The sequence below is a fragment of the Pseudomonas sp. Irchel 3E19 genome (genome assembly GCF_900187585.1).
GTDB classification, from domain to species: domain Bacteria; phylum Pseudomonadota; class Gammaproteobacteria; order Pseudomonadales; family Pseudomonadaceae; genus Aquipseudomonas; species Aquipseudomonas baetica.
Genome location: NZ_FYDT01000007.1, coordinates 115,343 through 171,269, shown reverse-complemented (window position 1 = coordinate 171,269; position 55,927 = coordinate 115,343). Strand labels below are relative to the sequence as shown.

Annotated in this window: 53 protein-coding genes and 5 pseudogenes (2 of these 58 cut by a window edge); 24 read left to right on the top strand and 34 right to left on the bottom strand. The window is 58.8% G+C overall.

What is annotated here, in order from left to right; translation table 11 throughout:
* Both CKW18_RS07080 and CKW18_RS07075 read left to right on the top strand, forming a co-directional pair.
* Nucleotides 1–179 carry the 3' portion of a PepSY domain-containing protein gene (locus tag CKW18_RS07080; protein ID WP_007917758.1) on the top strand. Its footprint begins 127 nt before the window's first position, so only the last 179 of its 306 coding nucleotides appear in the window; the start codon falls outside the window, past its left edge; it ends in the stop codon at nt 177–179.
* Between the two features lie 161 nt (nt 180–340).
* Nucleotides 341–1,516 carry a GAF domain-containing sensor histidine kinase gene (locus tag CKW18_RS07075; RefSeq protein WP_095188101.1) on the top strand — a complete coding sequence of 392 codons (1,176 nt, stop codon included), beginning with the start codon at nt 341–343 and terminating at the stop codon, nt 1,514–1,516.
* A 140-nt stretch (nt 1,517–1,656) separates the two neighbouring features.
* Here the strand turns inward: CKW18_RS07075 and CKW18_RS07070 are convergent, their stop codons facing one another.
* Entirely contained in the window at nt 1,657–2,097 is a 441-nt protein-coding gene (locus tag CKW18_RS07070; protein ID WP_095188100.1) for a hypothetical protein, read from the bottom strand.
* A gap of 109 nt (nt 2,098–2,206) precedes the next feature.
* Nucleotides 2,207–3,829: a methyl-accepting chemotaxis protein gene (locus CKW18_RS07065; RefSeq protein ID WP_095188098.1), complete on the bottom strand. Its 1,623-nt coding sequence runs from the start codon at nt 3,827–3,829 to the stop codon at nt 2,207–2,209.
* Between the two features lie 277 nt (nt 3,830–4,106).
* Here CKW18_RS07065 and CKW18_RS07060 point away from each other — a divergent pair, with 277 nt between their 5' ends.
* Both CKW18_RS07060 and CKW18_RS07055 read left to right on the top strand, forming a co-directional pair.
* On the top strand, nt 4,107–5,129 hold the full coding sequence (locus tag CKW18_RS07060; protein ID WP_095188096.1) for a transporter: 1,023 nt from the start codon (nt 4,107–4,109) through the stop codon (nt 5,127–5,129).
* Nucleotides 5,130–5,424: 295 nt separating this feature from the next.
* Complete coding sequence (locus CKW18_RS07055; protein WP_095188094.1) at nt 5,425–7,038, top strand: inorganic phosphate transporter; 1,614 nt, start codon at nt 5,425–5,427, stop codon at nt 7,036–7,038.
* Nucleotides 7,039–7,161: 123 nt separating this feature from the next.
* Here CKW18_RS07055 and CKW18_RS07050 read toward each other — a convergent pair whose 3' ends face one another.
* Nucleotides 7,162–8,058, bottom strand: coding sequence for a LysR family transcriptional regulator (locus tag CKW18_RS07050; protein WP_095188092.1), 897 nt, complete (start codon nt 8,056–8,058; stop codon nt 7,162–7,164).
* Nucleotides 8,059–8,178: 120 nt separating this feature from the next.
* On the opposite strand from CKW18_RS07050, the gene CKW18_RS07045 reads away from it, so the two are divergent.
* Entirely contained in the window at nt 8,179–8,934 is a 756-nt protein-coding gene (locus CKW18_RS07045; protein ID WP_095188090.1) for an SDR family NAD(P)-dependent oxidoreductase, read from the top strand.
* 57 nt (nt 8,935–8,991) lie between these two features.
* Here the strand turns inward: CKW18_RS07045 and CKW18_RS07040 are convergent, their stop codons facing one another.
* Nucleotides 8,992–9,429 carry a multidrug/biocide efflux PACE transporter gene (locus tag CKW18_RS07040; RefSeq protein WP_095188088.1) on the bottom strand — a complete coding sequence of 146 codons (438 nt, stop codon included), beginning with the start codon at nt 9,427–9,429 and terminating at the stop codon, nt 8,992–8,994.
* 89 nt (nt 9,430–9,518) lie between these two features.
* Here CKW18_RS07040 and CKW18_RS07035 point away from each other — a divergent pair, with 89 nt between their 5' ends.
* The gene (locus CKW18_RS07035; RefSeq protein WP_095188086.1) at nt 9,519–10,373 is read left to right on the top strand and encodes a LysR family transcriptional regulator; all 855 of its coding nucleotides are present in this window, start codon (nt 9,519–9,521) and stop codon (nt 10,371–10,373) included.
* Nucleotides 10,374–10,916: 543 nt separating this feature from the next.
* Here CKW18_RS07035 and CKW18_RS07030 read toward each other — a convergent pair.
* From CKW18_RS07030 to CKW18_RS07020, 3 genes are read right to left on the bottom strand one after another with little or no spacing between them, the layout of a single operon-like run.
* Nucleotides 10,917–12,146 (bottom strand): RNA polymerase sigma factor, encoded by a 1,230-nt coding sequence (locus CKW18_RS07030; protein ID WP_095188085.1) that lies wholly within the window; start codon nt 12,144–12,146, stop codon nt 10,917–10,919.
* Entirely contained in the window at nt 12,139–12,483 is a 345-nt protein-coding gene (locus tag CKW18_RS07025; RefSeq protein WP_095188084.1) for a YciI family protein, read from the bottom strand. Before CKW18_RS07025 ends, CKW18_RS07030 begins: the two co-directional genes overlap by 8 nt.
* A gap of 40 nt (nt 12,484–12,523) precedes the next feature.
* Complete coding sequence (locus tag CKW18_RS07020) at nt 12,524–12,949, bottom strand: SgcJ/EcaC family oxidoreductase (protein ID WP_095188083.1); 426 nt, start codon at nt 12,947–12,949, stop codon at nt 12,524–12,526.
* 141 nt (nt 12,950–13,090) lie between these two features.
* On the opposite strand from CKW18_RS07020, the gene CKW18_RS07015 reads away from it, so the two are divergent.
* Together CKW18_RS07015 and CKW18_RS29825 are read left to right on the top strand one after the other, a co-directional pair.
* The gene (locus CKW18_RS07015) at nt 13,091–13,576 is read left to right on the top strand and encodes a GNAT family N-acetyltransferase (RefSeq protein ID WP_095188082.1); all 486 of its coding nucleotides are present in this window, start codon (nt 13,091–13,093) and stop codon (nt 13,574–13,576) included.
* Nucleotides 13,577–13,594: 18 nt separating this feature from the next.
* Nucleotides 13,595–13,666 (top strand): annotated as a pseudogene (locus CKW18_RS29825) (pyridoxamine 5'-phosphate oxidase family protein); the annotation flags it as partial.
* Nucleotides 13,667–13,815: 149 nt separating this feature from the next.
* Here CKW18_RS29825 and CKW18_RS07010 read toward each other — a convergent pair.
* The 3 genes from CKW18_RS07010 to CKW18_RS07000 all read right to left on the bottom strand — a co-directional run bounded on the left by CKW18_RS07010 (nt 13,816) and on the right by CKW18_RS07000 (nt 15,854).
* On the bottom strand, nt 13,816–14,304 hold the full coding sequence (locus tag CKW18_RS07010) for a GNAT family N-acetyltransferase (RefSeq protein ID WP_095188081.1): 489 nt from the start codon (nt 14,302–14,304) through the stop codon (nt 13,816–13,818).
* 323 nt (nt 14,305–14,627) lie between these two features.
* Nucleotides 14,628–15,122, bottom strand: a complete 495-nt coding sequence (locus CKW18_RS07005) for a GyrI-like domain-containing protein (RefSeq protein WP_095188080.1) — start codon at nt 15,120–15,122, stop codon at nt 14,628–14,630.
* Nucleotides 15,123–15,191: 69 nt separating this feature from the next.
* Nucleotides 15,192–15,854 (bottom strand): LysE family translocator, encoded by a 663-nt coding sequence (locus CKW18_RS07000; RefSeq protein WP_016773553.1) that lies wholly within the window; start codon nt 15,852–15,854, stop codon nt 15,192–15,194.
* A 153-nt stretch (nt 15,855–16,007) separates the two neighbouring features.
* Between CKW18_RS07000 and alaC the strand changes: the two genes are divergently transcribed.
* A complete protein-coding gene (gene alaC, locus CKW18_RS06995; protein WP_095188079.1) occupies nt 16,008–17,225 on the top strand; it encodes an alanine transaminase in 1,218 nt (405 codons plus the stop codon).
* 184 nt (nt 17,226–17,409) lie between these two features.
* On the opposite strand, the gene CKW18_RS06990 is transcribed toward alaC, so the two are convergent.
* Nucleotides 17,410–18,762 carry a GntP family permease gene (locus CKW18_RS06990; RefSeq protein ID WP_095188078.1) on the bottom strand — a complete coding sequence of 451 codons (1,353 nt, stop codon included), beginning with the start codon at nt 18,760–18,762 and terminating at the stop codon, nt 17,410–17,412.
* A gap of 82 nt (nt 18,763–18,844) precedes the next feature.
* On the bottom strand, nt 18,845–19,378 hold the full coding sequence (locus tag CKW18_RS06985; RefSeq protein WP_095188077.1) for a gluconokinase: 534 nt from the start codon (nt 19,376–19,378) through the stop codon (nt 18,845–18,847).
* Between the two features lie 215 nt (nt 19,379–19,593).
* Here CKW18_RS06985 and CKW18_RS06980 point away from each other — a divergent pair, with 215 nt between their 5' ends.
* A complete protein-coding gene (locus tag CKW18_RS06980; protein WP_095188121.1) occupies nt 19,594–20,625 on the top strand; it encodes a LacI family DNA-binding transcriptional regulator in 1,032 nt (343 codons plus the stop codon).
* 138 nt (nt 20,626–20,763) lie between these two features.
* On the opposite strand, the gene CKW18_RS06975 is transcribed toward CKW18_RS06980, so the two are convergent.
* Nucleotides 20,764–21,636 (bottom strand): LysR family transcriptional regulator, encoded by an 873-nt coding sequence (locus CKW18_RS06975; RefSeq protein ID WP_095188076.1) that lies wholly within the window; start codon nt 21,634–21,636, stop codon nt 20,764–20,766.
* Between the two features lie 123 nt (nt 21,637–21,759).
* Between CKW18_RS06975 and CKW18_RS06970 the strand changes: the two genes are divergently transcribed.
* The 5 genes from CKW18_RS06970 to CKW18_RS30525 all read left to right on the top strand — a co-directional run bounded on the left by CKW18_RS06970 (nt 21,760) and on the right by CKW18_RS30525 (nt 25,426).
* Entirely contained in the window at nt 21,760–22,200 is a 441-nt protein-coding gene (locus CKW18_RS06970) for a PACE efflux transporter (RefSeq protein ID WP_095188075.1), read from the top strand.
* 126 nt (nt 22,201–22,326) lie between these two features.
* Nucleotides 22,327–23,751, top strand: coding sequence for an MFS transporter (locus CKW18_RS06965; protein WP_095188074.1), 1,425 nt, complete (start codon nt 22,327–22,329; stop codon nt 23,749–23,751).
* A gap of 153 nt (nt 23,752–23,904) precedes the next feature.
* Nucleotides 23,905–24,465, top strand: a complete 561-nt coding sequence (locus CKW18_RS06960) for a hypothetical protein (RefSeq protein WP_095188073.1) — start codon at nt 23,905–23,907, stop codon at nt 24,463–24,465.
* A gap of 189 nt (nt 24,466–24,654) precedes the next feature.
* Nucleotides 24,655–25,035 (top strand): hypothetical protein, encoded by a 381-nt coding sequence (locus CKW18_RS06955; RefSeq protein WP_095188072.1) that lies wholly within the window; start codon nt 24,655–24,657, stop codon nt 25,033–25,035.
* A gap of 223 nt (nt 25,036–25,258) precedes the next feature.
* Nucleotides 25,259–25,426, top strand: a complete 168-nt coding sequence (locus CKW18_RS30525; protein WP_170947226.1) for a hypothetical protein — start codon at nt 25,259–25,261, stop codon at nt 25,424–25,426.
* A 47-nt stretch (nt 25,427–25,473) separates the two neighbouring features.
* On the opposite strand, the pseudogene CKW18_RS31455 reads toward CKW18_RS30525, so the two are convergent.
* From CKW18_RS31455 to CKW18_RS06945, 3 pseudogenes are all read right to left on the bottom strand, one after another.
* Nucleotides 25,474–25,902 (bottom strand): annotated as a pseudogene (locus CKW18_RS31455) (methyl-accepting chemotaxis protein); the annotation flags it as partial.
* Between the two features lie 114 nt (nt 25,903–26,016).
* Nucleotides 26,017–26,793, bottom strand: a pseudogene (locus CKW18_RS31450) (PAS domain-containing protein); the annotation flags it as partial.
* Nucleotides 26,794–27,364: 571 nt separating this feature from the next.
* A pseudogene (locus CKW18_RS06945) lies at nt 27,365–27,648 on the bottom strand (glycine betaine ABC transporter substrate-binding protein); the annotation flags it as partial.
* Between the two features lie 162 nt (nt 27,649–27,810).
* Here CKW18_RS06945 and CKW18_RS06940 point away from each other — a divergent pair.
* Nucleotides 27,811–30,741, top strand: a complete 2,931-nt coding sequence (locus CKW18_RS06940) for a hypothetical protein (RefSeq protein ID WP_095188070.1) — start codon at nt 27,811–27,813, stop codon at nt 30,739–30,741.
* Between the two features lie 290 nt (nt 30,742–31,031).
* Entirely contained in the window at nt 31,032–31,451 is a 420-nt protein-coding gene (locus tag CKW18_RS06935; protein ID WP_095188069.1) for a GNAT family N-acetyltransferase, read from the top strand.
* Nucleotides 31,452–31,580: 129 nt separating this feature from the next.
* Here CKW18_RS06935 and def read toward each other — a convergent pair whose 3' ends face one another.
* From def to CKW18_RS06920, 3 genes are all read right to left on the bottom strand, one after another.
* The gene (gene def, locus CKW18_RS06930; RefSeq protein ID WP_095188068.1) at nt 31,581–32,120 is read right to left on the bottom strand and encodes a peptide deformylase; all 540 of its coding nucleotides are present in this window, start codon (nt 32,118–32,120) and stop codon (nt 31,581–31,583) included.
* Between the two features lie 2 nt (nt 32,121–32,122).
* The gene (locus tag CKW18_RS06925; protein ID WP_095188067.1) at nt 32,123–33,073 is read right to left on the bottom strand and encodes a YihY/virulence factor BrkB family protein; all 951 of its coding nucleotides are present in this window, start codon (nt 33,071–33,073) and stop codon (nt 32,123–32,125) included.
* Nucleotides 33,074–33,237: 164 nt separating this feature from the next.
* A complete protein-coding gene (locus CKW18_RS06920) occupies nt 33,238–33,429 on the bottom strand; it encodes a CsbD family protein (protein ID WP_064588869.1) in 192 nt (63 codons plus the stop codon).
* Nucleotides 33,430–33,628: 199 nt separating this feature from the next.
* On the opposite strand from CKW18_RS06920, the gene CKW18_RS06915 reads away from it, so the two are divergent.
* Nucleotides 33,629–34,006: a hypothetical protein gene (locus tag CKW18_RS06915; RefSeq protein ID WP_095188066.1), complete on the top strand. Its 378-nt coding sequence runs from the start codon at nt 33,629–33,631 to the stop codon at nt 34,004–34,006.
* A gap of 284 nt (nt 34,007–34,290) precedes the next feature.
* On the opposite strand, the pseudogene CKW18_RS06910 reads toward CKW18_RS06915, so the two are convergent.
* A pseudogene (locus CKW18_RS06910) lies at nt 34,291–35,182 on the bottom strand (transposase domain-containing protein).
* 104 nt (nt 35,183–35,286) lie between these two features.
* Nucleotides 35,287–36,984 (bottom strand): long-chain-fatty-acid--CoA ligase FadD1, encoded by a 1,698-nt coding sequence (fadD1, locus tag CKW18_RS06905; protein WP_095188065.1) that lies wholly within the window; start codon nt 36,982–36,984, stop codon nt 35,287–35,289.
* Nucleotides 36,985–37,161: 177 nt separating this feature from the next.
* Here fadD1 and CKW18_RS30520 point away from each other — a divergent pair, with 177 nt between their 5' ends.
* Nucleotides 37,162–37,335 (top strand): hypothetical protein, encoded by a 174-nt coding sequence (locus tag CKW18_RS30520; protein ID WP_170947225.1) that lies wholly within the window; start codon nt 37,162–37,164, stop codon nt 37,333–37,335.
* Here the strand turns inward: CKW18_RS30520 and fadD2 are convergent.
* Nucleotides 37,332–39,020, bottom strand: a complete 1,689-nt coding sequence (gene fadD2, locus CKW18_RS06900) for a long-chain-fatty-acid--CoA ligase FadD2 (protein ID WP_095188064.1) — start codon at nt 39,018–39,020, stop codon at nt 37,332–37,334. The genes CKW18_RS30520 and fadD2 overlap by 4 nt on opposite strands.
* A gap of 239 nt (nt 39,021–39,259) precedes the next feature.
* Between fadD2 and CKW18_RS06895 the strand changes: the two genes are divergently transcribed.
* Nucleotides 39,260–40,204: an alpha/beta hydrolase gene (locus CKW18_RS06895; protein ID WP_095188063.1), complete on the top strand. Its 945-nt coding sequence runs from the start codon at nt 39,260–39,262 to the stop codon at nt 40,202–40,204.
* Nucleotides 40,205–40,246: 42 nt separating this feature from the next.
* Nucleotides 40,247–40,717, top strand: coding sequence for a MaoC family dehydratase (locus CKW18_RS06890; protein ID WP_003227420.1), 471 nt, complete (start codon nt 40,247–40,249; stop codon nt 40,715–40,717).
* Nucleotides 40,718–40,845: 128 nt separating this feature from the next.
* Here the strand turns inward: CKW18_RS06890 and CKW18_RS06885 are convergent, their stop codons facing one another.
* Nucleotides 40,846–41,313 carry a PA2169 family four-helix-bundle protein gene (locus tag CKW18_RS06885; protein WP_095188062.1) on the bottom strand — a complete coding sequence of 156 codons (468 nt, stop codon included), beginning with the start codon at nt 41,311–41,313 and terminating at the stop codon, nt 40,846–40,848.
* A gap of 203 nt (nt 41,314–41,516) precedes the next feature.
* Between CKW18_RS06885 and CKW18_RS06880 the strand changes: the two genes are divergently transcribed.
* Together CKW18_RS06880 and CKW18_RS06875 are read left to right on the top strand one after the other, a co-directional pair.
* Nucleotides 41,517–41,753, top strand: a complete 237-nt coding sequence (locus CKW18_RS06880) for a DUF3820 family protein (protein WP_003227425.1) — start codon at nt 41,517–41,519, stop codon at nt 41,751–41,753.
* A gap of 30 nt (nt 41,754–41,783) precedes the next feature.
* Nucleotides 41,784–42,965 carry an aminotransferase class V-fold PLP-dependent enzyme gene (locus CKW18_RS06875; RefSeq protein ID WP_095188061.1) on the top strand — a complete coding sequence of 394 codons (1,182 nt, stop codon included), beginning with the start codon at nt 41,784–41,786 and terminating at the stop codon, nt 42,963–42,965.
* Between the two features lie 5 nt (nt 42,966–42,970).
* On the opposite strand, the gene CKW18_RS06870 is transcribed toward CKW18_RS06875, so the two are convergent.
* The 4 genes from CKW18_RS06870 to zwf form a co-directional block, all read right to left on the bottom strand.
* Nucleotides 42,971–43,696: an intradiol ring-cleavage dioxygenase gene (locus CKW18_RS06870; RefSeq protein WP_095188060.1), complete on the bottom strand. Its 726-nt coding sequence runs from the start codon at nt 43,694–43,696 to the stop codon at nt 42,971–42,973.
* Nucleotides 43,697–43,920: 224 nt separating this feature from the next.
* Nucleotides 43,921–44,586: a bifunctional 4-hydroxy-2-oxoglutarate aldolase/2-dehydro-3-deoxy-phosphogluconate aldolase gene (locus CKW18_RS06865; protein ID WP_008082815.1), complete on the bottom strand. Its 666-nt coding sequence runs from the start codon at nt 44,584–44,586 to the stop codon at nt 43,921–43,923.
* Nucleotides 44,587–44,603: 17 nt separating this feature from the next.
* Entirely contained in the window at nt 44,604–45,314 is a 711-nt protein-coding gene (gene pgl, locus CKW18_RS06860; RefSeq protein WP_095188059.1) for a 6-phosphogluconolactonase, read from the bottom strand.
* Nucleotides 45,301–46,767 (bottom strand): glucose-6-phosphate dehydrogenase, encoded by a 1,467-nt coding sequence (gene zwf / locus CKW18_RS06855; RefSeq protein WP_095188058.1) that lies wholly within the window; start codon nt 46,765–46,767, stop codon nt 45,301–45,303. Before zwf ends, pgl begins: the two co-directional genes overlap by 14 nt.
* Nucleotides 46,768–46,993: 226 nt before the next feature.
* On the opposite strand from zwf, the gene CKW18_RS06850 reads away from it, so the two are divergent.
* On the top strand, nt 46,994–47,854 hold the full coding sequence (locus CKW18_RS06850) for a MurR/RpiR family transcriptional regulator (RefSeq protein ID WP_170947228.1): 861 nt from the start codon (nt 46,994–46,996) through the stop codon (nt 47,852–47,854).
* A 126-nt stretch (nt 47,855–47,980) separates the two neighbouring features.
* On the opposite strand, the gene CKW18_RS06845 is transcribed toward CKW18_RS06850, so the two are convergent.
* The 7 genes from CKW18_RS06845 to CKW18_RS06815 form a co-directional block, all read right to left on the bottom strand.
* Nucleotides 47,981–48,835 carry a D-hexose-6-phosphate mutarotase gene (locus tag CKW18_RS06845; protein ID WP_095188056.1) on the bottom strand — a complete coding sequence of 285 codons (855 nt, stop codon included), beginning with the start codon at nt 48,833–48,835 and terminating at the stop codon, nt 47,981–47,983.
* Between the two features lie 114 nt (nt 48,836–48,949).
* Entirely contained in the window at nt 48,950–50,299 is a 1,350-nt protein-coding gene (locus CKW18_RS06840) for a carbohydrate porin (protein ID WP_095188055.1), read from the bottom strand.
* Between the two features lie 193 nt (nt 50,300–50,492).
* The gene (locus CKW18_RS06835; protein ID WP_095188054.1) at nt 50,493–51,653 is read right to left on the bottom strand and encodes an ABC transporter ATP-binding protein; all 1,161 of its coding nucleotides are present in this window, start codon (nt 51,651–51,653) and stop codon (nt 50,493–50,495) included.
* 2 nt (nt 51,654–51,655) lie between these two features.
* A complete protein-coding gene (locus tag CKW18_RS06830; protein ID WP_007917872.1) occupies nt 51,656–52,501 on the bottom strand; it encodes a carbohydrate ABC transporter permease in 846 nt (281 codons plus the stop codon).
* A complete protein-coding gene (locus CKW18_RS06825) occupies nt 52,494–53,402 on the bottom strand; it encodes a carbohydrate ABC transporter permease (RefSeq protein ID WP_095188053.1) in 909 nt (302 codons plus the stop codon). The genes CKW18_RS06830 and CKW18_RS06825 overlap by 8 nt, the downstream gene beginning before the upstream one ends.
* Before the next feature lie 146 nt (nt 53,403–53,548).
* Nucleotides 53,549–54,850: an ABC transporter substrate-binding protein gene (locus CKW18_RS06820; RefSeq protein WP_095188052.1), complete on the bottom strand. Its 1,302-nt coding sequence runs from the start codon at nt 54,848–54,850 to the stop codon at nt 53,549–53,551.
* 119 nt (nt 54,851–54,969) lie between these two features.
* Nucleotides 54,970–55,927 carry the 3' portion of an AGE family epimerase/isomerase gene (locus CKW18_RS06815; protein ID WP_095188051.1) on the bottom strand. Its footprint extends 302 nt past the window's final position, so 958 of the gene's 1,260 nt are visible here — the last part of the coding sequence; its start codon lies off the right edge, out of view — the gene reads right to left on this strand; it ends in the stop codon at nt 54,970–54,972.

Here is a 55,927-nt window from a genome sequence, read left to right as displayed (position 1 = left end):
CGATGAACGCCGAAGCGCTGAAGCTGCACCCGGGTGCGACCATCACCGACACCGACCTGGATAACCACTTCAACGGTTATGAGTACGAAGTCGAGCTGAAAACCGCCGATGGCAAAGAGTTCGACGTGGACTTCGACGCCACCACCGGCAAGGTGCTGAGCAACAAGCAAGACACCTGATACCCCCCCCAAAAAGCCGCACGATCGAAGGATCGTGCGGCTTTTTTGCGTCCGCCAGCCGGCCTATCAAGCGCGATATCGCCTGAAGGGATGCCAAAACCGCCATCAGACCGCTAGTATGACCCCCATCAGATAAACGATTGCAGCCGAGAGCGATGGGCATGGGGCAGACAGCGGCAGCAGACATCGCAACGATCGGTCGCATCAGCGCGGTCCCGGCGATCCTTCAGGTGATTCGCGAGTTGACCGGCCTGCGTTTTGCCGCCGTGGCGCGGGTGACCGAAGACTCGTGGACCACCTGCGCGGTGCTCGACCAGTTGGAGTTCGGCTTGCAGGTCGGTGGCGAACTGGATGTGGTCACCACGCTGTGCCACGAAATCCGTCAGTCGCATGTTTCGGTGGTGATCGACAAGGCCAGCGAAGATCCGCTCTACCGCGAGCATCACACCCCACGCCTGTACAAGTTCGAGAGCTATATCTCGGTCCCGGTGTTTCGCACCGACGGGCGGTTTTTCGGCACGATCTGCGCACTCGATCCGAACCCGGCACAGCTCAAGTCCAGCAGCATTCAGAGCACCATGGAATCATTCGCGCGGATGCTCGCGCTGCAAATCGAAACCGAGGAAAACCTGCAACGCACCGAAACCGCGTTGCAGACCGAGCGCGAAAACAGCGAGCTGCGCGAACAGTTCATCGCCGTGCTCGGCCACGATTTGCGCAACCCGTTGTTCGCCATCAGCGCCGGCGCCGAAATGCTCCTGCGCAAGTATCCGGACCCGGCCATTGAAGTGCGCGTACGCAACATCCTGGGTAGCGCGCAACGGGCGACGCGGCTGGTGGATGATGTACTCGACTTCGCTCGCGGGCGGTTGGGCAAAGGCATTCCGGTGGATATCCAGCACTGCGCGGACCTGACCGAAGCGGTGCAGCAGGTGGTAACGGAGATCCGCAACGTGCATCCCCAACGCACGATCAGCGCGACCATTGGCGACTTGCAGGGTGTGCACTGCGACCGTGGACGGATTGCCCAACTGCTGTCGAACCTGCTGGCCAACGCCGTGACCCATGGCGACCCGGAGGGCGACATCGAGGTCATCGCTCAGGTCGAACACGGAGCGTTGATGCTGGCGGTAAAGAACCAGGGGCATATTCCCGAGGCGGTTCTGCCGCATCTGTTCCAGCCCTACTCGCGCCCGACCGGCAGCGCGCCCCAGGCCGGCCTCGGCCTGGGTCTCTACATCGCCAGCCAGATTGCGCAGTCCCACGGCGGCCGCCTGCATGTGGCGTCGACCGCACAAAGCGGCACGCTGTTTACCTTTAGCCTGCCCACGACCTGAAAAACCACAAGACTCAAGACCACCACAGATTCCTGTGGGAGCGAGCCTGCTCGCGAAAGCGGTCTGTCTGCCACATCTGAGGCGACTGACACTGTGCCTTCGCGAGCAGGCTCACTCCTACAGGGGGAATTACTTGATGTTCAGGCCGACGTGCTGACCAGCGAACCCGAGCTGCTCGAACCGGAATCCTGCAACGCTTGCAATAACGCCGCCGTGGCGGTTTGCAGCGAGGCCGAAGTGGTCGTGACTTGTACTTGGGCGGCGGCCACTTCGCTAGCCTTGGCGTCAGCGCTTTCCTGCTTGGTCTGTGCCGCTTGCAACGCTTGTTGCTCTTCCTGCAATTGCTTTTGCAGTTCGGCAATCTGCTTGCGCAGCTCTTTCACCGTGTCCGATTCACTGCTGCTGGAATCGCTGTCGCCCGCCGGTGCAGCGCCGCCTGCGGCGATTTTGCGGGTATCGGCCGCCACACCGTTGCTCGCGGTTGCGCTGGTCGCGGTGTCTTCATTGGCGTCACTGACCGCCGCTTTGCTGGCCGAGGTGACGACAGGCTGAGTGATCGAAACAGAGGTGATGCTGACCATGGAAATACTCCAATGCCGGTTATAGATAACCGGTCATCGACCCGGGTCGCTTCAATTTGAGATCGACTGTGTACCGACTCGGTATCCGAACCGGTACACAGTCAACGGCTTACGCGCTCAGGCGAGCGGTGACTTCGTTCAGTTGCCCGGACAGGCTATGCAGATTCTGGCTGGCGCTTTCGGTGCGCTGCACGTTGTCGAGGTTGGTGCTGGCGATCGAAGTGATTTCAGTCAGGTTGCGCGAGATGTCTTCGGCCACCGAGGTCTGCTCTTCGGCGGCGGTAGCGATCTGGCGGTTCATGTCGCGAATCGCTTCCACCGCGTGGGTGATGCGCTCCAGCATCGCGCCGGCCTGAGTCACTTGCTCGACGCTTTCATCGCTGCGGGTCTGGCCGCTATCGATGGCTTGCGCGGCATCAACAGCGCCGGTCTGCACGCTCTGGATGATCTGGTTGATCTCGATGATCGATTCCGCCGTGCGCTGCGCCAGATTGCGCACTTCGTCGGCGACCACGGCAAAACCACGCCCGGCTTCACCGGCCCGCGCCGCTTCAATCGCCGCGTTCAACGCCAGCAGGTTGGTCTGTTCGGCGATGCCGCGAATCACTTCCAGCACCTTGCCGATGCGGCCGCTATCAGCCTCCAGACGACGGATCACCGTCGCGGTGTTGGCGATCTCGCCGCGCATCTGGGTGATGCTGTGGATCGTGCTCTGCATGACCTTTTCACCCTGTTGGGCAGACTGGTCGGCATCGTCGGCGGCCCGTGCGGCATCGGCGGCGTGACGCGCCACTTCTTGGGCGGTGGCAGACATTTCGTTCATTGCCGTGGCCACTTGATCGGTACGGTTGAACTGCTCGTTGGTGCCGCCGGCCATGGTCGTGGCAATGGCGTTCAACTCGCCGCTGGCGCTGTCCAGATCACTGGCGCTGCGCTGCAAACGGGTGAAGGTTTCAGCGAGGAAGTCACGCAAGGTGTTGGCCGCTGCGGCGAGGTTGCCCAGTTCATCCTGACGGTCGCTGACCACGCGCTCGGCGAGTTTGCCGCGGCTCAATTGGCTGACGTAATCAATCAGTTTGCGGATCGGCTCGACCAGATTGCGATTGACCAGCCACAAGCTGAGCAGACCAATCAGCAAACTCGAAGCCAGCATCACCAGGGTGCCGAGCAATACGGTGCGATCGGCCTCGGCACTGATCAACGCCGACTGCTCGGTGCCCTGTTTGCGCAGTTCGCTGACCAGCTCGCTCATCTGGTCGCTGGTCGCGCGGTCGACGCCTTTGACCGCGAGGTCGCCCGCCGCAGGATCGGCGCCGGCCGCTACGTAGGCATCGCGACCCTTTTGGTAGGCGGCGCCCAGTTGACGGTGCTCGTCGCGCAGACGTTCGATGCGGTTTTTCAGACTCGGCTCGATGCCTTTCTGGCCGGCCAGTTCACCGAGAATGTTCTGCACGTCGCGCTGGCGATCTTCGAACTGGCCCCAGTATTTGGCCAGGTCCGCCGGTTGCTTGCCGCGCAGCAAGACGTTTTTCCATTCCTGCACCTGCACCTTGAATTGCAGGTTGGCTTCGTCGATGAGCTGCGAGGTGTGCAAGGGACCTGCGATCAACTGGCTGTAGCTTTGCACGCCGTTGGACAGGAAATGAAAACAGGCCAGCGCGATCAACAGCATCGCCAGCAGGCTGCCGCTCAGCAGGGCGAGAATTTGCGCTCTCAGGGATTTTTGCAGCATCGCAGGTACTCAAGACAGGGATGAGGCACGCCCGAAACGAGCGTGAAATAGTGCCGGACTTCCCTGTCGGCGAACCTTGGCCCGTGGCCAATGGCGCGCAACCTAATGTCCCTGTGATCGGCGTGCCAGAGCGCTTCTTGAATATAAATCCGACCGCCGGTAAGTCGCTGATTTGGCGTCATTTTGCCGTCATGCAAACGTCATGTGCGGTTGCGATGATGCGGCTCAGGTGAATCTGTGAATTCCCTGTCTCACGCCCTCCTCGCAGCGAGCCTTCATGAACCACAGCCTCGATATCAGCCATCGCGATCCTGACCTGTTTGGCTTGCTCTACGGCTTTCGTTTTCTGCCCGGCGAACGTGGCCGCGAAGTCGATTCGGCGACGGCCCTGCGCTGCTTGCAGGACGACAGCGACAGCGGCGAATTCCTCTGGCTGCACCTGAACCTCGCCCACGCGGCATGCGAGCGCTGGATGAAAAGCCATCTGCAATTGCCCGAAGAATTTTTCGAGGCGCTGCACGAAGGCTCGCGCTCGACGCGCATCGAGCATGTCGACTCGGCGCTGCTGGCGGTGGTTAACGACGTGGTGTTCAACCTCAGCAGCATGGTCTCCTCGGATGTGTCGACGCTGTGGGTCTGCGTGCGCAGCAAACTGATCGTCAGCGCACGCCTGCAACCGCTGCACTCGGTGGACAAACTGCGTTCGTCGGTGAAGGCCGGCGAGCGCTTTCGCTCGCCCTCGGAATTGCTTGTGCACTTGCTGCGCGATCAGGGCGAAGTGCTGACACAGATCGTGCGCAAGACCAGCCTGAGTGTCGATCAGGTCGAGGACGAATTGCTCTCCTCGCGGCTGTCGACCAACCGCGCCGAACTCGGTGCCAACCGGCGGGTGCTGGTGCGTTTGCAGCGGCTGTTGGCGCTGGAGCCGGGTTCGTTGCTGCGCCTGCTCAATCGCCCGCCCGCGTGGTTGCAGAAGGAAGACGTCAAGGAGCTGCGCAAATCCACCGAGGAGTTCGCGCTGATCATCAACGACCTCACCGCCCTCGGCGAACGGATCAAACTGCTCCAGGAAGAGATCGCCGCCAACCTCAACGAACAGAGCAACCGCACATTGTTCACCCTGACCGTGGTGACGGTGCTGGCACTGCCGATCAACATCATTGCCGGTTTCTTCGGGATGAATGTCGGGGGCGTGCCGTTGTCGCAGGACCCGGAAGGCTTCTGGATATTGGTCGCGCTGGTGGCGACGTTCACCGTGATTGCCGGCCGCTGGGCCTTCCGTAAACGCGGGGATTACTGACCCGCAATACTTTATGCCCACAACAGATCCTTGTGGGAGGGGGCTTGCTCCCGAAGGCATCGTGTCAGTCGGCATCAGATTGGCTGAACCACCGCTTTCGGGAGCAAGCCCCCTCCCACAATTGGCCGGGCCAGTCACAGAAACCGGGCTCAGCAGAAAGTCCTGTGGAGATATGCATAGCTGTTCAGATCAGTGGTCGGGCTAATAAAGCAAACACTGATCTGACGCAGCCTCTCTGTAATATTTAGCAACGATCATGGGCGACATTCCTTCCCTCGCTCAGGATTGTCCGCTCATGGCTACTCCGTCCCTGACCGCCCGCCCGGCGTCCGCCCCCAGCGGCAGGCCTGCCCTCGACAAGAAAGCCAGCCCGTTCACCTACGTGATCTTTTTTGCGGTGTTGGCCATGGGCATGTTGTTCACCGCCTATAGCCTGATGCACGACATGCACGAACTCGGCACGGTGGTTACCACCTGGACGCCGTTCCTGCTGCTTGGCGTGGCACTGCTGATTGCGTTGGGCTTTGAGTTCGTCAACGGTTTCCATGACACCGCCAACGCCGTGGCCACGGTGATTTACACCCACTCGCTACCGCCGAATGTGGCAGTGGTGTGGTCGGGGTTCTTCAATTTCCTCGGCGTGCTGCTGTCCAGTGGCGCGGTGGCGTTCGGCATCATCGCGTTGCTGCCAGTGGAGTTGATTCTGCAGGTCGGCTCGTCCGCCGGGTTCGCGATGATCTTCGCCCTGCTGATCGCGGCGATTCTGTGGAACCTCGGCACCTGGTGGCTGGGCTTGCCGGCCTCGTCATCGCACACCTTGATCGGCTCGATCATCGGCGTCGGCGTGGCCAATGCGCTGATGCACGGCCGTGACGGCACCAGCGGTGTGGATTGGGCGCAGGCCACCAAGATCGGCTATGCGTTGCTGCTGTCGCCGCTGGTGGGTTTCGGTTTTGCGGCGCTGTTGCTGCTCGCATTGCGCGCGTTCGTGAAGAACCGTTCGCTGTACAAGGCACCGCAAGGCAACACCCCGCCGCCCTGGTGGATTCGTGGTTTGCTGATCCTGACCTGCACTGGCGTATCGTTCGCCCACGGTTCCAACGACGGGCAGAAAGGCATGGGCCTGATCATGCTGATTCTGGTCGGCACCCTGCCGATGGCCTATGCACTGAACCGCACCATGCCGGAGGAGCAATCGCTGCAGTTCGCCGCCGTGGCGCAAGTCACGCAGCAGGCGCTGGTCAAAAGTTCACCGCTGCCGGCGCCGGCCGATCCGCGTCCGATCCTCTCGGATTACATGCGCAGCAAGGAAGCCACGCCGCAATTGATCCCCGCCCTCGCCGCCCTCACCGGGCACATCGGCGAGGAAGTCAAAGGCTACGGCTCGCTGGCGAAAGTCCCGGCCGAAGCCATGGGCAACGTGCGTAACGACATGTACCTGGCCAGCGAAACCATTCGCCTGATGGACAAGAACAAGGTCGGCAACTTCGACGCCGACACCAGCAGCAAGCTGCAATTGTTCAAGCAACAGATCGACAACGCCACGCGGTTCATTCCGCTGTGGGTGAAGATTGCCGTGGCCATCGCGCTGGGGCTGGGCACCATGGTGGGCTGGAAGCGCATTGTGGTGACGGTCGGCGAGAAGATCGGCAAGACTCACCTGACTTACGCCCAAGGCGCCTCGGCGGAAACCGTGGCGATGCTGACCATCGGTGCTGCCGACATGTTTGGTTTGCCGGTGTCGACGACGCATGTGTTGTCTTCGGGGGTTGCCGGGACCATGGTCGCCAATGGCGGAGGTTTGCAGATGAAGACCATCCGCAATCTGTTGATGGCCTGGGTGCTGACGTTGCCGGCGGCGATTTTGTTGTCGGGCAGCCTGTATTGGCTGTTCACCCAAATCTTCTGATCTACGCAAGACCCTTGTGGGAGGGGGCTTGCTCCCGAAAGCGGTGTTCCAGCCGACATCAACATTGGCTGACCCTCCGCCTTCGGGAGCAAGCCCCCTCCCACATTTGATGGGGGGTGTTGGTCAGAGGGTCGAACGAATCACCTCCCCCAACCAATCCATAAACGCGCGCACCCGCAGCGGCAAATGCCGTTGCCGCGCATACAACAGTGAAACGGCCATCGCCGGCGCGTTGTATTGCGGCAGCACCGCCACCAACTCGCAGGTTTGCAGATGCGAGCGCAAGCCGGTATTGGGCACCTGCACAATGCCGAAGCCGCCCAGACACGCCGCCTCATAAGCATCGGTGCTGTTGACCGTGACACTGCCAGCCATCGCCACGCGGCGTATCTGACCGTTTTCTTCATAAACAAACCCTTCCGAACGCGAACCCAGCACGCCGACGTAATGCACCAATCGATGCTGCGCCAGATCCTCAAGCGTCTGCGGTACACCATAACGCTCAAGATACGCAGGGCTGGCGCAGTTGATCATCGGCAAGTCGCACAGATGCCGCGCCACCACCGATTGATCCGGCTGCGCGCCGACGCGCACCACGCAGTCGAAACCTTCGCTGAGCAGATCGACGCGGCGGTCGGTGCTGCTGATTTCCAGCTCAAGATTGGGATGGCGATCCATGAATTGCGGTAGCCGTGGCATCACCACGCGCCGGGCGAGAATGTTCGGCATGTCGATGCGGATGCGCCCGGCCAGCGAGGCTTCGTCCTGGCGGAACAAGCCTTCGATCTCGTCCATGTGCGACAGCAGATCCTTGCTGCGTTCGTACAGCACCAAACCGTCTTGCGTCGCCTGCACCTTGCGCGTGGTGCGTTGCAGCAATCGCGTACCGAGCAGTGCTTCCAGCGCTTGCACATGCTCGGACACGGTAGAGCGCGGCAGGCCTAGGTTTTCCCCGGCGAGGGTGAAACTCGACAACTCGCTGACCCGGACGAAGGTGCGCAGCAGTTCCAGTTTGTTCATGGGCCACCCGTTTATTGTTCGGTTTAACCGACCAGTGATTCCGATTTCAGTCTGTTTATCACCTGTCGGCGGATAAATAAACTTCGATCCATCATCACTCACCGCAATCGAGGAAGCCCCATGAACCGCAAAATCGCATTGATCACCGGCGCCAGTCGTGGCCTGGGCAAAAACGCCGCCCTGCATCTCGCCGCTCAAGGCATCGACATCATCGGCACCTACAACAGCCGCGCCGATGAAGCCCAGGCGCTGGTAAATGAAATCGAAGCACTTGGCGGCAAAGCCGTGATGCTGCAACTGGACGTCGGCCGTAGCGAAGGCTTTGTCGATTTCGCTGCGCGGGTCGAGCAGGCGCTCAAGCACTTTGACCGTCAGCGGTTTGATTTTCTGGTCAATAACGCCGGGGTCGGTTTGCATGTCAGTTTCGCCGAAACGACCGTGGCGCAATTCGACATGCTGATGAATGTGCATTTCAAAGGGCCGTTCTTCCTGACTCAGCAACTGCTGCCACTGATTAACGATGGCGGGCGGATCATCAACGTTTCCAGCGGCCTTGCTCGTTTCAGCATCCCGGGCGCCAGTGCTTACGCAGCGATGAAAGGTGCGATTGAAGTACTGACCCGCTATCAGGCCAAGGAGCTGGGCTCACGGCAGATCACCGTAAATACCCTGGCGCCGGGTGCGATTGAAACCGACTTCGGCGGCGGCACCGTGCGCGACAACCCGGCGGTGAATGCGATGGTCGCCGAAAACACCGCGCTGGGTCGTGCTGGTCAGCCGGATGATATTGGCGGTGCGCTGGCGCTGCTGCTGTCGCCGGGTGGGCAGTGGATCAACGGGCAGCGAGTTGAGGCCTCGGGCGGGATGTTTCTCTGATTGAAAACACCTCCCTGTGTAGGCGCAGCCTGCGGCAGCGCCTTCATAGGAATGGGGTTACCCCTGACAGGTGTTACGCAGCAGGAAGCGCTCGCGCACCACGTCATAGCCCCAGTGATACACGTAGGTGTACGGTAGGAAAAACAGCAACACGCCGATGTCGAGCAACAACGCTTGCCACAGGCTGACCGACAGCCACCACGCAATCAGCGGCACGCCCATCACGATCAAACCACCCTCGAACAGCAGCGCATGCACCACCCGCACCCAGGCGTTGTGGGCGACGTTCAGGCGCGCCAGCATGCGGTCGAAGAAACGGTTGAACACCACGTTCCAGCCCAGCGCCAGCATTGCGATCAACACCGTCACCGCGCCCATGTCGAGCAGCGGTTTTTGCAGGATCCACGCCAGTAAAGGCGTGCAGATCAGGATCGCCAGCAGTTCGAAACCGATGGCCTGAAAAATACGTTCAGTGAGGGATTTGTGGGCAGTCATGGCCTGACTCCTTGAGTGAAGATGGTTGCCATGATCAACCCATTAACCGATACTTCATAACCAATAACCATCGATCAAGGCGATAGTTCATGGCTTCGCAAGAAGTGCTGTTGGCGTTTGTCCAGGCGGCGACGCAGGGTTCGTTTTCGGCGGCGGCGCGCAAACTCGGGCGCAGTCAGTCGACCATCAGTGCGGCGGTGGCGAGTCTGGAGATTGATCTGGATCTGATCCTGTTCGATCGCAGCAGCCGCAAACCCACGCTGACCCCGGCCGGGCACGTGATGCTGCAACGGGCCGAAGCCATTCTGGCGGCCAACAGTCGGCTGGAAATGACCGCGCGACAATTGTCCCAAGGGGTCGAGCCGAAACTGACCGTGGCGATTTCCGACACTTATCAGTCGGCGCGTTTCGAAGCGGCGCTGGTCGGGTTCGAGCAACGTTACCCGGATCTGGAACTGGAATGCCTGATTGCTGAATGCGACGACTTGATCGAATTGGTGCAACGCGGTCGCGCGCATCTGGCGTTTGCCGAGATGCAGGACAGTTACCCGCCGGATCTGGTGACCTCGACCGTCGCCGAGCGTACTGATATCGCGCTGTTTGTAAGCCGCGAACACCCACTGACGACGCTGGAATACATCGATCAAGCCATCCTCGAACAGCATCGCGAACTGCGCCTGGCGACGATCATCAATCCGTACGACAGTCGAGGCAAGGGCCGTGTGTGGTCGGCGCCGAGTTATCTGATGCTGATGGAGATGGCCGAAATGGGTTTCGGCTGGGCGCCGCTGCCGCGCTGGCTGGTGGGGCGTTTCGGCAATGGCACGCTGGTGGAATTGAACGTGCGCGGCTGGCCGAAACCGGTGTTTGTCGATGCCTTGTGGTCGCGGCTGTATCCGCCGGGACCGGCGGGGAGCTGGCTACTGAGCAAGATGCTCGAATAGCGGCGCGCCCATTCGCGGGCAAGCCCGCTCCCACAGGGTTCGGAGCAGGCCTGATGTTCTGACTTGGCTTTACTGGCCCCTTCGCGAGCAAGCCCGCTCCCACAGGGTTCTGAGCAGGCCTGATGTTCTGATTTGGCTTTACTGGCCCCTTCGCGGGCAAGCCCGCCCCACAGGGTTCTGAGCAGGCCTGATGTTCTGATTTGGCTTTACTGGCCCCTTCGCGAGCAAGCCCGCTCCCACAGGGTTCTGAGTAGGCCTGATGTTCTGATTTGGCTTTACTGGCCCCTTCGCGGGCAAGCCCGCCCCACAGGGTTCTGAGCAGGCCTGATGTTCTGATTTGGCTTTACTGGCCCCTTCGCGGGCAAGCCCGCTCCCACAGGGTTCTGAGCAGGCCTGATGTTTTGATTTGGCTTTACTGGCCCCTTCGCGGGCAAGCCTGCTCCCACAGGGTTCTGTATTGAACATTGGATTTGTGTACGACACGGACACTGTGGGAGCGGGCTTGCCCGCGAAGAGGCCAGTAGGGTCAGCGCCCCATTCGGATCAGTCCAACGCTTGCAACCGCGCCTCGATAAACCGCCGCTCCGGCGCCTGCCGCGTCAGTTCCAGGGCCCGGAGATACGCCGCCCGCGCCTCTTCCACCCGGCCCAACTGCCGACAAAACTCCGCCTGCGCCGAATGCGCCAAGTGGTAATCCTGCAACTCCCCTCGCGCCAATATCCCTTCAATCAGCGTCAACCCCGCCAACGCCCCGTCCCGCTTGGCCACCGCCACCGCCCGGTTCAACTCGATCACCGGTGACGGCAGCGCGCGCAATAGCACGTCGTACAGCCCGACGATCTGCTGCCAATCTGTTTGCTCGGCACTGGGCGCTTCGGCATGCACCGCCGCTATCGCCGCCTGCAAACAATAGGGTCCGAAGCGCCGCGTGGTCAGCGCCCTTTCTACCAGCGCACAGCCTTCAGCAATCAAACCGGCATCCCACTGCGAACGATCCTGATCATCCAGCAACACCAGTTCGCCATTCGGCGAGGTGCGCGCCGGTCGTCGCGATTCGTGCAGCAGCATCAGCGCCAGCAAGCCCATCACCTCGGGCTCTGGCAGCAACTCAATCAACAACCGCCCCAGCCGAATCGCTTCACGGGTCAGTTCTTCGCGCGTCACTTCTGCCCCCATCGACGCCGAATACCCTTCGTTAAACACCAGATAAATCACCCGCAACACGCTGTCGAGGCGCTCGGGCAGTTCGCTCAGGCTCGGCACTTGATAAGGGATTTTCGCGTCGCGGATTTTCGCTTTCGCCCGCACGATGCGCTGGGCAATCGCCGCCGGGGCCGAGAGAAACGCGCGGGCGATTTCCTCGGTGGTGAGGTCGCAGACTTCACGCAAGGTCAGCGGCACTTGCGCATCCGCCGCCAGCGCCGGGTGACAGCAGGTGAAGATCAGCCGCAAGCGATCGTCTTCCACGTCTTCGTCACTCCAGTCGGCCTGCTCCAACTCTTCCAGCTTCGCCAACAACAATGGCTGCGAGGCCTTGAACCGTGCGCGCCGGCGCAACACATCGATAGCCTTGAAGCGCCCGGTGGACACCAGCCAGGTGCGCGGATTGTCCGGCACACCGTCGCGCTGCCAGCGCTCGACCGCGACGAAGAACGCCTCGTGCAAGGCTTCTTCGGCGAGGTCGAAATCACCGAGCAGGCGAATCAGCGTCGCCAGAATCCGCCGCGAGTCTTCACGATAGACCTGCTCGACCCGCGACCTGACCTCAGACATTCAACTGGCGCACGGGGCGCACTTCAACGCTGCCAACCCGCGCCGCCGGAATGTTGCCGGCGACTTGAATCGCTTCGTTGAGATCCTTGGCATCGATCAGGTAGAAACCAGCCAGTTGTTCCTTGGTTTCGGCAAACGGGCCGTCGGTAATCGACAGCTTGCCGTTACGCATACGCACGGTGGTGGCGGTCTGCACCGACTCCAGCGCTTCGGCCGCAACCATCCGCCCGCTGCCCTGAACCGACGCGGCGTAAGCCCAGCATTCGGCGTCCTCGGGGCTGTCGGGCGATGAATGCAGCAGGCGTTCATCGCTGTAGACCAGGCATAGATATTTCATGACGTTCTCCTGATTCGAACGGATCAACTATGGCTGAAGATCACGGCTGCACATCGAACAGCGTCGCGCCGCTCATCGGATCGAACGGTGCCGACCAATGCTCGTGGGCGATCCGCCACGCCCCGCCGACCTGGCGATAGCATGCGGTGACGCGCATCCAGCAGCTTTGGGTTTCGCCTTTCTCGTTGGTGCCGCCGCAATTGGCCACCCAATGGGCGAAGGCGATGTTGTCGGCGGTTTCGATGGCGATTTCGTGGAATTCGAAAATGTGCGGGCCGGGGCACATTTCCATGCATTCCACCCAGTGCTTGCGGTAAGCCGGTTTGCCCTTGAATTGCAGGGCCTTGATCGCGTCGAACGAGAGGATGTCGTCGGCGTACAACGCCATGACTTTCTCGACGTCCTTGGTCATGACGGCCTGACGATAGGTATCGATCAGGGCTTTGATTTCAGTCTGTGCGCTCATGGTGTTCTCCGTGATTGTTGTTGTGAAGACACCTTTAGTCGTTCGGCGAATCGGCAGATCGACAGACGAAACAAAAAATTTCCAACGAGGGCAAAGTCGCTAGAATCCGAGGCTCATCTTTGTAGGAAAAAGGAAATTCCCGTGTCAGCCCCACTCGTGCCGTACGACAGCCTGAACGCTTTGCAGCGTCAGCAAGTCGAGGCGATTGAAATCCTCCCCGAGCAGATCAAGTTCTCCGGCGACATTCATGGCGCCCTGCATACCTTGCTGTCGAAACCCGGCCCCGGCGTGAAGGGGTTTGCGCTGCTGGCGGATGAAGTGCCAGTGGCGTTCCTGCTGCTCAAGCGCCCGCCGGTGTTGCCAGCCTGGGCTGATGAACACAGCGCCACGTTGCATGCGTTGCAGGTCGATCATCGGTCACAGGGCAAGGGTTATGGCAAGGCGTGTCTGCAAGCGCTGCCGAATGTGGCGCGTGAAGCATGGCCGCAGATCAAAGGGCTGGAATTGTCAGTGGATGCCGACAACGACGCGGCCATCGCGCTGTACGCCAAACATGGCTACGTCGACAGCGGCGAAGCGTACAAGGGCCGGATTGGTTACGAGCGGCGCATGGGGCTGTTTTTCTAAGTCAGTGGGAAAGCAAGGATGATCGGCTCAATCGAAGCGCTGGAAGCGATTTACGGACTGCCCCACGAGCGGGCGGTGCGCAAACAGATCACCCTTTACTGATACATAGCCTGAACACACCACTGTTCCCCTGTGGGAGCGGGCTTGCTCGCGAAGGCGTCGTGTCAGTCAACATTTTCAGCGACTGATACACCGCCTTCGCGAGCAAGCCCGCTCCCACAGGGGTTTTGTGTTGTTGTTCAAAGGGTCAGGATCATCTCGTGCCACGCCATCCCACCATGATCGGACTCCGACGGTTTGATGTAGGCAAAACCAAACCCGGCATACAGCGGGATGTGTTTTTCCTTGCACATGAGGTGAATCGTCGCCTTGTCCATCCCGCGCATGCGTTCGATGAACTCCGCCATCAAGCGCTTGGCCAGGCCTTGGCCCTGGTAATCCGGGTGTACCACCACTGACATGATCACCACGTTCGGACCCGCCGGATCATGGCCGATCAGTTCCTTGAACGCCTCGTCGGACATCTGCACGTCGAATGCCGCGCCGGAATTGACGAAGCCTGCGACCACGCCGTCCACCTCGGACACGATAAAACCTTCCGGCCATGTCGCAATGCGCGTCGCGATCTTCTCGCGGGTGGCGGCTTCATCGCCTTCGTAGGCAACGGTTTCGATGGCGTAGCAGCGGTCCAGGTCGGCAGGCGTGACGTGGCGGATGACGGGGTTCATGGCAGCTCGGAAAACAGCGGAAAAAAGTGCGCAAAGCATAAAGGAATAAGGTGTTCATATCGATCCATACGGGCCGCGTAAAGCCTGTGTATAAGCGCTTTTCTTCCGGGTCTCGGGCAGCTATTTCTGCGGTGTGTCTCTGATCACCCGTGGGGGAAACAGCTTATGAGCAGCGTAGAGATTGGCCTGTTGATGGTGTTGGGCATCAGCACGTTCGGCTTTATCACCCTGGGCATCGACCTGTTACGGGCGCGACGTGTTGGCAAGAATAAGCGCGGTTGAAAGCATGAGGCGGATCAGTGATCCGCCTCATCGTTGCTGGCTCAGATCCTGGTATCGACCGGCACGCAGATTTCCAGCTTGCCCGTGTGCAGCTTCGGATTGAAATCGGCGCTATAGCGCTCCAGCTCCGGGGCGTTGAGTTCCACGTAGTGGGAGGTCGGCAGCCAGGTCTTGTAGATGTATTGCAGGGTCTGTGGCAATTGATCGAGCGGTCCCTTGTGCTCGAACACCGCGTACTGACGGGGCAACACTTCGACCCACTGGTACACCTTCTGGTCCAGGTCATCGAGCTTGCTGATTTCGACCCCGGCGATGTAATCGAAGCCGCCATTGCCGTCGAAGTTGCTGCACACCCCATAGGTCACTTCGTTTTTTTGTCCCTGTATCTTTCCCAGATGCGGCAAGAACTTTTCCCACAGCGCGGGGATGTCTTTCGCAGTGTCTTGGCTAAATCGACCACGAAATCCTGCAATCAGCAGGAAGTGTCCATGTTCGAAGCGAGGTTCAGCCACTTCGACGCGGGTTTGCTCATCCATGACTCGACTCCTGCAACAAAATAGGGGGTTCGGCTGGTGAGTATAGAAAGCCCAATGCGATTCGCACGGTTACAGCGAATGCAACTGCTCGACGGCACCTGAGCCGACAAACTCGTTGTAGCCTGAAACAATCACGTACACCGCGAAATAGCAGAAGATCGCTGCAGATGCCAGGTAGGAATAGCGCAATAGCTTGTCGCCCAGCAGCTTGCCACCGTGGCTCGCTGCAAAGCACAAACCAGCCGACCACAACAACCCGGCGCATAGGAACCCACCAAGAAACAGCGCCGAACTCAAAGGCCCGCCGCCACCGGAACGGGCGATCAGCGTTCCACCCACCGCCGCGAACCAGAGAATCGCGCTCGGCGAGGACATGGCCAGAAAGATACCGCGAAAGAACTCCTTGCGATGAGAGTTCTGGCCGACCTCAGCCGTCTCTGCCAACAGCGCCTCGTGGTGAATCGCCGAGTAAATCATCTTCGCCGCAAAGTAGATCAGCAGCGCCGACCCGCCGATCCACAGGACCCAGCGCACGGTTTCGTATTGCAGCAAAACGGTCATCCCGGCCAGCGCCAGCACCGCGTAAATCAGGTCGCCGACACAGGTGCCGAGGCCCAGCGCGAAGCCTTGAAAATAACCGCGCTGCATCGCCAACGTGATCATGGCAATGTTAGCCACGCCGATATCGAGGCACAGCGAAAGGCTCAGCAAGAAGCCGCTGGTGAATTCCATCTACCGATTTCCTTGGGAAAAATTCGTTTAACGATTGTTTGAACACCGGGGGCTGGACAGTCTGCCATCACTGCCCTTATCTTCGCCAACAGGTCACCGCAGTGACCAGCGTCGCTCGGACGGTTCCGGGCGCTTACGTTATCCGAGGCAACAATGGCCGAACAAGGTTCGCCGCGCCGCTTTGCGCGCATAGATCGACTCCCCCCTTACGTTTTCAACATCACCGCCGAGCTGAAAATGGCCGCCAGGCGTCGTGGTGAAGACATCATCGACTTGAGCATGGGCAACCCCGACGGGGCCACGCCGCCGCACATTGTCGAAAAACTCGTACAAGTCGCTCAACGCGAAGACACCCACGGTTACTCCACGTCCAAGGGCATTCCGCGCCTGCGCCGGGCGATTTCCAACTGGTACAAGCAACGCTACGAAGTCGACATCGACCCGGAAAGCGAAGCCATCGTCACCATCGGCTCCAAGGAAGGCCTGGCGCACTTGATGCTGGCCACGCTGGATCAGGGCGACACCGTGCTGGTGCCGAACCCGAGCTATCCGATTCACATCTACGGCGCGGTGATTGCCGGCGCCCAGGTGCGATCGGTGCCGCTGGTGCCTGGCGTGGACTTCTTCGCCGAGCTTGAGCGTGCTATTCGCGGTTCGATCCCCAAGCCGAAGATGATGATCCTCGGCTTCCCGTCTAACCCCACCGCGCAATGCGTGGAGCTGGACTTCTTCGAACGGGTAATCGCCCTCGCCAAGCAGTACGACGTACTGGTAATCCACGACCTGGCCTACGCCGACATCGTCTACGACGGCTGGAAAGCCCCGTCGATCATGCAAGTGCCGGGCGCCAAAGACATTGCGGTGGAGTTCTTCACCCTGTCCAAGAGCTACAACATGGCCGGCTGGCGCATCGGTTTCATGGTCGGTAATCCGGAGCTGGTCAACGCTCTGGCGCGGATCAAGAGTTACCACGACTACGGCACGTTCACCCCGCTGCAAGTGGCGGCGATTGCCGCGCTGGAAGGCGATCAGCAATGCGTGCGCGACATCGCCGAGCAGTACCGGCAGCGGCGTAATGTGCTGGTCAAAGGTCTGCATGAGTTGGGCTGGATGGTCGAAAATCCGAAGGCGTCGATGTATGTCTGGGCGAAGATTCCTGAGGCTTACGCCCATCTGGGTTCGCTGGAGTTCGCCAAGAAACTGCTGGCCGAAGCCAAAGTCTGCGTCTCGCCGGGGGTCGGCTTTGGTGAGTACGGCGACGATCACGTGCGCTTCGCGCTGATCGAAAACCAGGACCGGATTCGTCAGGCGGTACGCGGTATTCGCGGGATGTTCCGGGCGGATGGGCTGGTCCCGAAAACTACCGCCTAACGCCTATCCCCCTGTGGGAGCGGGCTTGCTCGCGAAGGCGTAGTGTCAGCCGATATCAATGTTGACTGACCCACCGCTTTCGCGAGCAAGCCCGCTCCCACAGGGGATTTGTGTTCAGCCGTGAAATCACACTCCACAAAAAAACCGCATCGCTGCGGTTTTTTTGTGCCTGCGAAAGCGCCGCTTAAACGAACATCGACAACAACAGGATAAAGCCCAACGCGACCACCGAGAGGATGGTTTCCATCGCCGTCCAGGTCTTGAACGTCTCAGCCACGGTCATGTTGAAGTACTGCTTCACCAGCCAGAAACCGGCGTCGTTGACGTGGGACAGGATCAGCGAACCGGCCCCCGTGGCCAGTACCAGCAGCTCACGGTTGACGCCCGGGATCATGCCGACCACTGGCACCACGATGCCTGCACCGGTAATGGTCGCCACGGTAGCCGAACCGGTGGCAATACGAATCACCGCTGCCACCAGCCAGGCCAACAGAATCGGCGAGATCTGCGCGCTGACCGCCATGTGGCCGATCACATCGCCCACGCCGCTGGTGACCAGCATTTGCTTGAAGCCACCGCCGGCACCGATGATCAGGATGATCGCCGCGGTTGGCGCCAGGCTCGCATCGAGCCACTTGAGCATTTGGTTGGAGCCGATGCCCTGCTTGTAGCCGAAGGTGTACAGCGACAGCAGCAACGCCAGCAGCAACGCCGAGATCGGGTGACCGATCATGTCCATCCAGGTGCGGAAGAAGTTACCGTCCGGCAGCGCCACGTCAGCAAAGGTTTTCAGCAGCATCAGGAACACCGGCAGCAGTACGGTGATCAGGGTGATGCTGAAGCTCGGCAGAACGGCGGAATCGTTTTCACGGGCCAGTTGATCGACCAGTTCCTGATTCGGGTGACCCGGAATGTGCTTGGCGATGAACGTACCGAAGATCGGGCCGGCAATGATGGCGGTCGGCAACGCGACGATCAGACCGTACAGAATGGTCTTGCCGATATCAGCGCCGAACACGCCGATGGCCAGCAGCGGGCCCGGGTGCGGTGGCACCAGACCGTGTACCGCCGACAGGCCGGCCAGCAGCGGAATACCGATCTTGATGATCGACACGCCGGTGCGACGGGCAACGATGAACACCAGCGGAATCAGCAATACGAAGCCGATTTCGAAGAACAGCGGGATGCCGACGAGGAACGCGGCGAACATCATCGCCCACTGGACTTTGTCCTTGCCGAACGCGCGAATCAGGGTCTGGGCGATCTGATCCGCCCCGCCCGACTCGGCCATCATTTTGCCGAGCATGGTGCCCAGCGCGAGGATGATGCCGACGAAACCGAGCACGCCACCGAAGCCGTCCTGGAACGCCTTGATGATGGTGCCGATCGGCATGCCGGAGGTCAGACCGAGGAACGCGGCGGCGATGGTCAGGGCAATGAACGGGTGAATCTTGAATTTGGTGATCAGGATGATAAGTCCGATCACCGTAACCACTGCATCGAGCAGCAGGTAGGCGTCGTGGGACATGCCAAACATGGGGGGTGTCTCCTGGCTTGTTGTTGTTATTAAAGCGGGTTAATCAGAAGTCGTGATGACAGCGCTATCTGCATGAACACACTCATACCGCCTGTTTCAGGCCATTGGCCTGCCACCAGACGTGAGCCTGTGCAGCGAGTTCTTCAACGCTGTGGATCGATGCATTCAGCGCCAGGGTCAACGGCTCGCCCTTGGGCGATTCGAGGGTGGCGAACTGGCTTTCAATCAACGTCGCTGGCATGAAATGGCCCGGGCGGTGCGATACACGCTCGGCGGCGACTTCAGGGGTCAGCTCAAGAAACACAAAGCCCAGGCCTGGCAAGGCACTGCGCAGCACTTCGCGATAGCTGTGTTTGAGGGCCGAGCAGGTCAGCACCGGGCGCTGACCTGTGGCATCGACGCGACGCAGTTCATCGCACAGGCTGTCGAGCCAGCCGGCACGGTCGTCGTCGTTCAGGGGGATCCCCGCGCTCATCTTTTCGATGTTCGCGGCCGGATGAAAAGTATCGCCTTCAATGGCAGTGGCGCCGCTCAATTGGCACAAGGCCTCGCTGACGCACGTCTTGCCGCAACCGGCAACGCCCATGATGACCAGGGCGGTGATGGGATGACTCATATAACACCTCAGCGCGCAGACAGCGCTACCTTTGCTAGCTATGACTCTAGTGCACAGGCAGAAGTTGCCGACGCCTTCTTGTCGTTTTTTTGGGTTGCAGCAGGTTTGTTCCCAACGCCAAAAAGCGAAGATCAGGCAGGACCTCGCTTACGCATTTACAGCTGCATCAGGACAGCGCTACCTTAGTGCCTTGATTTTTGTTTGGCAAGCCGTCGATGACCACCCCTAAAAACGATAAAAATACCCGCACCACCGGCCGTCCCACCCTTAATGAAGTTGCCCGCCTGGCCGGGGTCAGTCCGATTACCGCTTCTCGCGCCTTGCGCGGGGTCAGCACCGTGGCCACGGAGCTTGTGGAAAAAGTCCAGAAAGCTGCCCTGGAACTCAACTACGTGGTCAACCCTGCCGCCCGCGCCCTGGCCTCAGCGCAGAGCCATTCGGTGGTGGTTTTAGTGCCTTCGCTATCCAACCTGTTGTTCATCGATACCCTGGAAGCCATCCATCGGGTGCTGACGCCCAAGGGCTTCGAAGTGCTGATCGGCAACTTCCACTATTCGCGTGATGAAGAAGAAAAACTGCTGCGCAACTACATGGCGTATCAGCCACGCGGCTTCCTGCTGACCGGGTTTGATCGCACTGAAAGTTCGCGGCGAATGATCGAGGCCAGCAACATTCCCTGCGTGTACATGATGGAGCTGGACAGCGCCGCCGGGGTGAACTGCGTCGGTTTCTCGCAACTCAGTGCCGGTGAAACGGCGGCCGAGCATTTGCTGTCCCGTGGGCGCAAGCGTCTGGCCTACATCGGTGCGCAGCTTGATCAGCGCACGTTGTTGCGCGGTGAAGGTTTTCGCAAAGCGTTGCAGAAGGCTGGGCGTTATGACCCGGACCTGGAAGTGCTGACGCCGCGCTCCTCGTCGGTGGGTCTGGGCGGCGAGTTGTTTTTGCAATTGCTCGCGGCGCATCCGGATGTCGATGCGATCTTTTTTGGTAACGACGACCTGGCGCAGGGTGCTTTGCTGGAGGCCTTGCGCAACGGCATCAGGATTCCGGAGCAGGTAGCGATTCTGGGCTTCAACGACTTGCCGATGTCCGAGCACATGGTGCCGCGCCTGAGCAGCATCAACACCCCGCGTGAAGCAATCGGCCGACGCGCGGCGGAGCAGATGCTGACGTTGATGGCCGGCAACAGCGTGGCGCGCCCGGTGGAGGACATGGGCTTCGAACTGAAGATCCGCGAAAGTACCTGACCCCCACAGATTCAAAGTTGAAACACCATCCCTGTGGGAGCGAGCCTGCTCGCGAAAGCGGTGTGTCAGATAAGCATGTGCCGAGTGAAACGACGCTTTCGCGAGCAGGCTCGCTCCCACACTGGATCTTCACAGACGCTAATGGCTGAGTAAGTCAACCAGCGCCAAGGCACCCTTCTGCAATGGCTGGCTTTTGAGCCACACCGCATGCACCGGCAGCACCAGTCCATTCTCGATATTGCGGAAATTCAGTCGCTTCAAGCGTCCGCTGTCCAGCCACGGCTGCACCACCGACAGCGGAAAATTGCCCCAGCCCAATCCCGCCTCGACCATCTCCATCGCCGTTTCCAGCGTATCGGTGCGCCAGTGGGATTCAGCCACCAAAGGCCGAGTCTCGCTGATCGGCAAGTCGCGGCTGGCGACGAAGATCTGCCGAACATGCACCAAGTCTTCAAGAAACAGATCCTGCCCCTGCAACAACGGACTGTCCGCCGCCAGCGTGGCGATCATGCGTTCGTTGCCGACAAACTGAAACCGCTCCAGCACGTTCACGCTCAACCCGGCGAACGCCAGGCACACGCTGACGCGGCCGCTGTGCAACATCGCCAACACGTCATCCTGCGGCGCGGTCAGCACTTCGATGTCGAGCAGCGGATGACGCTGGGCAATCACCCTGATCGCCGCCAGCAAGCGGCTTCGGTCAATATCCGCGACCACACCAATCGACAATTTGCTCTCCAGCCCCAACGACAATTCAACCGCGTGCACCTGCAGTTGCTTCAGCTGTTCGGCGATCAACCGCGCATGCGGCACCAATGACAAGGCCATCGCCGTCGGTTGTGGCTCGCGATGGCTGCGGTCGAACAGCGGATAGCCCAGTTCGGCCTCAAGATTACCGATGGCCATGCTCACGGCCGAGGGGACTTTGCCCAAGGCCCGAGCGGCGGCGGAAAACGAACCACGCTCGATCACCGCGAGAAACAGTTCGATGCTGTCGCTGTTGAAATTCAAAGGATCAACCTATCAATAAATATGAAAACTACTGACTTTTTCTGTCAGGTCTATTGAAGCTATCTTTCGTCGCCTTGGCCAGCTCTGTTGGCAAATCGAATTCAAAGAAAGAGGCAAATCCGCATGCAAGGCGTTAAACGCAAACTGGTCTACGTGTCGCTTTATGAAGTGATCGGCATGACCTTCTCCGCCCTCGGTCTGGCGCTGTTGTCGGGTACATCGCCGGGCAGCACCGGGCCGCTGGCGGTGATCATCACCACCATCGCGGTGACCTGGAACTTCATTTACACAACCCTGTTCGAGCACTGGGAAAGTCGCCAGAAGTCGCGCACCCGCACGGTCAAACGGCGGATCGCCCACGCCGTCGGGTTTCAACTGACGTTGATCGTGTTCCTGATTCCGTTGATCGCGTGGTGGATGAACATCAGCCTGGTGCAGGCATTTCTGCTGGATCTGGCGCTGATCATTTTCATCCCGTGCTACACGTTTGCCTTCAACTGGCTATTTGATCGCGTGTTCGGTTTGCCGGCCTCGGCACTGCCGGATACAGCTGCGGCGGCATAAATCGTCAATTCGTAAACAGATATTGCGAGAAATCAGCGGTTTACCCGAGTAAACCGCTGTTATTCACAATCCGTGAACTCCGATAGCAGGCTAAGCTTTTCCATCAATAAAAAATGGATCAGCCCCATGACTGCTCACGCCCCCACCGTCGCGCCAAGCGACGGCATCGACCCGATACGCGCCGCCGAGGTTTCCGCCCGCATCGACCGCCTCCCGGCGGTCGCAACGATCTGGCAACTGGTGGCGCTGCTGTCGATCGGTGGATTCTTCGAACTCTACGACCTGTTCCAGACTGCCTACATCAGCCCCGGTCTGATCCGCGACGGGATTTTCGCCACCGGTAGTCAGGGTGTGTTCGGGTTTTCCGATCAGGCGGCGTTTGCCTCGGCAACCTTCCTCGGCCTGTTCATCGGCGCGAGCATGCTCAGCCCGTTGGCAGATCGTTTTGGCCGGCGCGCAATCTTCACCTTCGCGCTGGTCTGGTACACCGTTGCCACCGTGCTGATGGGCACTCAGAGTTCGGCGCTGGGGATCATCTGCATGCGCTTTCTGGTGGGCATCGGTCTGGGTATCGAACTGGTGACCATCGACGCTTACCTCTCGGAACTGGTGCCCAAACGTATGCGCAGTTCGGCATTTGCCTTCGCATTTTTCATACAGTTTTTGTCGGTGCCGGCGGTGGCGCTGATGTCGTGGTGGCTGGTGCCGCAAGCGCCATTCGGCGTCTCCGGGTGGCGCTGGGTGGTATTGGCCAGTGCGGTGTTTGCGCTGTTTATCTGGTGGCTGCGCAAGCGTCTGCCGGAGTCGCCGCGCTGGCTGGCGCAACACGGCCGCTTTGATGAGGCCAATCGGATTCTCGACAACATCGAAGCACGTTGCGAGAAGGATCACGGCAAACCGCTCGACGCCCCTGAAACGGTCCCGGTCGACGTCGAAGGCAAGGGCCGTTTCGCCGACATCTGGCAACCACCCTATCGTCGTCGCGCGTTGATGCTGATCGTGTTTCACGTCTTTCAGGCCATCGGTTTCTTCGGTTTCGGCAACTGGTTGCCGGCGCTGCTTTCCGGCCAGGGCGTGAGCGTCACCCACAGCCTGATGTACGCCTTCATCATCACCCTCGCCTACCCGCTCGGGCCGTTGCTGTTCGTGAAGTTCGCCAACCGTTTCGAAAACAAATGGCAAATTGTCGGCTCGGCCCTCGGCGCCATGACCTTCGGCACCTTGTTCGCTTTGCAAACCAGCGCGCTCGGGCTGATCTTTTGCGGGGTGATGATCACCTTCTGCAATGCCTGGCTGAGCTTCAGTTATCACTCGTATCAGAGCGAACTGTTCCCGACCAACATCCGCGCCCGCGCTGTCGGCTTCTGCTATTCGTTCAGCCGTTTGTCGACGGTGTTCAGCAGCCTGTTGATCGGCATGTTTCTCGACAACTTCGGCACACCCGGGGTGTTGGCGTTTATCGTCAGCAGCATGCTCATCGTGATGCTGACCATTGGCTGCTTCGGGCCGCGCACACGTAATCTCGCACTGGAAAACATTGCCCATCGCTGATGAACGACGGTCATCCACTGCCGCCGAACGGCAAGGGATGACCGCTTCTCACCACCGCGAGTGCTCATTCCCCCCCGAAATACAGGGCTTTGGACTCAAGGCACGGTTATTGCTGACCTACGTCAGTCAGCAATTATCCAAGGTCCAATCATCATGTTGGTCAGTGCCAAGCAAGCGCAAATAATCCACTTGCCCAAGCGGCTCGCAGAGGATGCCACCGCCACGGCCGCCGCCGGTTTGCAGAGCGGCCTGCACGGCGCCATGTTGCAATCGCTGCAGAATCAGACGCAGCTGCAATCCACCGATGCCAGCGCCAAGGTGCAGGAGTCGGCGACGCAAATCGCCACCCAGCAAGTCGCCGAAGCCACGCGCATCAGCGACAACGTCGACGAGGCATTCGCCAAGACCCGTGTCGGTCTGCAAACCACCGATATCTCCGATGCCACCCAGACCACCGGCACCTCGGCCACCGATGCCTTCAAGGACTACATGAGCAAATCGCCGGAACAGCGTATGCGCGACAGTATCCTCAAAGACCTGGGGATTACCGAAGAAGACATCCGCAACATGCCGCCGGCGCAACAACTGGCCATCGGCAAAGAGATCGCCCAGCGCATGCAGGACAAGATGCAACTGGCGCAGGCGGAAAAAGAAAACGTCAATGACGTCAAGGTGAGTGACAAGTTGGCGGACACGTTTCTCGCGGCGCTTTGATCACGCCATTGCAACAGGGTCCACCGCGACCCTGTATGCCTGTGTACTTTGTGGAACTATACGACCACTCATCGGAAACAGCACAATACCTGTCAGATATGACAGTAGATCTTTTGCAAAGAATCCCTGTTCAATGGGTCGTGATCACCCACGTGGTCACAGACTTGAAACTATGAACAGGAGTTCATCATGAGTAACAGTCCCTTCACAGGTGAATGCAACGTCAGCTCCACTTATAACGACGAGCCCTACGGGGAAGACCTGTCCACAAAGGATGTTTCCTTTACCAAAAACTACATCCAGGCGACCAAATCCTCGAGGTTTTTACAAGTTCTTCACTCCCCTTCACTTGATGAAAACGATCATGAACTGGAGGTCGGTCCAGATAAGGAAACGCAAGTTAAGTATCGTACCAACCATGGAGGCATTGATCGTATCTACGACGTGGTTGGATCGGTAGAACTAACAATCAGGACGAATGCGCGGAGCGGTAAATTTAAAGGGAAATACTATGACAACTGGGGACGGGTGCTTAGTATCCAAGGCGTTTTTGATGTCACGTTGACGTAATATCGAGATCCGCTGCCTTGAACAAGGGCATGGAGTGTCGCCCTTGTTCAGGTGCAGGATAAAGCGCATGGGCCAGGTTGCGATTTTCAACAGCCCGTTCGTCGCGAAACATCCTGCACCTGTAATTTCTGACAGTAGACGGTATGCCTTGCATGAAAGAGCATGGAATCGCGCGTGCAGCGATATGGGCGGGCGATGACAATCATCTGCAAGGAAGAAGAATATGAATGAGGACCTGGAAAGCAAAATCGAGAGCGCTACAGGACATTTCGCCCTGTTCGTGAATGAGAATAACCAAGGCGAACAGACTGTTCCAACCGGCTGTCTTCTATTGGCGTTTAATTCCGAATATACGTATGTATTAGGGCGTATCAATATCTCCAACTCCTGAACTCAGCAATTGCCCCTCAAGTTAGAGGGGCCATTACCCTGAGACACTCAATTCAACTGCAGCGTCTCATTAAACTGACTGATCGCATCCACCACATGCCGCGATCCCTGTTGAATCTCCAGAATCACCTCCCCCGCCTCGTTCGCCAATTCGACGCCAAGGCCCGTTCGGCTCAGACTTGATTGCATGCTCGACACCGCGCTCAAGGACAAGTCATGGTTCTTGCGCACCACCTCGACAATCTCCAGCGTCGCCTGACTGGTGCGCGCCGCGAGGCTGCGCACCTCATCCGCGACCACGGCGAACCCGCGTCCATGCTCACCGGCCCGCGCTGCTTCGATGGCGGCGTTGAGCGCCAGCAGGTTGGTCTGATCGGCAATGCCGCGGATGGTCTGGACGATGGTGCCGATGATGTCCGACTGTTTGCTGACCGCATCGATGCTGACGGCCGCTTCGTTGAGATCGCGGGAGATGTCCTGAATGATCTGCACCGTTTGCTGCACGACCTGTGAGCCTTTTTGCGCGCAGGCGTCATTTTGTACCGACGTGCTGTGGGCCGATTCCGCAGCGTTCTGCAACGTGGTCATTTGATGGGTGATGTCGCTGGCGAACTTGACCACTTTGTACAAGCGGCCCTTGGTGTCGAACAACGGGTTGTAGGAGGCCTCCAGATAGACCATCTGCCCGGATTTGTTCTTGCGTTCGAATCGGTGCGAGTGATATTCGCCGCGATTGAGCGAAGCCCAGAATGCCTTGTACTGCGCTGACTCGGATTCCGAACGGTGGCAAAACAGGCTGTGGTGATGCCCGACGATTTCGTTGAGCGAGTACTGCATGGTATTCAGGAAGTTTTCGTTGGCGGTAATCACATTGCCTTCAGGGGTGAACTCGATCACCGCCATCGAACGACTGATCGCCGCGAGCATGCTTTCCTCTTCGTGTTCCTTGTTAACCCGGGCGGAAATGTCCGAAGCCACTTTGATCACGCTTTTGATTTGTTTGTCCGGGCCGTACACGGGCATGTAACTGGCCTCGAGCCAGATCTCTTTGCCGCTTTTGTTCAAGCGTAAAAAGGTCCCGCTGATGGGTTCGCCACGGGCCAGGTCACGCCACAATCTGGCGTACTCCTCACTGCGGTAGAACGCCTCTTCGCAAAAGATCCGATGATGCTTGCCGCGCACTTCTTCAGCGCCGTAGCCCATGGTTTTGCAGAAGTTTTCATTGGCATCGAGAACAATGCCTTCGGGGGTGAATTCGATCATCGCCATCGAACGACTGATCGCGGCCAATTTGGCGTTGGCCTCGGTCAAGGCACAGCTGAATCGCTCGATTTCCTGCAGATCAGCCTTGTGATGTAGGTTGAACATGGTTGTATCACCTTCAGCGCGGTCTTTTGATTTGATGAAAGTTCAGGTCTTTCAGAATCCACCACTACGTTCCTTGGAACAGGCACACGCATGCCTCCAAAGGGAGGCGTTGTCAGGTGATAAATGATGGTCAATCGGAGCGTCCATGCCGCAACGCTCTAATCAAGACATCCTTCTCTTGATAGCCCGCACGCGGGCCAACCCTAACGTGTTGAAGAACTTCCATTTAGATGACGCTCCTTGTTGGTTCAGTGTCGGTGCCTTGGATTGCGCACTCTGGCAGCATGGATCACGGACTAACCGACCGGCAGTGACATGACGGTCGACATGGTTAGTTAGCTGTCAGCATAGCCAGCGCAAAGCCTTGCGCAAGGCCACTAGTCGGCCAGTATCTGGCACTTTTTGCACAAGAATCGGTTCAGCGCAGCGATATGTTGTCTGGGCGAATGCCATCGCGGGCAAGCCCGCTCCCACAGGGTTGTGCGCCGTGTTCAAACTAACGCAATACCTGTGGGAGCGGGCTTGCCCGCGATGACGGTAGACCAGGCACTACAAAAACAGCAGAAATGCCTTACAAGCTGCCGCTCACCTTGGTAGCCACTTCCGTTGGCAACCAAGGCTTCCATATCTGTGGCTGATCGCGCAGAAATGCTTCGGCCACCGCTCGTGGTTGCTGGCGTTTTTCACTCATCTTCGCCAGCGTCTGGTTGAGCAGATCAATCGGCAGATCGACTTTCTCGAAGAAGCTCACCAGCTCCGGGTACTGCGCCTTGAACGGCGCCGACACGCCAATCGCAGGCTCGCCGGTATCGAACGGGTGCCTTTGGGGTTGGGATTGTTGCCATCGGCAAGGGTCAGCAATCTTGCAGATTTATTTGGAAAGCGCCCCAAGCGCAGACGCCGTTCGTCGGAACTGTAATTTCTGACAGTGGCCAAGCTCAACGGTCCGAGCGCCTGATGATCGCCACGCCAGCGCTCGCTGACGTCCTTAGACATGCCTTAAAAAGGAGCCAGGACATGACACTACACATACCAGCGGAAACCGCCCTGTATTCACTCATCGCCTTTAACACCCTGGACGCATCCGCTTCGACAGCACTTACACCGCCAAAATTTGCCGGTGCCATCGAAAATGTGGTTGACGCTGACTTCGGCCTAGGCAACGTTCAGGTTGAGATGGGGGCTTTATGTGCCATCGATCCTTGGCCGAACATGGAAACCTTTGACTTTGTCGAATTGTTCTTCACCGACCAGAATCGCGCCGACGCTTACAAACAGATCGGCGAGGCGGACAAGAACCAGCGGATTCTATTGACCATTCCACGCTCTTTTTTCCTCTCGAAAACCTACGAAAACGTCCACTATCGAATCCGTCGTCACAGCGGTAACCTGGAAAACTCCCCGCCGCAAAAGGCGCTGGTGTTGCTGAGACACCCCGGTGGCCGTGACCAGAACGCCGACCCCATCAGCCACTCGGAGCTGCATCAGCAACTGGAACCGGAGGTGGCTGAACGCGGGATCGATGCCGAGCGCGCCAAGGCCGGCACATGGGTCACGATCAAGCCTTACACCTACCTGCGGGTGCGCGACGAAATCGAATTGAAATGGGGCACCGAATCCATTCGCCATCTGGTCACTCGAGAGCAGGCAGAGTCGCCGGCCAGCAATCCGATCAGGATTTTCGTCAGCCGCACCGTCATCGAGAATGCTGGCAGTGCAGCCAAATTGCCGGTCATGTTCCAGCCCATTGACGAGGCCAAAAATCGGCCCGATCCAAACGGCCCCTGGTCAACGCCGTCTTATGTGGATGTCGATCTGGACGACTCGAAACTGCCCGAGCCTTTCGTTGAAGACGCGGATTACCACACCTGTGAAATAGATCTCCTGGGTTTGAATGGTCGGGATGTAAAGGTTGAAGTGCAAACCAGCCGACAGAACTATGTACCGGGCAATATCATCCATTTGTCCTGGGCCGGTGAAACCGTAGAGGGCACATCGATTAAGCAGACCTTCGAGATTCCCGTCACGGCCCCAGGCAGGACTTATGAAGCATTTGTCGCCTATGACAACGTCAAGGAGATCCCCTACGGCAGAGCCATCGTTTCGTATGAGGTGCAGACCAACAACGGCCGCCTGTACTCGAAAAAAACCATCGTGCGCATCGCCGGCAAGCTCAATGCTTTGCTCGCTCCGTCGATCGATAAGGCCAATGGCAATTACCTGCCGCTGAATCTTGAGCGGGCCACGGTGACGATTCCGAGTTACCCCGGACGTGCGTCCAATGATCAGGTGATTCTGTTTATCAACGCCGTCCGGCCCGGCGGCGGTACCGAACTCTATGAAGATGCACGTCTGGTCGGCGTCCTGCCACCCGGCATGCCGATCACCCGACTGGTCCAAGGGCCGGATCTCGACCGTTTTGCCGGACTGAGTGTGACCGTCACCTACGAGGTGCATACCAACGTGGTGCAGATCTCCGATCCGTTGCACCTGAGGATGGGCGAACCGAGAAAAAACCTGCCGGCGCCTATTCTGGAAGGCACCACCGACGACAACGTGTTCGACCCGGCGCCCGATCGCGAAGTGATCTATCACATCCGATTGATTCTGACCAACACCAAGGATCAAGGCAGTTGGTATTTCCAGGGCTTCAGCCGTGAAGGCAGCACACAAGGGACGTTCGAACTGACGCCAGGCTCGGCGGCACGCGCTATTCGCATTCCGCTATCCCGCCACTTCGTCGAGCTCAATCTGGACCACACCGTAAAGCTGTTTTACAACCTGCGGCGTGACGGCGTGGAGATGTACTCCGAATATCGCGAAGTGCGCATCGGCAGCCCATTGCCCAGCCTGCTTGAACCGAGCGTTGTCGAGGCGCCCAATGGTTTGCTCGATCCGAATCGTTATCAGGACGGTTTTACCGTGCGTGTCGTGACGACAGCGTTCAAGCCAGAGGACACGATCGAACTGACGATTCTCGGCCGTCCGGGCGACGGTTCGACGGTTCCCGAGCGCAAGTCAGTCAACGGTCAGGCATACGTGGATTTCAGCATCCTGGCGGGCATTACCGGGGCCAACCTGAAGCAGGTGGTGAAGGTCAGCTACAAAGTAATTCGTCTGGGACAGGAGACGCCTTCCAAAACGCTGGACCTGAGCATTGGCGAGTTGCTGCAACAAAGCATGCCGACACCGTTGATCGAAGGTTTCACTGGCGCCGAACTGCAGATCGGTACCATCAAGGACGACACCAAAGTGTTGTGTGACAGATGGCCGTTCCAGCGTTCGGGGCTGCCAGTGTGGTTGAGTTATGTGGAAACCCGCACCGACGGAACTTCACGGACCAAGGATCAGTGGGTGGGAGCGGCACACGATCAGGGTGCGGGGCTGACTTACACGACTGAGGTGCAATGGTTGCGCGAGTGCCGGGCCGATTCGAAAGTGGCGATCGTGTTGAAGGTGGGGTTGTTCAGGGAGGCTGCGTTGGTTGATGCAGTGGAGTGTCAGGCCAGGGTTTATAGCGTGCAGGCCGGGCTGGACAAGTTGACGACGTTCGACCGGTTCAATTGGGATGGGTGGGTTCCTCATCCCTCCTACCCTTCGCAAATCGTTTTGGAACAAGGTGAGTATTTCGTGCAGTCGACCAACGGCTGGAACTACTTGATATTCAATAAGAGCTACGATGACATCGAAATCGGTGAGGTGTATGAACTCAGCTTTAAATATCAGTGTCGGGTTGCATCTGTTTTGTACATAGTTAGAGACGGCGTTGTCATTCACAACGCAACCATTCCTGCATCAAATATATGGAGAACCCATTCAGTCACGTTTCCGTCAAAAAATACGCCGCCTGCGTCACCAATGGCACTTTATTTCCAGTTTGGTTTAGCGCAGGGGCAGGCCGTTGGTAGTTCGAGGATAGATGATATCCGTCTGAGATATGTGCCCTGAGCACATAGACCCGCTCTCTTGATGATCATTCCGGGCTTCCCGGTATGATCATCAAGAAGGCGACAAACACGCCCATTTCAATGCCCGAAAATATCGACCTTCTTGGTCTTCTTCTCCGCACGTTTCTCAATCGCAGTCTTGGCCGGTTTCTTCTTCGCGGCTTTCTTTGAATCCATACCTTTGGACATGATGCGTACTCCACTCACAGGGGATGTGAGGTCAGGTATACACCTATCCCGAGGCGCACGTTCTTTTATAATCGCCGCTTTGCCCACCGACAGTCCGATCCCATGACCGATACCCGATACACCCTGCTCGACGCGTCTTTGTGGCCGTTGATGAACAAGTTTTACCGCAGCCATCAATCGTCGATGAAAGCCGTGCGCGAAGCGCAATTGTGGGTGGCGCGCCGTGGCGACATTGTTGCTGCGTTGTGTTTGCGGCCGGTGGCGGGTGGGCATTGGTTGACCGGGTTGTTTGTTGATCCGGGGTGTCGTGAACAGGGGATTGCGGCGCAGTTGATCGCTGAGGCGGTGAAGGGTGTGACGGCGCCGGTGTGGCTGTTCTGTCATCCGGATCTGCGCGAGTTTTATGAACGGCGCGGGTTCACGTTCGACCCGGCGCTGCCGCAAGCGATGGCAGAGCGATTGAGCCGGTATGCGCGGAGCAAGCCGATGATTGCGATGGAACTGATTCCCGCTCAATTCTGATATGCAATGCAAAACCAATGTGGGAGCGAGCCTGCTCGCGAAAGCGGTGAATCAGTCACAGAATCTGTCACTGATATTGCGCATTCGCGAGCAGGCTCGCTCCCACAGGGATATGTGCTGGGTCTTAGATCAATCGTCTGCTGTCGGATCAAGATCCGGGAACATCACTTCGGTAAAACCGAACTTGCTGAAATCGCTGATGCGTGACGGATACAGCCGGCCGATCAGATGATCGCACTCGTGCTGTACCACCCGCGCGTGAAAGCCCGAGGCCACCCGCACAATCGGCTGACCTTTCGGATCAAAACCCTCGTAGCGAATCTGCTGATAACGCTCCACTGCGCCTCGTAAGCCCGGCACGGACAAGCAACCTTCAAAGCCCTCTTCCATCAACGGACTCAACGGCGTGATCAGCGGGTTGATCAGAATCGTCTGCGGCACGGCTTCGGCGTCTGGGTAACGCTCGCTGTGCTCGAAACCGAAGATCACCAGTTGCAGGTCGACGCCGATCTGCGGCGCGGCCAGGCCGACGCCGCCAACGCTTTCCATGGTCTGGAACATGTCATCGATCAGTTGCCACAGCTCGGGGCTGTCGAACATCTCCGGCGGTACAGGCGGGGCAACGCGCAGCAGGCGCTCGTCGCCCATTTTCAGAATTTCACGAATCATGTTCAGGCTTCGTCAGTGTCCGGCTTGAGCGAATGATCGCGGCCCAGGCCCGAGACGTGTTGTTTGGGATGTTCGTCGAGTTCGCCGGGGACTTTTTCACCGGCATCCTTGCCCTCGCTGGACATGTGCTCGATCACCGCATTCATCTCCGCGCCGAGCAACAGCACCGCTGCGGAGATGTAGAAGTACAGCAGCAGCACGATGATCGCACCGATGCTGCCATACATCGCGTTGTAGTTGGCGAAGGTTTTCACGTAGAACGCGAACCCCAAGGACGCAATGATCCACACCACCACGGCCAACACCGAACCCGGGGTGATGAAGCGGAATTCCTGTTTGACGTCGGGCATGACGTAGTAGATCAGTGCCACGGCAACCATCATCAGAATCACGATGACCGGCCAGCGCGCGATCGTCCATAGGGTGACGATGAAATCTTCCAGCCCCACCTGCGCGGCAATCCAGCCCATCACCTGAGGCCCGAGCACCATCAGCGCAGCAGCCACCAGCAACATGCCAGCGATGCCGACGGTGTAGAAAATCGACAGCGGAAAGCGCTTCCAGATCGGGCGCCCCTCGACCACGTCGTAGGCAGCATTCATTGCACTCATCATCAAGCGCACACCGGCAGAGGCGGTGTACAAGGCGATGACGATACCCACCGAGAGCAAGCCGCCCTTGGACTGCTGCAACTGATCGATTACCGGGTTGACCTGCTCCAGCGCCTGGGGTGGCAGCACCAGTTCCGATTGCAGGCGCAGCCAGGAGAAGAAGTCCGGCAGGTGCAGGAAACCGATCAGGGCAATCAGAAACAGAATGAACGGGAACAGCGAGAACAGCATCTGGTAAGCCAGTGCCGAGGCATAAGTCGACATTTCGTCGTCGACGAATTCGGTGACCGTGCGCACCATCACCCGATGCAGGGGCAGACCTTTCATGTCCGGAAAAATCATTCGCGTCTCCTTTCGCCGCAATACAGGTTGAAGTCGTGGCGACTCAGGGGCCGTTTTTTACATCACGTTAGCCTACTTGGCGACCATTGGTGGATGTCAGCAGGTATTTGACACAAAAACGGCCATCCTTGGATGGCCGCTTCTGCTTTTCGTTCAAGGCGCGATTACGCCTTGTCGATGGTTTTCTTCACTGCGTCTTTGGCTTTGCCGACGGCTTGCTGGGCTTCGCCTTTTTTCTCTTGAACCTTGCCTTCGGTCTGCAGCTTGGTGTTGTCGGTGGCTTTACCGACGCCTTGCTTGATGTTGCCGACCGCTTCGTTGGCCATGCCTTTTACTTTATCGCCTGTGCTACTCATGGTGTTTCTCCTTGGTGCAATTAGGGGGAAAAGTCAGTACGTAATGATTGACCGGCCCGGTTTGCGCCAAGTTTCATTTTTTTTCAGGCGTTCATTTCGTCGCAGTGTGCAGGTTGGGCTTTATGTTTGTCGGCGTTGCCTTGAGAATGCGCTCCATATGGGCGCCACGCGCCAGATAACCGATCCCCGCAGGAATGTTATGAAACTCGATAAAAAGCAGGCCATCGCCCGTCGAAACCAGGAACTGGGCGGCGCTGTGCTCGGCTCCAACAACTGCCACTTCGCCGAACTGAACCGCAATCGCAACATCTGGTGGTTCGACCTGCCGGTGACGCGCCTGGCCGTCGGTCAATACGAGTGGATTCACCTGCTGATGCATACGCCAGCCACTGACGAATTGCTGCACTTGAAAGTGCCGACGGTGTTTCTGCGTGAAAAGCTGGAAGGCCTGGTGATTCGTAACGAGGGCAAGCGCAAGGCGGCGTTGAGCCTGGAATTGAGCGCGGACAAGGATTCGTATCTGCAGGACATGCGTCCGGCCGGCACCAACGTGAATTTCGCGCCGTTCCGTCAGTAACAGAAAAGCTTCGCGAGCAAGCCCGCTCCCACATTCATCCGCGTTCCTCCAGTTGGAATACAGTCAAATGTGGGAGCAACTGTCTTACCCCGCCATCCGCCGTCCTCCAGTTGGAATACATTCAAAATTTGGGAACAGGCTTGCTCGCGCCTACATTCATCCGCTCTCCTCCAGTTGGAATACAGTCAAATGTGGGAGCGGGCTTGCTCGCGAACGCGGTCTCACAAGCACTACAAATCGACAGCCTGCTCCAACAAAAAGCCCCGCATCTGCGGTAATGCTGTTCACTTAAGCGGAGCAGCCTTACGGTCCACCGGAAACCGGGTTTTTGAAATCTTCACCGTCCTTGGCCTCGAAGGCCTTGGGCGGTGATCCAGAAACAGCCCGCCAACGCCTTTTCTAAGTTCCGCCAACCGTCTACCCGTCGCTGAAACAGGATTGGCCGCTGCCATCACGATCAACTGCACGGCGATGTACTGGCAAGCCGGCTTGAAACGGATGTCCGACGGCGCTCGACCAAACGCGACTGCTGCCTGACTTGCCTCCCGACGAATCACGTTGTAAGCCAGCAACAACCCCCACACTTCCTGGTAGATCAGATCGACCTTTTTGCTGCGCCCCAGTGTGTAGGAAGAGTCGGATTTCGCTTTCTGGCTTGCGGCGACACTTTCATACGCACCAAACGATCATGCTCGTTGTAACGGGCTACCTCCTCGCAAACCAATCCCTTTTTTGCCGGAATCAGCCAATGACGGTGACTGCCGTCGCCGCTCAGGCTGAGCATGAGATCGGCGCTCCAGAACCCTTTATCGAACAGCGTCACGGAGTGGTCGGGGATCTGCTGCAAAAACTCATCGGCCAGACGCATTTCGCTGCGTCGGTAAGGGCTAAGCTGTGCATCCAGGATCAGGTGTGAACGCACACTCATCAGCGCCACCAGGCGCAGATGTTCAAACGTCGGGCAACCTCATGAACCGGCTCGTCACGAAACAGTGCCATGCCGAGCACCAGCCAAAGCACTTGATCAGCGGGCAATCGCCGTCGGCGAATGGTGGCCTGGCTGGACAGATCCAGCGCAGACGCGACCCACTCGATGGGAATATTTTGAGTGAATGTGCTCAAGTCACAGAAGTTGAAAAGGTCGCCGAGGTCGAGCAAGTCCTGTTGAACAGACATAAAAAATCCGATGCCAGAGATCTGACATCGGATTTTCGAAGAAGCCCGGCGAGGATTCAAATGCTTAAGTGAACAGCATTACCGCATCTGCGGGGCTTTTTGTTTTAAGCGGCGTTCTTGGCCTTGATCTTCTTCAGCTCTTCGTCGCGCAATTCACGACGCAGGATCTTGCCGACGTTGGTGGTCGGCAGTGCATCGCGGAATTCCACCGAGCGCGGCACCTTGTAGCCGGTGACGTTGGCGCGCATATGCTCCATCACGGTTTCCTTGGTCAGCGTCACGCCCGGTTTGACGACGATGAAAATCTTGATCGCCTCGCCCGACTTCTCGTCCGGCACACCGATGGCCGCGCACTGCAACACGCCCGGCAGGGTCGCCAGCACGTCCTCCAGTTCGTTGGGGTAAACGTTGAAACCGGAGACCAGAATCATGTCCTTCTTGCGGTCAACAATGCGCATGTAGCCGTCAGGCTGGATCAGCGCGATATCACCGGTCTTCAGCCAGCCGTCGCTGTCGAGCATTTCGTCGGTGGCTTCCTGACGCTGCCAGTAACCCTTCATCACTTGCGGGCCCTTGACGCACAGTTCGCCGATTTCACCCAGCGGCTGCTCGACACCGGCATCGTCGATGACTTTGCACAGGGTCGATGGCACGGGAATACCGATGGTGCCAATCTGGATGTTCTGAATCGGGTTGACCGTGGCCACCGGGCTGGTTTCGGTCATGCCGTAACCTTCGCAGATGGCGCAGCCCGTCACGGCTTTCCAGCGCTCGGCTGCGGCCAGTTGCAGGGCCATGCCGCCGGACAAGGTGACCTTCAGCGCCGAGAAATCCAGCTTGCGGAAGCCTTCGTTGTTGCACAGCGCGACGAACAGCGTGTTCAGGCCGACGAAACCACTGAACTTCCACTTCGACAGTTCCTTGACCATCGCCGGCAGGTCGCGCGGGTTGCTGATCAGGATGTTGTGATTGCCGATCAGCATCATCGCCATGCAATGAAAGGTGAACGCATAGATGTGATAAAGCGGCAGCGGCGTGATCAGGATTTCGCAACCTTCATTGAGGTTGGAGCCCATCAGCGCCTTGCACTGCAGCATGTTGGCCACGAGGTTGCGGTGGGTCAGCATCGCGCCTTTGGCAACGCCTGTGGTGCCGCCGGTGTATTGCAGCACCGCAACGTCACCGCTGTCCGGGTTGGCCTCTGCCACCGGCTGGCCCTGGCCCTTGCTCAGCACGTCATTGAACTTGACGGCTTTGGGCAGGTGATAGGTCGGCACCATCTTCTTCACATATTTGATGACGCTGTTGATCAGCAGACGCTTGATCGGCGGCAGCAGGTCGGCGACTTCGGTGACGATGATGTGTTTGACGCCGGTTTTCGGCACGACGGCTTCAGCCAGGTGCGCCATGTTCGCCAGGCACACCAGCGCCTTGGCACCGGAGTCGTTGAATTGGTGTTCCATTTCCCGCGCGGTGTACAGCGGGTTAGTGTTGACCACGATCAACCCGGCGCGGATCGCACCGAAGACGGCCACCGGGTACTGCAGAACGTTGGGCAGCTGCACGGCGATTCGATCACCGGGCTGCAAATCGGTATGCTGTTGCAGATACGCGGCAAACGCACCAGACAATTCGTACAACTCACCGTAGGTGATTGTCTTGCCCAGGTTGCTGAAAGCCGGTTTGTTGGCGAAGCGTTGGCAGGATTGCTTCAACACTGCCTGAATGTTCGGATACTCGTCCGGATTGATCTCGGCAGCAATTCCAGCCGGGTATTTATCCTTCCAAAAGTCTTCGATCATGGAAGCCCACTCCTCAGCAACGCGAATTCTTCACCGCATTTGATGCGATTATTATTGGTGTGTGTTTTGTATTGGTGAATCTGGCTTTACAGAGGCCGAGACGTCACAAAGCGCGCCGAGAGTAGCAGCTTTGCCGAGGGTCGACCAGAGCCAAAAGTGGCCCGAACAGTCACATTTATGACTCAAGACTTGCCAGCAGTCATTTTAGAGCAAAAATCCTATATCACCCTGAAACGCCTGATTTTCCGGGCCTACAAAGCAAAAGATCGCAGCTGGCAGCAGCGCCTACATTGGAATGCGTTTCCTGTAGGCGCTGCCGCAGGCTGCGATCTTTTCGCTTCTAATCCTTAGGCGATATCGCGCAACTCGCGCCGCAGAATCTTGCCGACCGGCGTCATCGGCAACGACTCACGCAATACGATGTGCTTGGGCACTTTGTAGGCGGTGAAGTTTTCTTTGCAGTAAGCCTTCAGCTCTTCAAGGCTCACGCCGCTTTCCCGCGCCACTACAAACAGCTTCACCGCCTCGCCCGAACGCTCGTCCGGCACGCCGATCACCGCGCAGTTGGCGACTTTCGGGTGGGCCATGACCACGTCTTCGATTTCGTTGGGGTACACGTTGAAACCGGAGACGATGATCATGTCCTTTTTGCGATCGACGATGCGCACAAAACCATCCGGGTCAATCACTGCGATGTCGCCGGATTTGAACCAGCCCTCGGCGTCCAGCACTTCGGCGGTGGCTTCAGGTTTTTGCCAGTAGCCCTTCATGATCTGCGGGCCTTTGATGCACAGCTCGCCACGTTCACCCAGCGGCTGCTCGACGCCATCATCATTGATGACTTTGAGCAGCGTCCCCGGCACTGGCAGGCCAACCGTGCCCAGACGCGATTGATCGCCATACGGATTGGTGCAGGCCACCGGCGAGGTTTCGGTCAGGCCATAGCCTTCAGTGATACGGCAACCGGTGATCTGCTCCCAACGCTCGGCCGTGGCTTTGACCAACGCTGTGCCGCCGGAGTTGGTGAGTTTCAACGTGGAGAAATCCAGGGTCTTGAAGTCCGGGTGATCCATCAGCGCGACAAACAGGGTGTTAAGCCCCAGCAGTGCGGAAAACTTCCAGTTCTTGAGCTCCTTGATGAACCCGGCAATGTCACGCGGGTTGGTGATCAGCACGTTATGGTTGCCCGAGACCATCATGCACATGCAATTCGCGGTGAAGGCATAGATGTGGTACAGCGGCAGTGGCGCGATCATCACCTCCTGCCCTTCGCGCAACAGCGGCTGCCCATCCGGGCCCAACTGTGCAAGGCAGGCACGTACTTGCTGCATGTTCGCCACCAGATTGCCGTGGGTGAGCATTGCCCCTTTGGCCAGCCCGGTGGTGCCGCCGGTGTACTGCAACACCGCGATGTCGTCGAGGCCGACCTTCAGCGGCTTGATGCCCAGGCCCCGGCCCATGCGTAACGCGCTCTTGAAGGAGATCGCCTGGGGCAGCGAATACTCGGGCACCATTTTCTTCACTTTGCTGACCACTGTATTGACCAGCCAGCCCTTGGCGGTGGGCATCAGGTCGCCCATCTTCGCCTCGATCAGGTATTGAATATCGGTGTCGGCCAGCACTTCCTGGACTTTCTGACCGAACATGTTCAGATACACCAGCGCCCGCGCGCCGGAGTCCTTGAACTGATGGCGCATCTCTCGCGCGGTGTACAGCGGATTGGTGTTGACCACGATCAGCCCGGCGCGCAACGCACCGAACACGGCAATCGGGTAATGCAGCACGTTAGGCATCTGCACCGCGATGCGATCCCCAGGTACCAGATCGGTATGTGCTTGCAGATAACCGGCAAAGGCGGCGCTCTGGCGTTCGAGTTCGGCGTAAGTCAGGGTGACGCCCATGTTGCTGAACGCGGGGCGATCGGCGAACTTCTTGCAGGAACGCTCAAACACTTCGATCACCGACTTGAACTCACCCATGTCGATGTCCAGCGGTACGCCGGCCGGGCGTTTGTCATTCCAGAAATCAGGTTGCATTGTTCTTGTCCTCTTTACCTGAGCCGATCCGGGGCCGCGTTTCTGTCATTTCTCCTTCATGCATTGAAAGCAGAAAGCAAAACGCGGAGCTTCACGGACACTAGCAGTTATGGCCATTGAGGCAAATATGGGCGATGTCGTCATTGATCGTGTGAATCTTCACGCCGTGGCGTGGGCTGATCGGACGACAAGCGACAGATGCGCTATACAATGCTTCGACCCATAGCAAAGGAATCGCCATGATCCACCAAACCCTATGGCTGGACGCCAGTGACCGCAGCCGCCTCTTCGTCAATCAGTGGTTGCCGGCCGCGCCGTTGAAAGCGGTGATTCTGCTGGCCCATGGCATGGCGGAACACAGCGGCCGCTACGCGCGGTTGGCCGACACGTTTTGCGACAAAGGTTACGGTGTGTACGCCCCGGATTTGCGTGGACATGGCAGAACCGCCGACAACGGTACCCTCGGGCATTTCGCCGACGACGACGGTTGGTGCAAAGTCGTCGGTGACCTGGCCAGTCTTAATCAATACATCGGCCAGCAGCATCCCGGCGTCCCCATCATCCTGCTCGGCCACAGCATGGGCAGCTACCTTGCTCAAGGTTATCTGCTGCATCACAGCGCCAGCCTGCACGGGGCGATTCTCAGTGGTTCGAACTTTCAACCGGTGGCGCTCTACGGTGCTGCGCGACAGATCGCTCGCCTGGAGAAACTGCGCCAAGGCGACAAGGGACGCAGCGCGTTGATCGAGTGGTTGTCGTTCGGCTCGTTCAACAAAAAATTCAAACCGGTGCGCACCCCGTTCGACTGGCTCAGCCGCGATCCGGTCGAAGTCGACAAATATGCCAATGACCCGCTGTGCGGTTTTCGCTGCACCAATCAACTGTGGATCGACTTGCTCGGCGGCTTGCAGCAGATCAGCAAAGCGTCCACTCTCGCCCAGATTGCCCCGGGCCTGCCGCTGCTGGTGATCGGCGGCGAATGTGATCCGGTGAGCGAAGGCAAGCGTCTGACAGATCTGGCCAATGCCTTGCGCACGGCCGGCAGCCAGAACCTGCAACTGAAGATCTACCCGCAGGCGCGGCACGAATTGTTCAACGAAACCAACCGCGACGAAGTGATCGCCGATGTGCTGACCTGGATCGACCAGGCCCTGAGCCATCCCCGCCCTCACCGCAGCGAATAACTTTTTGTGGATTCATTTAATCCGTCACAGGAATCAAGACCGATGACCCAAGTTACCAACATCCCTTACGAAGCCCTCGAAGTCGGCCAGACCGCCAGCTACAGCAAGACCGTCGAAGAGCGTGACATCCAGCTGTTTGCCGCCATGTCCGGCGACCACAATCCGGTGCACCTGGACGCCGAGTTCGCTGCCGCCAGCATGTTCAAGGAGCGCATCGCCCACGGCATGTTCAGCGGTGCGCTGATCAGCGCTGCGGTGGCTTGCGAGCTGCCTGGTCCGGGTACGATCTATATCGGTCAGCAGATGAGCTTTCAAAAGCCCGTGAAAATCGGTGACACCCTGACAGTGCGTCTGGAAATTCTCGAGAAGCTGCCGAAGTTTCGCGTGCGCATTGCGACTCGCGTGTTCAACCAGCGTGATGAGTTGGTGGTGGATGGCGAGGCTGAAATTCTCGCGCCACGTAAACAGCAAACCGTGACCTTGCCGACATTGCCGGCGATCAGCATCGGCTAATCTTCAGGTACACAAAAAACAAATGTGGGAGCGGGCTTGCTCGCGAAGGGGTCGGGTCAGCAACATCATCGTTGCATGACACACCGCTTTCGCGAGCAAGCCCGCTCCCACAATTTTTCCAGCCTGGCTTACGAGCGTGCGCGAGCCTGGTTACGCAGGGCTTTCACCTGGTCATGGTTGCGCTGTACGCCGTGGTATTGACGTTCAACCAGGTCACGAATACCCACCAGATTGTGCTTGCTGATTTTTTCGATGGCTTCACGATAAGCCTTCAGCGCGTGATCTTCACCACGCTCGGCTTCGTTGAGCACTGCTTCTTCGTCTTTACCGGTGAACATGGCTTTGACGTCTACCCAACGACGATGCAGGTCACCGCTGACGCTGGTGGAGGTTTCTGGATCACCGCCCAGCTTACGCACTTCCGCTTGCAGTTCAGCTGCGGCAGTAGCGCAGTCAGCAGAGCGAGTCGCGAACAGGGTTTTCAGTTCTGGATGCTTAATGTCTTCTGCACAAGTCTTGAACCCTTCCTGACCATCCTTGCTGGTTTCAATCAGGTCATTGAGTACAGAGATGGCTTCTTTATTCATGTCAGTCATTTTTCAATTCCTTGCGATCGATGGAAGATGCAAGGGATATTGCAGTGTGCGTGCCAGCTTTTTATTTTGAAATAAATCGTTATTTATCAACAACTTAAAGATAAATGAACTATCTGTATCACGGTTATTTGCATGATCTGTCATTTGGCCTGCATGCAGAATGCCTGTATTTTCCAGTTTGATTTGAATCCAGACGAAAATCGATGAACCCTGAAAAACTCGAACTGCTGATCACCCGCGAAATGCCCTTCGGCAAATACAAAGGACGGATCATTGCCGACCTGCCGGGTCCTTATCTGAACTGGTTTGCCCGCGAAGGTTTTCCGCATGGCGAACTGGGTGGCTTGCTCGCGCTGATGCAGGAAATCGATCACAACGGCCTCTCGGATTTGCTCGAACCGCTGCGCGCCAAACATGGCAAACCCGCCCCGCGCCACTGAAGCGCCCTCCTCCTCAAGAGCAAGTCGACCATGCCCGACAACACCCGCCGTGCCCGTGATGAAGCTTTCTGGCAAACCTTCGCCGACCGCTACGACGTTCAACCCGGCCCCGTAAATCTGGAAAATGGTTACTTCGGGCGCATGTCGCGCACGGTGATCGAGGAGTATCAGCGCAACATCGAACTGATCAACACCAGCAATTCGGTGTATGTGCGTCAGCGCTTCGAACAGCACGATAGCCTCGATATTCGCGCACAGCTTGCCGAGTTGATCGGCGTACGCGCGCAGAGCGTGGCCTTCACCCGCAATGCCACCGAAGGCCTGCTGTCGTTGATCCGCAATTACAACCGCCTGCAACCGGGCGATCAGGTGCTGATCTGCGACCTCGAGTACGACACGGTCAAAGGCGCCATGCGCTGGCTGGCGCATCATCGCGGGGCGGAGGTGATCGAGATCAGCCATGCGCATCCGGCCAGTTTCGACAGCCTGCTCGATACTTATCGTGAAGCGTTCATCGGCCACCCGAAACTCAAACTGATGGCCCTGACCCACGTCACCCACCGCACCGGTCTGGTGATGCCGGTACAGGCCATCGCCGCGCTGGCCAGGGAACATGGCATCGACATCATTCTCGATGGTGCCCACGCACTGGGCCAGATCGAGTTCGACCTCGAAGCGCTGGGCATCGCGTTCGCCGGTTACAACCTGCACAAGTGGATCGGCGCACCGCTGACCCTTGGCTTCCTCTACATCTCGCCGCAGCGTCTGGCCGACATCGACCCGGACATGGGTGAAATGCACTATCCGGGCAACGACATCCGCGCACGCACCTCGTACAGCACGCCAAACATTCCGGCGCTGATGACGCTGCCGCTGGTGTTCGAGGAACACCGATCACTCGGCGGCGCCGCGGCCAAAGGCGCACGGCTCAATTACCTGCGCAATTTGTGGGTCAGCGCTGTACGGCATCTGCCGGGCATCGAGGTGATGACCCCGGATGATCCGCGACTGTACTGCGGCATCACCTCGATGCGCTTTACGCGCCGCGATGATCAACAGGCAATGGCCGAGCGCCTGCTCAACGACTACAACCTGTTCAGCGTGGTGCGCACCGGCGCGGCGTGCGGGCCTTGCATCCGCATTACACCAGGGCTGACCACTACCGCCGCTGACATGCAGTTGTTGACCCGCGCGCTCAACGAGCTGCGTTAGTCCGCTTAGACGGTGTACTTGTCGAAGTCCTCGGGTTTGATCTGCGACGACACTGCGAACGTATCGATGCCAATGGTCAGGTGGCCGAAGTAGCCGTCCTCGTGAGAGTCGCGGCCGATCGGCCAGACCGACAGTGTCGAAGCCTCGCCGGCCATGCCGGCGTAGAAGCTGTCTTCGGCGTTGTTCAACGGCAAGGACGCTCGACCACGATAGGCTTTGGCATTGAGCACCGAACGTGACACCACCTCGGGGAAATATAACTGGCCGACCCAGGCCACGTAGCGCTCTTCCAGATATTCGCTGCCGGTAACGATGCGCACCGCCACATGAATATGCAAGGCGCGGCCCGCGTAAAACCCGGGATAGATCGTGGTGAACCGCACGCGCCCCTTGTGATCACAGAACTGGCTGCCGCGCAGGTAAGTATCGTCGTCGGTGCGCGGGATCGAGCCGATGGCCTCGGCATCGACCTCCAGATCCGGATTGAGCCGGCTCCAGCCCGAATAAGCCCCTCGTGCATTGCAATGCCAGATATCGACCAGTGCGCCGCTCACCGGCTCGCCGGTCATGGCATCGACGATGGTCAGACGCAAGATCAGCGGGAGGCCCTCTGCGCCTTCGCTGATATTGCGCCGCAACAATTTGGGATTACGGAAATACGGCCCGGCAATTTGCTCCGGGGCGAGTTGATACACCGGTTGCGGCGATGGTGATGCAGGATCTCGATCCATGACACGTTCCTCTCTTCCATAAGATGAACGCAGATTAGCGCCACGGAAAAAACGCCGTGCGGTAACTATGTATCGCAGCGTAACGAGACACATCTGTAGGAGCCGCCTCGTTGCACTCGACAGTTGCTACAGAGGTCTGCGTTTGTTTCGGGCAAAAAAAACGGTGCACCGACCAAGCGCACCGTAAAGCCGTAGAACACACAACGAAGTGTCGGGTAAAGCGATCAGTCCAGCAGCGCCAGCGCCTCGGCGGTGCATTCCTGAATGCGGGCCCAGTCGCCGTTCTTGATCCACTCCGGATCCAGCATCCAGCTACCGCCCACGCACATGACGTTTTTCAGCGCCATGTAGCTCTTGATATTGGCCGGGCCCACGCCACCGGTCGGGCAGAATTTCACTTCGCCAAACGGGCCGCCGAGGGCTTTGATGGCTGCGACGCCACCGCTGACTTCAGCCGGGAACAGCTTGAAGCGGCGATAACCCAGACCGTAGCCTTCCATGATGCCGGAGGCGTTGCTGATGCCCGGCAACAGCGGAATCGGGCTGTCGACGCTGGCTTCGAGCAGGTCACGGGTGATGCCCGGGGTGACGATGAATTGCGAACCCGCCGCTTCGGCCGCTGCGAGCATGTTGCGATCAAGCACGGTGCCGGCACCGGTCATCAGTTCCGGACGCTGGTCGCGCAGGATCTGAATCGCCTTGAGGCCGAACTGCGAACGTAGGGTCACTTCCAGCGCGGTCAGGCCACCCGCGGCCAGAGCGTCGGCCAGTGGCAGCACGTCCTGTTCACGGGCGATGGTGATCACCGGCAGGATCCGCGCCTTCGCGCAGAGGCTGTCGATCAGGGCAACTTTGTCCGCCATGGAAACGGTCGGGGATGGGGTTGTCATAGCGGCTGTTCCTTGGCTCATGGGCACCAGTAAATCTCTAACGTAGGTTGCAGAAACGCGCGCACCGGCATGGCAGCGACGTCGGATGCCAGTGCGGCATTCAGGGTGGTCAGTTTCGATTGACCGGAAATCGACAGAATCTTGTGTTTGGCCGAGGCCAGCAGCGCACGGCTCATGGTCAGGCGCTGACGCGGCACGCTCGGTGCCAGCATCGGCCAGCAACGGCGCGTGCCATCAGCCTGCAGCGCTTCGGCGAGGTTCGGGCTGTCGGGGAACAGCGAAGCCGTGTGGCCGTCATCGCCCATGCCCAACACCAGCACGTCAATCGGCGGCAATTCGGCGAGCAAGCGATCAGCCTGTTCAGCAGCCTGCTCGACGTTGGCCGCCGCGCTATAGAGGCTGAGGAACTGTGCCTTGGCCGCCGGGCCTTTGAGCAGATACTGCTTGAGCAGACCGGCATTGCTGTCGGCGTGCTCGACCGGCACCCAACGCTCGTCGGCGAGGGTCACGACGACCTTCGACCAGTCCAGTTCCTGCTTGGCCAGGTGCTGGAAAAACGCCACCGGGCTGCGACCGCCAGAGACCACCAGCACCGCGTTGCCGCGTGCAGCGATGGCATCGCTCAGTTGCTTGGCCACGTTCAGCGCCAGACCTTCGGCCAACAGCACCGGGCTCTTGAATTCGTGGGCATTTACGCCCGCCGGCAGTTTCACATCAGATATCGCCATACCACGACCTCCCGTCCCGCGTGATCAGTGCAATGGAGCTCATCGGCCCCCACGACCCGGCCGCATACGGCTTGGGCGCGTCACCGGATTTTTTCCACCCGGCAATCAGCTGGTCACACCACTTCCACGCGGCTTCGATTTCATCTTTACGGACAAACAGGTTCTGATTGCCGTTCATCACTTCCAGCAACAACCGCTCGTAGGCATCGGGGATCCGCGCGCTACGCCAGGTGTCGGAGAAATTCAGTTGCAGCGGGCCGCTGCGCAGTTGCATGCCTTTGTCCAGGCCCTGCTCTTTGGTCATCACGCGCAAGGAAATGCCTTCGTCCGGTTGCAGGCGGATGATCAGTTTGTTGCTGATCTGCAGGCGCTGCTCGGGGGCGAAGATGTAGTGCGACGGTTCCTTGAAGTGGATGACGATCTGCGACAGCTTCTGCGGCATGCGCTTGCCGGTACGCAAGTAGAACGGCACACCAGCCCAGCGCCAGTTGCGGATGTCGGCACGCAGGGCGACGAAGGTTTCGGTGTCGCTCTGGGTGTTGGAATTCGGTTCTTCCAGATAGCCCGGTACGGATTTGCCTTCGCTGTGGCCGGCGATGTACTGGCCGCGCACAACCTGGGTGGTCAGGCCTTCCGGGCTGATCGGCGCGAGGGCCTTGAGCACTTTTACCTTTTCGTCACGGATGCTGTCGGCGGACAGGTCGGCCGGCGGGTCCATGGCAATCAGGCAGAGCAGTTGCAGCAGGTGATTCTGGATCATGTCGCGCAGCTGGCCGGCCTTGTCGAAGTAACCCCAACGGCCTTCGATGCCGACCTTCTCGGCCACGGTGATTTCCACGTGGGAGATGTAATTCTGGTTCCACTGGGTTTCGAACAGGCTGTTGGCGAAACGCAGGGCGATCAGGTTTTGAACGGTCTCTTTGCCCAGGTAGTGGTCGATGCGGTAGGTGCGGTTCTCCGGGAAGAACTGCGCCACGGCGTCATTCACTTTGCGCGAGGATTCCAGATCGGAGCCGATCGGCTTTTCCAGCACCACGCGGGTGTTTTCCGCCAGACCGACTTTCGCCAGGTTCTCGCAGATCGCGCCGTACACCGCCGCCGGGGTGGCGAAGTAGGCAATCATGCGTTGCGTATTGCCGGCCAGTTCGGCCAGCGCGACATAATCTTCAGCCTTGAGGAAGTCGACGTGCAGGTAAGTCAGGCGCGCCAGGAAGCGCTCGGCGACGGCTTCGTTCAGTTCTTTGCCGACGTAGCGACGCAGCTCAGCGGCGATGAATGCCAGATGCTGCTGCTCGGTACCGTCTTCACGGGCCAACGCGATGATGCGCGTGTCCTCGTGCAGCAGGTCGGCGCCATCAAGGTGATAAAGGGCAGGAAACAACTTGCGCAGGGCCAGATCGCCCAGAGCGCCGAACAAGGCAAAGGTGCACGGTTCAACCGTAATCGAAGGCATGATGTTTGTTCTTTTATCAAGTTAAGCTACAAATACCTTTTTTCAAGGCATCACTCAAGGGAAAATGTAGTAATAACCACAACATTTTCGCAAAATACAGATTCCGTGTGGTGGTCGGTCGGAGCCATCAGTAGGATAGGCCACCGTTACGGGCCATATCAAAGGCCCAATTTGCATAGCCCGGCGCACCTTTGCGCAGGTGAATTAGGAATTCCATATGGACCGCGTGCGAAATTTACTGGAACAGATCCAGAGTCGCCTTGAAGACCTGAACAAGGCCGAACGCAAAGTCGCCGAGGTGATCCTGCTCAACCCGCAGCAGGCCACCCGCTTCAGCATCGCCGCCCTCGCCCAGGCAGCAAAGGTGAGCGAACCGACGGTCAACCGTTTCTGCCGTTCGTTCGGCGTCAGCGGTTACCCCGAGCTCAAGCTGCAACTGGCCCAGAGCCTGGCCAGTGGTGCGGCGTATGTCAGCCGCGCGGTCGAGGCCGACGACAATCCCGAGGCGTACACGCAAAAGATTTTCGGCAGCGCCATCGCGTCCTTGGACAGCGCTTGCCAGGCGCTGGACCCGAATCTGGTCAGCCGCGCCGTCGACCTGTTGATTCAGGCCCGTCAGATCCACTTCTTCGGCCTCGGCGCTTCGGCACCGGTGGCGCTGGATGCGCAGCACAAGTTCTTCCGTTTCAACCTGGCGGTGACGGCGCATGCCGATGTGCTGATGCAGCGGATGATTGCTTCAGTGGCGCACACCGGCGAGTTGTTCGTGATCATTTCCTACACCGGCCGCACCCGTGAGCTGGTGGAAGTGGCGCGTATTGCTCGCGAGAACGGTGCTTCGGTGCTGGGGCTGACGGCGGAGAATTCGCCACTGGCCAAGGCCAGTACGTTGAGCCTGAATATTCCGCTGCCGGAAGACACCGACATTTATATGCCGATGACCTCGCGGATCATTCAGTTGACCGTGCTGGATGTGCTGGCGACGGGGATGACGCTACGTCGCGGGGTGGATTTCCAGCCGCATCTGCGCAAGATCAAAGAGAGCTTGAATGCGAGCCGGTATCCGGTGGGGGACGAGTTCAACTGATCCGCGATCTCGGCTGACTGATCCGGCCTCTTCGCGAGCAAGCCCGCGCCCACATTTGGAATGCATTCCCCTGTGGGAGCGGGCTTGCTCGCGAAGGGGCCAGCCGATTCACCACAAGATTCCGAATCAGGCCGCTGCCCACGCCTGCAAACTCAAATGCGCCTTCTCCCCCGGCGCCAGATGCAGGCTGTCAGTGCCCCCCGCCGCCGCCTCCACACACACAAACTCCGTCACCTCATCCCAACTCACGCCCAACAACGGCCGCGATCCCGGATGCCACACCACCGTATCGCCACTGTCACCGGTATCGATGCACAACTCGCGCTGCCAGGCGTGATCCTTGAGCTGCAATTCGCCGTCATGCTGGAATACCCGCTGACAGCCTCCATCGACCCGCAACTCGCCCTCCTGCTGACAAACCTGGCGGTTCAACTGGTCATAACCTTGCGCGCCTTCGAGCCCAGACAGCGCTATCTCACCGACATCGCCAATACGCCAGTAAGCGTGCAAAGCCTGACTCAACTGGCACGGCATGTCGTCCTGATGCTCGGTGCTCAGGCGCAATTCCATGCGTTCGCCAAGGTGCGCGTGCAGATCAACCTGCCAGTCGCACAGCTGTAATTGCCAGTGCAGGCGTACACCGTCTTCGGCATGGCTGCTGTCGAGCAGTTTCCAGTCAAGCAAACGCGCCCAGCCATGGGACGGCCACGCGTTTTCGCTAGGATGGCGGCCATACCACGGCCAGCACACCGGCACACCACCACGAATGGCGCCGACATGCGGCCACTTCGCCGCACACCACAACCACGGTTTTTGCCCGCGTGGCTGAAAGTGCAGCAACTGCGCACCCTGACGACTGAACACCGCCTGACACAGCGGGTGATCGATCACCAGAACGTCGCGCATCTGATAGCGCTCCCAGGCGAACACCGGTTGTTCACGCAGGGATTTGAAGAAGCGTTGTAGCGGATGCTCATGCATTTGCCACGATCCTGAACTCGTCTTTCACAGGGGCGCGCCGCCCCCCAAAAAAAAGCGGACAGCCTGGGCTGTCCGCAAATATGCGCACATAGAGAGGAGCTTATCGCAGACGCGTTAGAACGTAGACTGAATTTTCAGGCCGGCGACCAAAGCGTTGTCCACTTCATCCACACCGCCTGGGTGAGTGATGTATTGCAGGTTAGGACGCACGGTCAGCCAGTTGGTGACGTGGAAGCCGTAGTTGATCTCGTAGTTGTATTCGGTTTCACGAATCGGCGAGAACACCGGATTGTCGTAATCCGAAACACCGTTGGAAACGTTCAGCAGCTCGGCATTTTTCTTCACGTCATCGTTGACGTGGATACGCGCCGCGCCGATACCGACGTCATCCTTCGGACGCGCGTCGAACGGGCCTTTGTAGACAAACATCACCGACTGGTAGTTGTCGATGAAGTTGGTGTCCTTGTCGTGGAAGGTGGCGTTGGCCGCGATGTTCAGACCGCGCGAGGCATCACCGTTGTGGCTGGTGAGTTGCTGTTGCGCCACGAACCAGTAGCCGCTTTTGCTGTTGTGGGTTTTATAAGCGTCGCCAGTGGTGGCGGCGTCGAAACCGTTGACGTCTTCACGAACGTCGTCGGCATCGGCCGTACTCTTGTAGTAACCGACACGGTATTCGCCAGGCAGGCTGTTGACCTTCGGCGACCAGACCAATTCAACCGGAAGAACGGTACCTTTGGTGCCGCTGCCGCTGAGCTTGAAGCCGTTGCCGTGTTCCAGCTGCGACGGGTTCTGGTTGTACGCACCGATCTGCGCGTAGAGCTCGTCGTTGATGTTGTACTTCACGCGGATCGCGGCCTGGCTGACGGGCCAGTTGTACCAGATGTTGGTCGCCCAGTTACCCACTTGGGAACCGCAGAACGCCAGGTTCTGGAAGTCGCACGGGAAGGTGTTGAAGTCTTCGCCTTCACCGAAGTAACCGGCCTTGACGTCGAGCTTGTTGTCGAAGAACTGGTGCTGAATCCACAACTGGGTCAGACGCACCATGTGGCCACGACCGTAGACTTCCTGTGAGGAAGACAAGGTGCCGGCACGCGGATCGCCCACGCGGTCGTTGGAGATGTTGTAGCCGTTACGGTTGGTCAGCTGGATCTTGGCCTGGGTGTTATCCCAGCCCCACAGTTTTTGCAGATCCAGTGCCACGCCCAGGCCAAACTGGTCGGCGTAACGCGCGGTCTTGTCGTCGTTGTAGCCACCGTTCAGGTTGCCTCCGACTTCGCCAACGTAGTCGGCCTTGATGTCGATACCTTGCTCGATCAGCTTGGTCCGCTCGCCACCCCAGTCGCCGGTCATCCATTTGGAATCGGAACTGAAGGCATCGGCAGCCATTGCATTACCGGCCAGCACCAATGCCGCCGCAGCTGACACTTGGCAGATCAACCGGGCATTGACGTGTTTCATTTTCATCCCTACTTCCTCGTCTTTATTGTTATTAACTGTTTTTATCTAACGCGGTTTACATAAAGTGCGGCGAATGACAGGCCATTCACCGCGTGCTCCCCTGTGGGAGCGGGCTTGCTCGCGAAGGCGTCGTGTCAGTCAGTACATGTGTTGCCTGACACTGCGCTTTCGCGAGCAAGCCCGCTCCCACATTTGTTCCTCAGCGGCCTTTGAATTGCGCCACGTTCGCAGACCGCGCATCGGTCTGTGGTTGACCGGCAACACCCAACCGTTCGCCAGTCTTGGCATCGAACAACAACACTTTCGACGGATCGAATTGCAGCGTCAGGCTCTCGCCCACCTGTGGCGCCACATCCGGTGCGAGTCGGCAGCAGACCTTGGTGTCGTTCAGGTTGACGAATACCAGCGTGTCCGGACCGGTCGGCTCGGTGACCTGCACTTCAGCGCGAATACTCGGCAGGCCATTGCCCTCGCCGTTCGCCAGAACAATCTGCTCCGGGCGCAGGCCGAGAATCACTTCGCGATCTTCCAGCCCGGCGTCCTGCATGCCCATCGGCAACTCGCAACGCGCCTGGCCGCTGTCGAGCAGCGCCAGCAGACGACCGTCCTTGCGTTGCAGGCGCAGCGGAATGAAGTTCATCGGCGGCGAACCGATGAAGCTCGCCACGAACAGGTTGGCCGGGTTGTTGTAGATCTCTTTCGGCGTGCCGAACTGCTGGATGATGCCGTCCTTCATCACCGCAACCTTGTCGCCTAGGGTCATCGCTTCGATCTGGTCGTGGGTCACGTAGACCGTGGTGGTTTTCAGGCGCTGGTGCATCAGTTTCATTTCGGTGCGCATCTCGACGCGCAGCTTCGCGTCGAGGTTGGACAGCGGTTCATCGAACAGATAAATCTTCGGCCGACGCGCCAGCGCACGGCCCATCGCCACGCGCTGTTGCTGACCACCGGAGAGCTGGCCCGGCTTGCGATTGAGCAGGTGTTCGATCTGCAACAGCTTGGCCACGCGGGCGACTTCTTCGTCGATCGCCGCTTGAGGCATCTTGCGAATCTTCAGGCCGAACTCGATGTTCTCGCGCACGCTCATGGTCGGGTACAGCGCGTAGGACTGGAACACCATGGCGATGTCGCGATCCTTGGGGCTCATGCCGCTGACGTCCTGGTCACCGATCATGATCGCGCCGCCGGTGATGGTTTCCAGACCCGCGATGCAGTTCATCAGGGTCGATTTGCCGCAGCCCGACGGGCCGACCAGGATCAGGAACTCACCGTCCTTGATCGACAGTTCGATGTTCTTCAGGGTGTCCGGCAGGCCGGCACCATAGGTTTTGTTTACGTTGCGAAGTTCGAGCGTAGCCATGATTACCCCTTGACTGCGCCGGCCGTCAGCCCGCGCACGAAATACTTGCCTGCGACCACATAGACCAGCAGGGTCGGCAGGCCGGCGATCATCGCCGCTGCCATATCCACGTTGTATTCCTTGGCGCCGGTGCTGGTGTTGACCAGGTTGTTCAGCGCCACGGTGATCGGTTGCGAATCACCGCTGGAGAACACCACACCGAACAGGAAGTCGTTCCAGATCTGGGTGAATTGCCAGATCAGGCAGACCATGATGATCGGCGTCGACATCGGCAGAATGATCCGGCGGAAAATCGTGAAGAAACCCGCGCCATCCAGACGTGCGGCCTTCACCAGTGCATCGGGAATGCTCACGTAGTAGTTACGGAAGAACAGCGTGGTGAACGCCAGACCGTAAACCACGTGGATAAACACCAGGCCGGTGGTGGTGCTGGCCAGACCCATCTTGCCGAGGGTGAACGAGGCTGGCAGCAGCACGGTCTGGAACGGCAGGAAGCAGCCGAACAACAGCAGACCAAAGAACAACTGCGAACCCCGGAAGCGCCAGAACGACAGCACATAACCGTTCAACGCACCAATGGCGGTGGAGATGATTACGGCCGGCACGGTGATCTTGATCGAGTTCCAGAAGTACCCGTCAACCGTGGCCCAGGCCTTGACCCAGCCGATGCCGCTGACCACGGTCGGCCAGCTCAGCAGGTTGCCGGTGCTGATGTCTTCCGGGGTCTTGAAGCTGGTCAGCAACATGACCACCAGCGGCACCAGATAAAGCAGAACGGCGAGGATCAGCACCGCGTAGATCGCGATGCGACTCAGGCTGATCGCAGGTTTGGCAGCGAGACTAGTCATTACGCTTGGTCCTCAGCTCGGAGTACAGGTAAGGCACGATGATCGCGAGAATCGCACCGAGCATCAGAATCGCACTGGCCGAGCCCATGCCCATCTGGCCGCGACTGAAGGTGAACGAGTACATGAACATCGCCGGCAAATCGGAGGAGTAACCCGGGCCACCGGCAGTCATTGCCGCGACCAGGTCGAAGCTCTTGATTGCGATGTGCGCCAGAATCATCACCGCACTGAAGAACACCGGACGCAGGCTTGGCAGCACCACTTTCCAGTAGATGGTCGGCATGCTCGCGCCGTCGATCTGCGCCGCACGGATGATCGATTGATCAACGCCACGCAGGCCGGCGAGGAACATCGCCATGATGAAGCCCGAGGCTTGCCAGACAGCGGCAATCACCAGGCAGTAGACCACGCGATCCGGGTCGATCAGCCAGTCCAGACGGAAGCCTTCCCAGCCCCAGTCACGCAACAATTTGTCCAGGCCCATGCCTGGGTTGAGCAGCCATTTCCACGCGGTACCGGTCACGATCATCGAGAGCGCCATCGGGTACAGGTAAATGGTGCGGATGAAACCTTCGCGGCGGATACGCTGGTCGAGGAACACTGCCAGCAGCACACCGATCACCAGGGTGATGCCGATGAACATGCCGCCGAACAACGCGAGGTTCTTGCTCGCGACCCACCAGCGGTCGTTGTCGAACAGCCGCTGATACTGCGCCAGACCGGCCCACTTGTAGTTGGGCAGGAACGTCGAGGTCGTGAACGACAGCACGAACGTCCACAGGATGTAGCCATAGAAGCCCACCAGCACGATGAACATGCTCGGCGCCAGCACCAGTTTCGGTAGCCAGCGTTGCAATGCATCGAACGGCGAGGCTTTGCTGAACACAGCAACAGAACTCATGGGGAAATCCAGAATAAGATGACAAAGGCATTCCCTGGTGGGAGCGAGCCTGCTCGCGAAGGCGTGGTATCAGTCGACACATCGGTTAACTGACACACCGCTTTCGCGAGCAGGCTCGCTCCCACAGGGTTCGAGCCTGCTTTTGGTTATTTGGCCGACTTGATCGCCGCGCCGAGTTTCTTGGCGGTGTCAGCCGGGTCGGCTTTCGGGTCGTTGATGTAGTTGGTCACTACGTCAAAGAACGCGCCTTGCACGGCCAGCGTGGTCGCCATGTTGTGCGCCATGCTCGGCTGCAAACCGCCGGACTTGGCGTCGGCCAGGAAGTCCTTGGCAGCGGTCTGTGCGCAGGAGTCGAAACCGAGTTTCTCCATGTCGTTCAACATGTCGATACGTACCGGGATCGAGCCTTTGTTGATGCTGAAGACTTTCTGGAAGTTTTCACCCAGCACGACTTTGGCAATGTCCTTCTGACCCGCGGCAGTGCCGGCGTCTTTCTGCTTGAACACAGCGAGGGAGTCGATGTTGTAGGTGAACGCCTTGTCGGTGCCCGGGAAAGCTACGCACTGGTAATCCTTGCCGGCGATTTTCTTCGCGGCAGTCCATTCGGACTTGGCCCAGTCACCCATGATCTGCATGCCGGCCTTGCCGTTGATGACTTTGGCCGCTTCCAGGTTCCAGTCCTGGCCTTTGCCGTCAGCGTCCATGTAGGTCGCGACTTTCTTCAGCTCGGTCAAGGCCTTGACCATTTCCGGGCCGGTCAGCGCTTTGTTATCCAGATCGACCAGGGCTTTTTTGTAGCCATCAACACCCATGACCGACAGCACCACGGCTTCGAACACGGTGCTGTCCTGCCATGGTTGACCGCCGTGGGCCAGCGGGATGAAGCCCGCCGCCTTCAGCTTGTCGCCAGCGGCGTAGAATTCTTCGAGGGTGGTCGGGGCTTTTTCGATGCCGGCTTTCTTGAAGACTTCCGGGTTGATCCACAGCCAGTTCACGCGGTGAATGTTCACCGGCACGGCCACGTAATCACCGTCGTACTTGACGGTATCGGAGACTTTCTTGTCGAGCAGGCTGTCCCACTTCTCTTCTTTGGCGACGTCTTTCAGCACGTCGGTGTCGAGCAGACCGGTCGACGCCCATTCCTGGATGTCCGGGCCTTTGATCTGGGCAACGCCCGGTGGATTGCCGGCTACGGCACGGCTTTTCAGCACGGTCATGGCAGTCGCACCGCCACCACCGGCGACAGCACCGTCTTTCCAGGTGAAGCCGTCTTTTTCGACTTGGGCCTTGAGCACATCAACGGCAGCTTTTTCGCCACCGGACGTCCACCAGTGCACGACTTCCACCGAACCTTTGGATTCGGCAGCGGAAACACTGAGAGGCAGAATTGCGAGCGGGAACAGGGAGGCGACAGAAATGACAGTAGCGAGGCGAGAAATCGCATTCATCTGAGATGTACCTTTCTTGTTGTTATGCATTGCAAGTCTGGTGCTTGCGCTGCACAGGAGTTTAAACAGGGCGATTCCCTTCGCAGGTAACGAAGGGACGCGCGAATGTCACGACATGGTTACACAGGAGAGCGCCGGGACCATTGCGCCAGAGCCGTTGCCATACTAGGCGACAAGGGTAGACGAGGAATCAGCACGGCTTGCCAGGCGTGATACAGATCAGGTTTGCCCGGCCAGATATCGGCACTTGGGCGGTTTTGCGGGTCGAGTTCGTGGTGCCAGCTGCCGTTGCTGCGGTCGATGAAATTCACGTCGCAAAATTCCCAGAACAGCCGGTACCAGGTTTCGTATTGCGCATCGCCGGTGCGCTTGAGCAAGGCGCTGGCGGCGGCGCTGGCCTCGGCGTGCGTCCAGTGCAGGCGATGGCGGACCACGGCTTGGTTGTTCCAGTCGAGGGTGTAGACGACGCCCGGTGCACCATCGACGTCCCAGCCGTGGCGGCAATTGTGTTCGAACAGTTTTTGCGCGTCGGTGGCCAGCCAGCCTGGCGTCAGCATGCCTGCCTGAACCCGCGCCGCTTCGAGGTGCAGCAACAGCCGCGCCCACTCGAAACCGTGGCCCGGCGTGGTGCCGTAAGGGCGGAAACCGTCGGCCGGATTGTCCTGGTTGTATTCGCGCAGCGGCTGCCAGTTTCGGTCGAAATGCTCGATGACCATGTAACCGTTGGCGGCGGCGTGACCGTGGATCACACGCTCGACAATGCGTTGCGCACGTATCAGCCAACGCGGATCTTCCGTGACATCGGCCAGGGCGAGGAACGCTTCGGTGGCGTGCATGTTGCTGTTGGCGCCGCGATAGGCTTCTTCTTCGCTCCAGTCGCGGTTGAAGAATTCGCGCATGGAGCCCTCTTCTTCACTCCAGAAATAGGTGTCGATGATGTCGATCGCGTCATCCAGCAAAGCCTGGGCACCGGGACGTTGCGCGACCACGGCAGAACTCGCCGCCAGTGCGACGAACGCGTGCAGGTAGGCGTTCTTGCCGGTGTTGCCATCGCGGTGTTCAGCCACTGCAAACCAG

Bases quoted from the DNA above. Each gene is read 5' to 3' on its own strand.
- CKW18_RS06960 (WP_095188073.1), top strand. From the start codon at position 23,905: ATGTTGGTCAGTGCCAAGCAAGCGCAAATAATCCACTTGCCCAAGCGG.
- CKW18_RS07035 (WP_095188086.1), top strand. From the start codon at position 9,519: ATGGCTTCGCAAGAAGTGCTGTTGGCGTTTGTCCAGGCGGCGACGCAG.
- CKW18_RS06980 (WP_095188121.1), top strand. From the start codon at position 19,594: ATGACCACCCCTAAAAACGATAAAAATACCCGCACCACCGGCCGTCCC.
- CKW18_RS06890 (WP_003227420.1), top strand. From the start codon at position 40,247: ATGACCCAAGTTACCAACATCCCTTACGAAGCCCTCGAAGTCGGCCAG.
- CKW18_RS07050 (WP_095188092.1), bottom strand. From the start codon at position 8,058: ATGAACAAACTGGAACTGCTGCGCACCTTCGTCCGGGTCAGCGAGTTG.
- CKW18_RS06915 (WP_095188066.1), top strand. From the start codon at position 33,629: ATGAAACTCGATAAAAAGCAGGCCATCGCCCGTCGAAACCAGGAACTG.
- CKW18_RS06880 (WP_003227425.1), top strand. From the start codon at position 41,517: ATGAACCCTGAAAAACTCGAACTGCTGATCACCCGCGAAATGCCCTTC.
- pgl (WP_095188059.1), bottom strand. From the start codon at position 45,314: ATGGCGATATCTGATGTGAAACTGCCGGCGGGCGTAAATGCCCACGAA.
- CKW18_RS06985 (WP_095188077.1), bottom strand. From the start codon at position 19,378: ATGAGTCATCCCATCACCGCCCTGGTCATCATGGGCGTTGCCGGTTGC.
- CKW18_RS07010 (WP_095188081.1), bottom strand. From the start codon at position 14,304: ATGAACCCCGTCATCCGCCACGTCACGCCTGCCGACCTGGACCGCTGC.
- CKW18_RS06965 (WP_095188074.1), top strand. From the start codon at position 22,327: ATGACTGCTCACGCCCCCACCGTCGCGCCAAGCGACGGCATCGACCCG.
- CKW18_RS07075 (WP_095188101.1), top strand. From the start codon at position 341: ATGGGGCAGACAGCGGCAGCAGACATCGCAACGATCGGTCGCATCAGC.
- CKW18_RS06830 (WP_007917872.1), bottom strand. From the start codon at position 52,501: ATGACTAGTCTCGCTGCCAAACCTGCGATCAGCCTGAGTCGCATCGCG.
- fadD1 (WP_095188065.1), bottom strand. From the start codon at position 36,984: ATGATCGAAGACTTTTGGAAGGATAAATACCCGGCTGGAATTGCTGCC.
- alaC (WP_095188079.1), top strand. From the start codon at position 16,008: ATGGCCGAACAAGGTTCGCCGCGCCGCTTTGCGCGCATAGATCGACTC.
- CKW18_RS07005 (WP_095188080.1), bottom strand. From the start codon at position 15,122: ATGGATGAGCAAACCCGCGTCGAAGTGGCTGAACCTCGCTTCGAACAT.
- CKW18_RS07030 (WP_095188085.1), bottom strand. From the start codon at position 12,146: ATGTCTGAGGTCAGGTCGCGGGTCGAGCAGGTCTATCGTGAAGACTCG.
- CKW18_RS07025 (WP_095188084.1), bottom strand. From the start codon at position 12,483: ATGAAATATCTATGCCTGGTCTACAGCGATGAACGCCTGCTGCATTCA.
- CKW18_RS06940 (WP_095188070.1), top strand. From the start codon at position 27,811: ATGACACTACACATACCAGCGGAAACCGCCCTGTATTCACTCATCGCC.
- CKW18_RS06840 (WP_095188055.1), bottom strand. From the start codon at position 50,299: ATGAAAATGAAACACGTCAATGCCCGGTTGATCTGCCAAGTGTCAGCT.
- CKW18_RS06820 (WP_095188052.1), bottom strand. From the start codon at position 54,850: ATGAATGCGATTTCTCGCCTCGCTACTGTCATTTCTGTCGCCTCCCTG.
- CKW18_RS06955 (WP_095188072.1), top strand. From the start codon at position 24,655: ATGAGTAACAGTCCCTTCACAGGTGAATGCAACGTCAGCTCCACTTAT.
- CKW18_RS07020 (WP_095188083.1), bottom strand. From the start codon at position 12,949: ATGAGCGCACAGACTGAAATCAAAGCCCTGATCGATACCTATCGTCAG.
- CKW18_RS06920 (WP_064588869.1), bottom strand. From the start codon at position 33,429: ATGAGTAGCACAGGCGATAAAGTAAAAGGCATGGCCAACGAAGCGGTC.
- CKW18_RS06935 (WP_095188069.1), top strand. From the start codon at position 31,032: ATGACCGATACCCGATACACCCTGCTCGACGCGTCTTTGTGGCCGTTG.
- CKW18_RS06990 (WP_095188078.1), bottom strand. From the start codon at position 18,762: ATGTTTGGCATGTCCCACGACGCCTACCTGCTGCTCGATGCAGTGGTT.
- fadD2 (WP_095188064.1), bottom strand. From the start codon at position 39,020: ATGCAACCTGATTTCTGGAATGACAAACGCCCGGCCGGCGTACCGCTG.
- CKW18_RS07040 (WP_095188088.1), bottom strand. From the start codon at position 9,429: ATGACTGCCCACAAATCCCTCACTGAACGTATTTTTCAGGCCATCGGT.
- CKW18_RS07045 (WP_095188090.1), top strand. From the start codon at position 8,179: ATGAACCGCAAAATCGCATTGATCACCGGCGCCAGTCGTGGCCTGGGC.
- CKW18_RS06885 (WP_095188062.1), bottom strand. From the start codon at position 41,313: ATGACTGACATGAATAAAGAAGCCATCTCTGTACTCAATGACCTGATT.
- CKW18_RS07070 (WP_095188100.1), bottom strand. From the start codon at position 2,097: ATGGTCAGCATCACCTCTGTTTCGATCACTCAGCCTGTCGTCACCTCG.
- CKW18_RS06875 (WP_095188061.1), top strand. From the start codon at position 41,784: ATGCCCGACAACACCCGCCGTGCCCGTGATGAAGCTTTCTGGCAAACC.
- CKW18_RS07055 (WP_095188094.1), top strand. From the start codon at position 5,425: ATGGCTACTCCGTCCCTGACCGCCCGCCCGGCGTCCGCCCCCAGCGGC.
- CKW18_RS06970 (WP_095188075.1), top strand. From the start codon at position 21,760: ATGCAAGGCGTTAAACGCAAACTGGTCTACGTGTCGCTTTATGAAGTG.
- def (WP_095188068.1), bottom strand. From the start codon at position 32,120: ATGATTCGTGAAATTCTGAAAATGGGCGACGAGCGCCTGCTGCGCGTT.
- CKW18_RS06865 (WP_008082815.1), bottom strand. From the start codon at position 44,586: ATGACAACCCCATCCCCGACCGTTTCCATGGCGGACAAAGTTGCCCTG.
- CKW18_RS30520 (WP_170947225.1), top strand. From the start codon at position 37,162: ATGACTCAAGACTTGCCAGCAGTCATTTTAGAGCAAAAATCCTATATC.
- CKW18_RS07065 (WP_095188098.1), bottom strand. From the start codon at position 3,829: ATGCTGCAAAAATCCCTGAGAGCGCAAATTCTCGCCCTGCTGAGCGGC.
- CKW18_RS06825 (WP_095188053.1), bottom strand. From the start codon at position 53,402: ATGAGTTCTGTTGCTGTGTTCAGCAAAGCCTCGCCGTTCGATGCATTG.
- CKW18_RS06845 (WP_095188056.1), bottom strand. From the start codon at position 48,835: ATGCATGAGCATCCGCTACAACGCTTCTTCAAATCCCTGCGTGAACAA.
- CKW18_RS06925 (WP_095188067.1), bottom strand. From the start codon at position 33,073: ATGATTTTTCCGGACATGAAAGGTCTGCCCCTGCATCGGGTGATGGTG.
- CKW18_RS06870 (WP_095188060.1), bottom strand. From the start codon at position 43,696: ATGGATCGAGATCCTGCATCACCATCGCCGCAACCGGTGTATCAACTC.
- CKW18_RS07000 (WP_016773553.1), bottom strand. From the start codon at position 15,854: ATGGAATTCACCAGCGGCTTCTTGCTGAGCCTTTCGCTGTGCCTCGAT.
- zwf (WP_095188058.1), bottom strand. From the start codon at position 46,767: ATGCCTTCGATTACGGTTGAACCGTGCACCTTTGCCTTGTTCGGCGCT.
- CKW18_RS30525 (WP_170947226.1), top strand. From the start codon at position 25,259: ATGAATGAGGACCTGGAAAGCAAAATCGAGAGCGCTACAGGACATTTC.
- CKW18_RS07060 (WP_095188096.1), top strand. From the start codon at position 4,107: ATGAACCACAGCCTCGATATCAGCCATCGCGATCCTGACCTGTTTGGC.
- CKW18_RS06895 (WP_095188063.1), top strand. From the start codon at position 39,260: ATGATCCACCAAACCCTATGGCTGGACGCCAGTGACCGCAGCCGCCTC.
- CKW18_RS06835 (WP_095188054.1), bottom strand. From the start codon at position 51,653: ATGGCTACGCTCGAACTTCGCAACGTAAACAAAACCTATGGTGCCGGC.